Origin of the sequence: Streptococcus sp. HMSC072G04 (assembly GCF_001813295.1) — a bacterium.
Lineage (GTDB): Bacteria > Bacillota > Bacilli > Lactobacillales > Streptococcaceae > Streptococcus.
Genome location: NZ_KV812034.1, coordinates 1 through 57,671 on the forward strand (window position 1 = coordinate 1; position 57,671 = coordinate 57,671).

General features: G+C 40.4%; 57 protein-coding genes, 1 pseudogene and 1 riboswitch (1 of these 59 running past the window's edge). Of the genes and pseudogenes, 9 read left to right on the forward strand and 49 right to left on the reverse strand.

All coding sequences use genetic code 11. From position 1 onward, the window contains the following. Nucleotides 1–116 precede the first annotated feature (116 nt). Nucleotides 117–752: pseudogene (locus tag HMPREF2904_RS06760) on the forward strand (IS982 family transposase); the annotation flags it as partial. Between the two features lie 355 nt (nucleotides 753–1,107). On the opposite strand, the gene HMPREF2904_RS06765 reads toward HMPREF2904_RS06760, so the two are convergent. The 10 genes from HMPREF2904_RS06765 to HMPREF2904_RS06810 form a co-directional block, all read right to left on the reverse strand. Next, the gene (locus HMPREF2904_RS06765; RefSeq protein WP_070661245.1) at nucleotides 1,108–2,091 is read right to left on the reverse strand and encodes an acetylxylan esterase; all 984 of its coding nucleotides are present in this window, start codon (nucleotides 2,089–2,091) and stop codon (nucleotides 1,108–1,110) included. A gap of 105 nt (nucleotides 2,092–2,196) precedes the next feature. Next, nucleotides 2,197–2,964, reverse strand: coding sequence for an alpha/beta hydrolase (locus tag HMPREF2904_RS06770; protein WP_070661248.1), 768 nt, complete (start codon nucleotides 2,962–2,964; stop codon nucleotides 2,197–2,199). 65 nt (nucleotides 2,965–3,029) lie between these two features. Next, nucleotides 3,030–4,601, reverse strand: coding sequence for a signal recognition particle protein (ffh, locus tag HMPREF2904_RS06775; RefSeq protein ID WP_070661251.1), 1,572 nt, complete (start codon nucleotides 4,599–4,601; stop codon nucleotides 3,030–3,032). Between the two features lie 31 nt (nucleotides 4,602–4,632). Next, nucleotides 4,633–4,965 carry a putative DNA-binding protein gene (locus HMPREF2904_RS06780; protein ID WP_003016592.1) on the reverse strand — a complete coding sequence of 111 codons (333 nt, stop codon included), beginning with the start codon at nucleotides 4,963–4,965 and terminating at the stop codon, nucleotides 4,633–4,635. Nucleotides 4,966–5,045: 80 nt separating this feature from the next. After that, nucleotides 5,046–5,990 carry a 3-oxoacyl-[acyl-carrier-protein] synthase III C-terminal domain-containing protein gene (locus HMPREF2904_RS06785; protein WP_070661253.1) on the reverse strand — a complete coding sequence of 315 codons (945 nt, stop codon included), beginning with the start codon at nucleotides 5,988–5,990 and terminating at the stop codon, nucleotides 5,046–5,048. Nucleotides 5,991–6,002: 12 nt separating this feature from the next. Further along, nucleotides 6,003–7,268, reverse strand: a complete 1,266-nt coding sequence (locus HMPREF2904_RS06790) for a F390 synthetase-related protein (protein WP_070661256.1) — start codon at nucleotides 7,266–7,268, stop codon at nucleotides 6,003–6,005. Next, entirely contained in the window at nucleotides 7,234–8,061 is an 828-nt protein-coding gene (locus tag HMPREF2904_RS06795) for an MBL fold metallo-hydrolase (RefSeq protein ID WP_070661258.1), read from the reverse strand. The genes HMPREF2904_RS06790 and HMPREF2904_RS06795 overlap by 35 nt, the downstream gene beginning before the upstream one ends. Continuing rightward, nucleotides 8,036–9,013: an NAD-dependent epimerase/dehydratase family protein gene (locus HMPREF2904_RS06800; protein WP_070661261.1), complete on the reverse strand. Its 978-nt coding sequence runs from the start codon at nucleotides 9,011–9,013 to the stop codon at nucleotides 8,036–8,038. Before HMPREF2904_RS06800 ends, HMPREF2904_RS06795 begins: the two co-directional genes overlap by 26 nt. Further along, the gene (locus HMPREF2904_RS06805; protein WP_070661264.1) at nucleotides 9,010–10,287 is read right to left on the reverse strand and encodes a glycosyltransferase; all 1,278 of its coding nucleotides are present in this window, start codon (nucleotides 10,285–10,287) and stop codon (nucleotides 9,010–9,012) included. Before HMPREF2904_RS06805 ends, HMPREF2904_RS06800 begins: the two co-directional genes overlap by 4 nt. A 241-nt stretch (nucleotides 10,288–10,528) precedes the next feature. Further along, nucleotides 10,529–11,227, reverse strand: a complete 699-nt coding sequence (locus HMPREF2904_RS06810) for a GntR family transcriptional regulator (protein ID WP_003016564.1) — start codon at nucleotides 11,225–11,227, stop codon at nucleotides 10,529–10,531. A gap of 128 nt (nucleotides 11,228–11,355) precedes the next feature. Between HMPREF2904_RS06810 and guaA the strand changes: the two genes are divergently transcribed. Then, nucleotides 11,356–12,921, forward strand: a complete 1,566-nt coding sequence (gene guaA / locus HMPREF2904_RS06815) for a glutamine-hydrolyzing GMP synthase (protein WP_003012033.1) — start codon at nucleotides 11,356–11,358, stop codon at nucleotides 12,919–12,921. A gap of 332 nt (nucleotides 12,922–13,253) precedes the next feature. On the opposite strand, the gene HMPREF2904_RS06820 is transcribed toward guaA, so the two are convergent. From HMPREF2904_RS06820 to ptcA, 4 genes are all read right to left on the reverse strand, one after another. Further along, nucleotides 13,254–14,054: a glycoside hydrolase family 2 protein gene (locus HMPREF2904_RS06820; protein WP_070661267.1), complete on the reverse strand. Its 801-nt coding sequence runs from the start codon at nucleotides 14,052–14,054 to the stop codon at nucleotides 13,254–13,256. A gap of 102 nt (nucleotides 14,055–14,156) precedes the next feature. Continuing rightward, nucleotides 14,157–15,269 carry an agmatine deiminase gene (gene aguA / locus HMPREF2904_RS06825; RefSeq protein WP_070661270.1) on the reverse strand — a complete coding sequence of 371 codons (1,113 nt, stop codon included), beginning with the start codon at nucleotides 15,267–15,269 and terminating at the stop codon, nucleotides 14,157–14,159. A 39-nt stretch (nucleotides 15,270–15,308) separates the two neighbouring features. Next, a complete protein-coding gene (locus tag HMPREF2904_RS06830; RefSeq protein ID WP_070661275.1) occupies nucleotides 15,309–16,667 on the reverse strand; it encodes an APC family permease in 1,359 nt (452 codons plus the stop codon). A gap of 63 nt (nucleotides 16,668–16,730) precedes the next feature. Continuing rightward, complete coding sequence (gene ptcA, locus HMPREF2904_RS06835; protein ID WP_070661278.1) at nucleotides 16,731–17,744, reverse strand: putrescine carbamoyltransferase; 1,014 nt, start codon at nucleotides 17,742–17,744, stop codon at nucleotides 16,731–16,733. Nucleotides 17,745–17,967: 223 nt separating this feature from the next. Between ptcA and HMPREF2904_RS06840 the strand changes: the two genes are divergently transcribed. Further along, complete coding sequence (locus tag HMPREF2904_RS06840; RefSeq protein ID WP_070661281.1) at nucleotides 17,968–18,939, forward strand: LuxR C-terminal-related transcriptional regulator; 972 nt, start codon at nucleotides 17,968–17,970, stop codon at nucleotides 18,937–18,939. Between the two features lie 93 nt (nucleotides 18,940–19,032). Here HMPREF2904_RS06840 and HMPREF2904_RS06845 read toward each other — a convergent pair whose 3' ends face one another. The 9 genes from HMPREF2904_RS06845 to HMPREF2904_RS06885 form a co-directional block, all read right to left on the reverse strand. After that, nucleotides 19,033–20,043: a DUF1002 domain-containing protein gene (locus HMPREF2904_RS06845; RefSeq protein WP_070661284.1), complete on the reverse strand. Its 1,011-nt coding sequence runs from the start codon at nucleotides 20,041–20,043 to the stop codon at nucleotides 19,033–19,035. 238 nt (nucleotides 20,044–20,281) lie between these two features. Then, nucleotides 20,282–20,884, reverse strand: a complete 603-nt coding sequence (locus HMPREF2904_RS06850; RefSeq protein WP_003007284.1) for a lysozyme family protein — start codon at nucleotides 20,882–20,884, stop codon at nucleotides 20,282–20,284. Continuing rightward, nucleotides 20,884–21,858 (reverse strand): nucleoid-associated protein, encoded by a 975-nt coding sequence (locus HMPREF2904_RS06855; protein WP_013903561.1) that lies wholly within the window; start codon nucleotides 21,856–21,858, stop codon nucleotides 20,884–20,886. Before HMPREF2904_RS06855 ends, HMPREF2904_RS06850 begins: the two co-directional genes overlap by 1 nt. Before the next feature lie 8 nt (nucleotides 21,859–21,866). Further along, nucleotides 21,867–23,123 carry a serine hydroxymethyltransferase gene (glyA, locus tag HMPREF2904_RS06860; RefSeq protein ID WP_070661287.1) on the reverse strand — a complete coding sequence of 419 codons (1,257 nt, stop codon included), beginning with the start codon at nucleotides 23,121–23,123 and terminating at the stop codon, nucleotides 21,867–21,869. Between the two features lie 38 nt (nucleotides 23,124–23,161). Continuing rightward, entirely contained in the window at nucleotides 23,162–23,773 is a 612-nt protein-coding gene (locus tag HMPREF2904_RS06865; RefSeq protein WP_070661290.1) for an L-threonylcarbamoyladenylate synthase, read from the reverse strand. After that, on the reverse strand, nucleotides 23,760–24,596 hold the full coding sequence (gene prmC / locus HMPREF2904_RS06870) for a peptide chain release factor N(5)-glutamine methyltransferase (protein WP_070661293.1): 837 nt from the start codon (nucleotides 24,594–24,596) through the stop codon (nucleotides 23,760–23,762). Before prmC ends, HMPREF2904_RS06865 begins: the two co-directional genes overlap by 14 nt. Further along, entirely contained in the window at nucleotides 24,596–25,675 is a 1,080-nt protein-coding gene (gene prfA, locus HMPREF2904_RS06875) for a peptide chain release factor 1 (RefSeq protein ID WP_003007273.1), read from the reverse strand. Before prfA ends, prmC begins: the two co-directional genes overlap by 1 nt. 9 nt (nucleotides 25,676–25,684) lie before the next feature. Beyond that, nucleotides 25,685–26,137, reverse strand: a complete 453-nt coding sequence (locus HMPREF2904_RS06880) for a GNAT family N-acetyltransferase (RefSeq protein ID WP_070661296.1) — start codon at nucleotides 26,135–26,137, stop codon at nucleotides 25,685–25,687. 49 nt (nucleotides 26,138–26,186) lie between these two features. Further along, nucleotides 26,187–26,771: a thymidine kinase gene (locus HMPREF2904_RS06885; protein ID WP_070661299.1), complete on the reverse strand. Its 585-nt coding sequence runs from the start codon at nucleotides 26,769–26,771 to the stop codon at nucleotides 26,187–26,189. A 114-nt stretch (nucleotides 26,772–26,885) separates the two neighbouring features. Here HMPREF2904_RS06885 and HMPREF2904_RS06890 point away from each other — a divergent pair, with 114 nt between their 5' ends. Further along, entirely contained in the window at nucleotides 26,886–27,068 is a 183-nt protein-coding gene (locus HMPREF2904_RS06890) for a 4-oxalocrotonate tautomerase (RefSeq protein ID WP_001117401.1), read from the forward strand. A 59-nt stretch (nucleotides 27,069–27,127) separates the two neighbouring features. Here the strand turns inward: HMPREF2904_RS06890 and ilvD are convergent, their stop codons facing one another. From ilvD to nox, 22 genes are all read right to left on the reverse strand, one after another. Next, on the reverse strand, nucleotides 27,128–28,846 hold the full coding sequence (gene ilvD, locus HMPREF2904_RS06895) for a dihydroxy-acid dehydratase (RefSeq protein ID WP_070661302.1): 1,719 nt from the start codon (nucleotides 28,844–28,846) through the stop codon (nucleotides 27,128–27,130). Between the two features lie 126 nt (nucleotides 28,847–28,972). Continuing rightward, nucleotides 28,973–30,316: an MATE family efflux transporter gene (locus tag HMPREF2904_RS06900; RefSeq protein ID WP_070661306.1), complete on the reverse strand. Its 1,344-nt coding sequence runs from the start codon at nucleotides 30,314–30,316 to the stop codon at nucleotides 28,973–28,975. A 109-nt stretch (nucleotides 30,317–30,425) separates the two neighbouring features. Continuing rightward, nucleotides 30,426–31,688: a nucleobase:cation symporter-2 family protein gene (locus tag HMPREF2904_RS06905; RefSeq protein ID WP_070661309.1), complete on the reverse strand. Its 1,263-nt coding sequence runs from the start codon at nucleotides 31,686–31,688 to the stop codon at nucleotides 30,426–30,428. Further along, a complete protein-coding gene (locus tag HMPREF2904_RS06910; protein ID WP_003001484.1) occupies nucleotides 31,688–32,269 on the reverse strand; it encodes a xanthine phosphoribosyltransferase in 582 nt (193 codons plus the stop codon). Before HMPREF2904_RS06910 ends, HMPREF2904_RS06905 begins: the two co-directional genes overlap by 1 nt. A gap of 91 nt (nucleotides 32,270–32,360) precedes the next feature. Continuing rightward, a riboswitch (purine riboswitch) is annotated at nucleotides 32,361–32,456 on the reverse strand. Then, nucleotides 32,446–33,429, reverse strand: a complete 984-nt coding sequence (gene guaC / locus HMPREF2904_RS06915) for a GMP reductase (RefSeq protein ID WP_049490864.1) — start codon at nucleotides 33,427–33,429, stop codon at nucleotides 32,446–32,448. Its footprint overlaps the riboswitch before it by 11 nt. 182 nt (nucleotides 33,430–33,611) lie before the next feature. Continuing rightward, entirely contained in the window at nucleotides 33,612–34,337 is a 726-nt protein-coding gene (locus HMPREF2904_RS06920; RefSeq protein WP_070661312.1) for an alpha/beta fold hydrolase, read from the reverse strand. Between the two features lie 36 nt (nucleotides 34,338–34,373). After that, nucleotides 34,374–34,946 (reverse strand): hypothetical protein, encoded by a 573-nt coding sequence (locus HMPREF2904_RS06925; protein ID WP_176744615.1) that lies wholly within the window; start codon nucleotides 34,944–34,946, stop codon nucleotides 34,374–34,376. 53 nt (nucleotides 34,947–34,999) lie between these two features. Further along, a complete protein-coding gene (locus tag HMPREF2904_RS06930) occupies nucleotides 35,000–35,593 on the reverse strand; it encodes a hypothetical protein (protein ID WP_070661318.1) in 594 nt (197 codons plus the stop codon). A 181-nt stretch (nucleotides 35,594–35,774) separates the two neighbouring features. After that, entirely contained in the window at nucleotides 35,775–36,296 is a 522-nt protein-coding gene (locus tag HMPREF2904_RS06935) for a hypothetical protein (protein WP_141751205.1), read from the reverse strand. Between the two features lie 110 nt (nucleotides 36,297–36,406). Then, complete coding sequence (locus HMPREF2904_RS06940) at nucleotides 36,407–36,799, reverse strand: hypothetical protein (protein WP_256263255.1); 393 nt, start codon at nucleotides 36,797–36,799, stop codon at nucleotides 36,407–36,409. A 49-nt stretch (nucleotides 36,800–36,848) separates the two neighbouring features. Beyond that, nucleotides 36,849–37,583 carry a PoNe immunity protein domain-containing protein gene (locus HMPREF2904_RS06945; RefSeq protein ID WP_070661324.1) on the reverse strand — a complete coding sequence of 245 codons (735 nt, stop codon included), beginning with the start codon at nucleotides 37,581–37,583 and terminating at the stop codon, nucleotides 36,849–36,851. 102 nt (nucleotides 37,584–37,685) lie between these two features. After that, nucleotides 37,686–38,153, reverse strand: coding sequence for a hypothetical protein (locus tag HMPREF2904_RS06950; RefSeq protein WP_070661327.1), 468 nt, complete (start codon nucleotides 38,151–38,153; stop codon nucleotides 37,686–37,688). Between the two features lie 41 nt (nucleotides 38,154–38,194). Then, nucleotides 38,195–38,416 (reverse strand): hypothetical protein, encoded by a 222-nt coding sequence (locus tag HMPREF2904_RS06955; RefSeq protein ID WP_070661330.1) that lies wholly within the window; start codon nucleotides 38,414–38,416, stop codon nucleotides 38,195–38,197. Continuing rightward, nucleotides 38,416–38,922, reverse strand: coding sequence for a hypothetical protein (locus HMPREF2904_RS06960; protein WP_070661336.1), 507 nt, complete (start codon nucleotides 38,920–38,922; stop codon nucleotides 38,416–38,418). Before HMPREF2904_RS06960 ends, HMPREF2904_RS06955 begins: the two co-directional genes overlap by 1 nt. A gap of 944 nt (nucleotides 38,923–39,866) precedes the next feature. Further along, the gene (locus tag HMPREF2904_RS11945) at nucleotides 39,867–40,148 is read right to left on the reverse strand and encodes a hypothetical protein (protein ID WP_256263256.1); all 282 of its coding nucleotides are present in this window, start codon (nucleotides 40,146–40,148) and stop codon (nucleotides 39,867–39,869) included. Between the two features lie 415 nt (nucleotides 40,149–40,563). After that, nucleotides 40,564–40,761, reverse strand: coding sequence for a twin-arginine translocase TatA/TatE family subunit (locus tag HMPREF2904_RS06975; protein ID WP_070661342.1), 198 nt, complete (start codon nucleotides 40,759–40,761; stop codon nucleotides 40,564–40,566). Beyond that, nucleotides 40,761–41,480 (reverse strand): twin-arginine translocase subunit TatC, encoded by a 720-nt coding sequence (tatC, locus tag HMPREF2904_RS06980; protein ID WP_070661345.1) that lies wholly within the window; start codon nucleotides 41,478–41,480, stop codon nucleotides 40,761–40,763. Before tatC ends, HMPREF2904_RS06975 begins: the two co-directional genes overlap by 1 nt. Continuing rightward, nucleotides 41,467–43,152, reverse strand: coding sequence for an FTR1 family iron permease (locus HMPREF2904_RS06985; RefSeq protein WP_070661348.1), 1,686 nt, complete (start codon nucleotides 43,150–43,152; stop codon nucleotides 41,467–41,469). The genes tatC and HMPREF2904_RS06985 overlap by 14 nt, the downstream gene beginning before the upstream one ends. Then, nucleotides 43,130–44,335 (reverse strand): iron uptake transporter deferrochelatase/peroxidase subunit, encoded by a 1,206-nt coding sequence (gene efeB, locus HMPREF2904_RS06990; protein ID WP_070661351.1) that lies wholly within the window; start codon nucleotides 44,333–44,335, stop codon nucleotides 43,130–43,132. Before efeB ends, HMPREF2904_RS06985 begins: the two co-directional genes overlap by 23 nt. A 5-nt stretch (nucleotides 44,336–44,340) precedes the next feature. After that, a complete protein-coding gene (efeO, locus tag HMPREF2904_RS06995; RefSeq protein WP_070661354.1) occupies nucleotides 44,341–45,213 on the reverse strand; it encodes an iron uptake system protein EfeO in 873 nt (290 codons plus the stop codon). 110 nt (nucleotides 45,214–45,323) lie between these two features. Further along, entirely contained in the window at nucleotides 45,324–46,868 is a 1,545-nt protein-coding gene (locus tag HMPREF2904_RS07000) for a ClC family H(+)/Cl(-) exchange transporter (protein WP_070661358.1), read from the reverse strand. A 361-nt stretch (nucleotides 46,869–47,229) separates the two neighbouring features. Further along, entirely contained in the window at nucleotides 47,230–48,606 is a 1,377-nt protein-coding gene (nox, locus tag HMPREF2904_RS07005) for a H2O-forming NADH oxidase (RefSeq protein ID WP_003001563.1), read from the reverse strand. A gap of 224 nt (nucleotides 48,607–48,830) precedes the next feature. Between nox and HMPREF2904_RS07010 the strand changes: the two genes are divergently transcribed. From HMPREF2904_RS07010 to HMPREF2904_RS07020, 3 genes are read left to right on the forward strand one after another with little or no spacing between them, the layout of a single operon-like run. Beyond that, nucleotides 48,831–49,754, forward strand: a complete 924-nt coding sequence (locus HMPREF2904_RS07010; protein WP_305366825.1) for an FAD:protein FMN transferase — start codon at nucleotides 48,831–48,833, stop codon at nucleotides 49,752–49,754. Between the two features lie 25 nt (nucleotides 49,755–49,779). Next, nucleotides 49,780–50,385: an NADPH-dependent FMN reductase gene (locus HMPREF2904_RS07015; protein WP_070661360.1), complete on the forward strand. Its 606-nt coding sequence runs from the start codon at nucleotides 49,780–49,782 to the stop codon at nucleotides 50,383–50,385. An 18-nt stretch (nucleotides 50,386–50,403) separates the two neighbouring features. After that, complete coding sequence (locus HMPREF2904_RS07020) at nucleotides 50,404–51,648, forward strand: NAD(P)H-dependent oxidoreductase (RefSeq protein ID WP_070661363.1); 1,245 nt, start codon at nucleotides 50,404–50,406, stop codon at nucleotides 51,646–51,648. Between the two features lie 37 nt (nucleotides 51,649–51,685). On the opposite strand, the gene HMPREF2904_RS07025 is transcribed toward HMPREF2904_RS07020, so the two are convergent. From HMPREF2904_RS07025 to brnQ, 3 genes are all read right to left on the reverse strand, one after another. Then, entirely contained in the window at nucleotides 51,686–52,249 is a 564-nt protein-coding gene (locus HMPREF2904_RS07025; RefSeq protein ID WP_141751206.1) for a TlpA family protein disulfide reductase, read from the reverse strand. Between the two features lie 20 nt (nucleotides 52,250–52,269). After that, the gene (gene ccdA2, locus HMPREF2904_RS07030) at nucleotides 52,270–52,977 is read right to left on the reverse strand and encodes a thiol-disulfide oxidoreductase-associated membrane protein CcdA2 (RefSeq protein ID WP_070661366.1); all 708 of its coding nucleotides are present in this window, start codon (nucleotides 52,975–52,977) and stop codon (nucleotides 52,270–52,272) included. Nucleotides 52,978–53,130: 153 nt separating this feature from the next. Further along, a complete protein-coding gene (gene brnQ / locus HMPREF2904_RS07035; RefSeq protein ID WP_070661368.1) occupies nucleotides 53,131–54,447 on the reverse strand; it encodes a branched-chain amino acid transport system II carrier protein in 1,317 nt (438 codons plus the stop codon). Nucleotides 54,448–54,582: 135 nt separating this feature from the next. On the opposite strand from brnQ, the gene HMPREF2904_RS07040 reads away from it, so the two are divergent. Beyond that, the gene (locus HMPREF2904_RS07040) at nucleotides 54,583–55,611 is read left to right on the forward strand and encodes a YdcF family protein (protein ID WP_070661371.1); all 1,029 of its coding nucleotides are present in this window, start codon (nucleotides 54,583–54,585) and stop codon (nucleotides 55,609–55,611) included. A 184-nt stretch (nucleotides 55,612–55,795) separates the two neighbouring features. On the opposite strand, the gene HMPREF2904_RS07045 is transcribed toward HMPREF2904_RS07040, so the two are convergent. After that, nucleotides 55,796–56,350: a GNAT family N-acetyltransferase gene (locus tag HMPREF2904_RS07045; RefSeq protein WP_003011957.1), complete on the reverse strand. Its 555-nt coding sequence runs from the start codon at nucleotides 56,348–56,350 to the stop codon at nucleotides 55,796–55,798. A gap of 96 nt (nucleotides 56,351–56,446) precedes the next feature. Between HMPREF2904_RS07045 and HMPREF2904_RS07050 the strand changes: the two genes are divergently transcribed. Continuing rightward, nucleotides 56,447–57,671, forward strand: partial view of an MATE family efflux transporter gene (locus HMPREF2904_RS07050; protein WP_070661374.1) — the 5' portion only. 119 nt of this gene lie beyond the right edge of the window; 1,225 of the gene's 1,344 nt are visible here — the first part of the coding sequence; its start codon is at nucleotides 56,447–56,449; its stop codon lies off the right edge, out of view.

The window sequence follows — 57,671 nt, forward strand, 5'->3', positions numbered from 1 at the left end:
ACAAACCACCCGTTTGACGGGTGGTCATGATTGCTTCAAGTAGCTAGTCATATTCTTCAAATGCTGGAACCTCTGGGTGATCCTTCTTGATTGATTCGGTGCTTCTAAACAAGAATCCTTGTGGGTGTCTCCTTGAAAGAAGTCGGTTTAATCGACTGTCAAGGCAGTTGATTTAGTTGGTCCAAATTATTCGGCAAGCCATAAATACTCAAATTTCTCCCAATAACATTGTCATCATAGATAGTTTCCTCTTATCACTTTGTCAACCAGTCCGTAACCATAGAGCACATGTTTTTAATGAACTAGCCGACATTGGTTACAATCCGTCTAAGCACCTTTGGTTCTTTAGATTCAAAGTACATATGCTGGTCGTCACCCTATCAGGCTATATTCTGAATTATGTTGTAACGCCTGCCTCAGTACATGATATTAGGGCAGTTGATGACTTACTAGAAAATTGTTGTCAACCCTATGTTTTAGCTGATTTAGCTTATCTTAGCTATGAACTCAGAGAACAGTTGAAACAGAAAGGTTACCATCTTTGGACGCCTTTACGTCAAAATATGGTAAGAGCTAAACAACATAATCATTGGAAACTAATGGCTATGAGACGGACTATTGAAACTCGATTTTCAGAACTTTGTGCTTTTTTTGATGTCGAACAAATACTAGCTAGAGGCTTAACAGGATTGCAGTTGAGAATGAAGCAAATTGTACTGACTTATAATCTGAGATACTTTGAGATTAACTAGCACCACGAGTAAAAATCTATATCTTTCTACCAATAAGACCTTAAATGAGTAGCAAAAAATGTACAATTGAACCACTACTTCTTCTGCACCTATTAGAGTAAAAATGTACAAATCAATTCCTTAAATCAGATGATGTTATGAACTAGAAAATATACGAAATAACACTTCAAAATAATGTACAAAATAAAAATAAAGTACACTTTTTAAAGAATGTACTTTATGCTTCTAATTCAGTTGTATCAAAGATTTAGCTCTAGTTTAGTCAATTGTACATAAACTTTTAGTTTTTAGATCCCTTTTAACCACAATAAAATCAGCAAACCTCATGGATCTACTGATTATTTTCTTCTCTAACTTATTTTTCTACATATCGAAATGGAATCTTGCTACCACAGAGCCAATTATAGACTCGATCATTGACTTGAACATTCATAGCTTCATGGGCATATTCTGGCATGATTAAATGCTCTTTTGGACATTCTAATCGATTATAAATGGCAAACTGTGTCACAGGATAACAGACATCATCATCTAACCCGGTAATCATGTGAACCTGTCCTTTGATGCGATGGGCAAAATTTTTCACATCTATATAGGATAAAGTCCGCATCAAACGATCTTCTGTTTCATGAAATGGATCATGGAACTTGAAATAACGGAAAAGCTCGTCATAGGCCTCGCTGGTGTTCCCAATCTCTAATACACGTCTGAAATCCGATAAGAATGGATAAATGGCTACCGTTCGTTGGATTCGGGGATTCAATCCAGCAGCAACTAAAGCCAAGGCACCACCTTGTGAGGCTCCATAGCTGGCAAGTTTGCTGTCGTCAACTTGAGGAAGGCTGGCTACAATTTCAATTAACTGGTAAAGATCTAAGTAGACATCCTTATAAAAGAGCTGATCCGGACCTTCCACGGCTCCGCGTATAATCTGTCCTTTTACCGTATTTCCAAGTGGTGAACGATCTCCGTCTGTTGAATAGCCTGACTGCCCTCTTACGTCCATAGACACAACACCATAGCCAGCTACTGTATAAGCCAGCATGTCGGACCAATCCCAACAACGGCCCATATAGCCATGAAAATGGAAAATAACGGGAACTTTTTGATCCGTTTTTGGAAGGATCATTCTTGAATAAACAAGCCCATCTCGTGTTCCTTTAAAGGTTAATTCATAACAAGCAACATTTGGAATGCTGAAATCTCGTTCTTCAAGCTTGTATTCAGGCAGTTCAGTCATCTTTGCTAGGGCTTGATCCCAAAAAGCATCAAAATCTGCTGGAACCTCATCTCGTCCCTTATAAACTTTCATTGTCTCTAGTAATTTAGGATCTTTCATAAAATCCTCCTTAGGTATGTGTAATCGCTACCAAAAATGTACCATATTTACTTAAGGATTGCAAGAGACAAACAAAAATTACATAACCGAAATTATGTAATTTCACTATAGATTCAAAAATAGACTTAATTGTTTCACTAGATCTGGATTAGTGGGTAAAGTTGAATGATGAGCCTTGCTACCGTTTAAATTCACTTCTGTATAGGTTTGATTGTCAAAAATAGATTGTGCTGCTTGGGCACTAGAGAGGGGGACGATGCCATCTGATTTCCCAGCAAAGCTACCGACAAAGTTAAGTACCTCTACTTCTTTTCCCAGGCGATGCTTCCATTTTTGAAAATCATCATACATCTCTTGGTTGAATTGGTAAGGACTACCAATAATAGCGAGCTTCCTTACGGTCAGTTTTTTCTTTTCTAAAAAGCCACTTTCCAGTAAACCAGTCAAAACCAGTCCACCATTAGAATGCCCGACTGCCTTGAACTCTGTAAAATGATAGTGATCAAGAAGGTAGGTTAGAGCTATCTTAAGGGATTCGATTTGCTGCTTGATATTGCTGTAGCCGTCTCGATTGTTCTCGAAGCCAATCACAATTATTGGATTCGGCTCTTTCGTATTCAGTCTTCCCTCCATCTCTATAGAATCATCTTTGTTGACTTTTATTTTTAAGAGACTCTGTTTTTTTCTAGAAAAGCGATGGAGCATGCGGATGGTTCCGTTGAATCGCTGTATACTGGCTGAACTCCCAGGGACAAAGATGATTGGTCTGATCGGAGGTTTCTTCGACCCTTTTGGAAATTCAAAGGGCTTTCTGTGGGAAGAAAACAATCTTGTAAAGAAACGAATGACTTGTTGAAATAGTTTTTTTAACATCTTTCCTCTAGTAGTAGTTTCTAAAAGAACCCAGAACAGTGTGTTCCAGGCCCTCTTAGAAACGATTATTTCCGTTTTTTCTTATTTTTGCGCATTTGTTTGGCCATTTTGTTCATCGCCCGTTTCATCATAAATTCACCGGCTTTTCCTTTGAGACCGCCACCAAACATTTGGCTCATATCAGGCATTCCAGCGCCTCCGCCAAGAGCTGACAAGTCAGGCATGCCACCTTGTCCCATCATGCCTTCGAGGGCAGACATATCAGGCATTCCACCAGGCATATTCTTCGGCATGTTGTTTGGATTGAGCCCCATTTGTTTCATCATCTTGTTCATATCGCCAGAGAGGACGCCTTGCATCATCTGCTTGGCTTGGTTAAAGTCCTTGATGAATTTATTGACTTCGACAAAGCTATTTCCTGATCCAGCAGCAATCCGACGACGACGGCTTGGATTCAATAGATCTGGATTTTCCCGTTCAGCTGGTGTCATGGATGATACGATCGCACGTTTGCGAGCAATTTCTCGTTCATCGACCTTGAGGTTCTTCATGGCAGGGTTATTGGCCATCCCTGGAAGCATCTTGAGCAAATCTTCCATTGGTCCCATGTTTTGAACTTGGTCTAACTGATCAATGAAATCGTTGAAGTCGAAGGTATTTTCCCGCATCTTCTCAGCGAGTTCAAGGGAACGTTTCTCATCGTATTCTTGAGAAGCCTTTTCGATCAGTGTCAGCATATCCCCCATACCGAGGATTCGACCAGACATACGGTCTGGGTGGAAGGTTTCGATATCGGTGATTTTTTCACCAGTACCAGTGAACTTGATTGGTTTTCCAGTAATCTGACGGACAGAAAGGGCTGCACCACCACGGGTATCCCCATCGATCTTGGTCAAGATGACCCCAGTTACTTCGAGCTGTTCATTGAACTCACGCGCCACATTGGCTGCTTCTTGACCAATCATGGCATCGACAACCAAGAGGATTTCGTTTGGCTCGGCAAGGGCTTTGACGTCGCGCAACTCGCCCATGAGTTTTTCGTCGATTTGCAGACGACCAGCCGTATCGATCAAGACATAGTCATTGTGATTGGCTCTTGCCTGCTCCAAACCTTGGCGAACGATCTCTACTGCAGAGACTTCTGTACCAAGTGAGAAGACAGGGACATTGATCTGTTGACCAAGGGTCTTCAACTGGTCAATGGCTGCTGGACGATAGATATCGGCCGCAATCATCAAAGGACGCGCTTTTTCTTCCTTGACTAATTTGTTAGCTAATTTCCCAGCAAAAGTTGTTTTACCAGCCCCTTGAAGACCGACCATCATGATAATGGTTGGAATCTTTGGAGATTTGATAATTTCTGCTGTTTCTGAACCCAAAATCGCTGTCAATTCTTCATCGACAATCTTCACGATTTGTTGGGCAGGGTTCAAGGTTTCGATGACTTCATGACCTACAGCTCGCTCGCGGACCCGTTTGATGAAGTCTTTTACAACAGGAAGGGCAACGTCGGCCTCTAAGAGGGCTAGACGAATCTCTTTGGTCGCTTCTTGGACATCTGCTTCAGAGATTTTCCCTTTCTTACGAAGATTTTTAAAGACGTTTTGTAAACGTTCGGTTAAACTTTCAAATGCCATACTCTTTCTCCTAGTTAAGTCTTATATTTATTTAGTCTCGATTATCGATACTGGAAAGCACAGAAATTTGTTCCTGTAAAAAAGGATCTTCAGGGTATTTTTCAGAAATCTGATCCAAAATTTGACTACGAACAATGTAATCGGAATACATATGGAGTTTCATTTCGTAGTCTTCCAAAATCTTTTCTGTACGTTTAATATTGTCATAGACCGCCTGACGGCTCACTCCAAACTCTTCCGCGATCTCAGCCAAGCTGTAGTCATCTGCGTAATAGAGCTCGATGTAGTTCATCTGCTTGTCCGTCAAGAGCGCTGCATAAAACTCAAAGAGCGCATTCATTCGGTTGGTTTTCTCAATTTCCATACCTTTCATTATATCAAAAAAGCCCGCTAAAGACTAGCGGGACTTGATGCTTTTTGAGCTTGAAATAAGAGGATCTATCATTAGAGTTTCAGTGCCAACATATTAACCGTCATCCCTGCTGCAGTTCCCATCAAAAAGATGGTATCTCCTTCCTTCACATAGCCATGATCCAATGCATAGGCTAGGCCGAAAGGCACGGCTACCGAAACCATATTCCCATAATCACTGACAATATTAAGGTACTTGTCTTTTCCAACTCCTAATTTGTCCATGACGAGTGGCAAGGCACGGCTTGCTTGGTGAGGAATAATATAGTCTACAACATCTTTAGAAATGCCTGATTTCTCTTGGAATTCTTGGAACATTTCTGGAATAACACGGGCAGAAAGCAAAAGGATTTTCTTCCCTTTCATATCAAACATGAAATCCGTCTTGGTTGCTTCAGAGTACAATTTCGGATGATAAGCTGTCAAACCACCACGAATTTCGGTATCGTGGGCTCTCTCAGACCAGGTACGTTGCATACTGGCAATGATTCCTTTATCTTCCTTTGTTGCTTCAAAAATAAAGGCTGTAGCTCCATCACTAAACAATTCAAAGCTTTCTTTTTGTTTGGGATTAAGCCCTAGGCTTCCTACTTCACTGGATACAATCAGAACCCGTTGGTATTCACCACCTTCAATCAGATAAGAAACGGTGCTTAAAGCTGATATAAAACTGGTACAAGTGGTATTGATATCCATAGCAGGAATCGTCAGTCCCTTGGCCACGCGCTCATGGATAAGAGCAGCTGTACAAGGAATGGGCTGAACACCAACCGCACTAGCCGAAATCAGGCAGTCGATGTCTGCCATTTCAAGCCCTGCATGGTTTAAAGCCGCTTCAATCGCACGCGTTGCAAGATCAATCTGTGTTTCTTCTCCTTCTTTCACGCGATAGCGAGTCTGGTCTTTGAAAGTAACTGTATGAGCTGGAAGCGCAGTTCCATAGCCTTTAATTTGCAAATGTCTTTTTACAGTAGTCATAGGATTCTCCTTTTATTGAAGTCGTTGAACACGTTTTAATTTACGTGTTGGGTCCCATTGGTAATCAATAAATTGAATACTTGGGAGAATGAATTGTTTTTGCTGAGCTAAGAGTTCAAATTGAGCAAAGATCGCTTGCTCCATAGACTCTGTCCGGTGACTCAAGGCAATGGTAATGGATCCATCTGCCAACTGAGTTACTTGATAGTCCTGAATATTTTCGACAAAGAGAATGCACCGCCGAATAAAATCCGGATAGATCATCTGGCTACTACCATCTTCTTTTTTGAAATAGAAGATATCATCTGATCGTCCTTCGATCTTTGCGATTCGAGTAAAGACGGAAGCACAAGGGCAAGGAGACTTTTCTTCCACCAAAATATCATTGAGTCGGTAGCGATAGATGGGTTGACTGGTCCGTTTGAAATCCGTAATAATCGGATAAAAGCGGCTATCATCAAGATACTCTTTTTCGACATACAAAATATCTTCGTTAAGATGTAGATTGCCTTCTGAACAGGTACAAGCTAAAAATCCCTCTGTCGCTTGGTAGATCTGATCAACCTTGTCTAGTTGAAAGGCTTTGGCGATGGTCTGAGCATCTCGATCTTCTAGAATCTCTGCGACAGAAACAACCTTGACAGGTTGGATCGCAAGTTGCTGATTGCTGACATAGTTGGCTAACTCAATCAAGGTAGAAGCAGGTGCGACCACAATGGTTGGTTGATAGTCTATGAGACGCTCTAAATGCTCCTTGCTTTCCTTGAAAATATCAAAATATTCCAAGCGAATAAGGCCTGAATTAATGGTTTGATAGAGTTCATTATCTGCTCGTAAGAAAAAGGCAATACGATGACCAACCAGGTTTCCTTTTGGCAACATCTTGGCTAAGATTGCTGCAGCCCACATACTTCTTTCTTTTTCTGTGGTGACAAAAACTCCTCGGTGGCCGGAAGTCCCAGAAGACAAGCCTACTGCTACTTCTCCATTCATCTCGGTAAAATCTCGCGTTTGTTCTCCACGAATCGCCATCTCTAAAGCCTGATCTCGATCCACTCCCAGAGTATTGAGTTCATTGAAATGCGTCATCATGAAATGCTTATCCATGGTCCCAAAGGATTCAGGAGAATGAGTCTGGAAATAGGGAGACTGAGAAGTGACAAAAGTATGGTAGCGTGCCAATTGCTTATCTTGGTATCGGTTCAAGGCCTCTTTTGAACGGAATCGATGGCACCATCTGGTTTCAATAAAGGTTTTCAGAAAGACTGTTTTTTTCATTTAAAATCCTTTCAATCCGATCTTGCAGGTCGTGGCTGACCACAACTTGAATGCCATCTTGCAAGAGTGTTTCCAGCAAATCAGCTCCTTTTAAATAAGCCTTCTTATCATCCTGAACCAAGGAAGGAATGAGACGCATTTGCCGTGTGAAAGGCAAGAGGTCTACTCCCCAAGAAAGATCTGCTCCAATAAAGAGCTTGAGCTCATCCAGATAAAGACAGCCTTGCCCTCTAGCATGGCCATCGATAGACGATACGAGAATGCTCCCATCACCAAAAAGATCCGCAGTCGGGCGATAGGGGAAAGCAGGATGCCTTTGATCTGCTTTGAGACAAGTCACCCGATCTTTGAAATCAGCTGGAAGAAACTCTTTAAAAATCAGATCTTTAAATTTCGGTTTTTGGTACACCTCATAGACTTCCTGGGTAACAAAGAAATGTGCATTTGGAAAAAGTGCTGCTCCGCCAAGATGATCCGGGTGCAGATGCGAAAGAATCACATAAGTAATTTTTTCCGGATCAATTCCCCTCTCTTGCAATAAATAATTGATCTGGTCTTCTTTTTTCATCTGCATTGGGGTGGCTAGACGGTACCAGAAATACCGAGCTTTTTTCTTAATCTCGTAGTGATAGCCGGTATCGTACAAAATATAGCCTTTTTCACGATGGTGAATCAAAAAGACACCTGCTGGAAATTGCATTTTTTCATTCGGAATCCCTTTAAATAAGAGACCAGAATGACTGCTGCAATAGCCTGCTGGAAAATAATCAATGTGCTTGATCATGTTGGACATAGTTGTCAATCCCTTCTTCAATGGTCATTTTTGGATAGTAGCCAAGTTCGGTTTGAGCCTTTTGAATATCGAGGGTTTGGCTATATCGAAGGAGATAATAGGTATAGCGAGTCAATGGGGGTTCGGCTTTCAGATGAAAGAATCGATACACCCCTTCAAGGCTATAAGCCACACCTGCTACTAGACCTGCTGGAAGTTTCCGATAGCGAATCGGCTCTCCCAATCCCTTTAGTGTGGTTTCGATCAAATACTTAAAGGTCTTTGGTTCCCCATTTGTAATATTATAAACTTGTCCGTGAGCTTCTTTTGCTTCCAGAGCCAAGCGAATGGCTAGGGCGACATTTTCCACACAGGTCATATCCATGAGCTGCTCTCCTCCTCGAATCAAAGGAATTCCAATTTTTCGACTGAGGCGTAAGACACGAGGCAAAATACTGGTATCCCCCACACCAAATAATCCTCTAGGACGCAAGATGATACTTGGCACATCCGGATAGTCAGAAAAAAGTTTTTCAGACGCCAATTTACTTCGGATGTAATTGTTGAGGTGATTTTCTTTTGGAGCATCACTTTCCTTGATGTTTAATTGGTCTTTTCCAGCTGCGTAAATACTAGGAGAAGAAACGTAAACTAAGCGTTTTACCGCATATTCATGGCACAATTCAAGGACATTTTGAGTGCCAACTACATTAGCCTGATAGAAGGCCTTCCAAGGTCCCCAGGCAGTGGATAAAGCTCCAGCGTGAACCACAGCATCAACAGACTGAAAGGCTTGTCTTACTTCCTCTATAGAGCTCAAATCCCCTTTGATAAATTGGACGCGCTCACCTTCCAGAGCCTTCCCAATTTTTTCGTTTCGGCCAAAGGCTACAATGGAATAATCGTGAGCCAACAACTCATCGATCACATATTTTCCAAGGAAGCCAGTCGCACCTGTTACAAGAATTTTCATAGTTTCCCATCCGTTCCACGTCTTAATAATCGTTGAATCTCAAACTCCAAGGTATCCAACGGCTTGTAGGTTTTTGAAAGTTTGTTTAGTCTTTCTAACTTTTCCCAAGATTCTTTTTCTAATAGGGCCTTAAAACCTGCTTGAATCTCTTCGGTGCGATTGCGATGTGCTTGAAAAGCAATTCCTGCTTCTACTCCTCGAATCGCATAGTCAAATTGGTCATAATCATGTGGCAAGATCAAGGCTGGTTTTTTAAATTCGATACACTGATAAAAGATTCCAGCTCCTCCATGGTGAATGACATAGTCCATCTGCGGAATATATTCTTTGTAGGGTAGATATGAGACAACCGTCACATTTGGCGCTACTTCTTCTTCAGAGAATTCCTTTGCCCCATCTCCAAGAGTGACAAAAAAGTGACATTCTGGATGCTCTTTGGCCAACTGCTTGGTTTGCTCTAGCAAGTTCTCCTTCGCCCAAGGCAACTGGGTTCCACATGTCACGAGTACCTTCGTCTTGTCCTCGTAAGGACTGAGATCTAAAGGATAATCTTCAGCTTTTTCAAGAGAAGTTCCCAAAGGGCCAAGCCACGCATATTGATGAGGGAAGTGTGTTTTCAACTCTAGCTCCATCATCCCAATTCCAAAGATGGCATAAGGAGAGTAGATGGTCTCCACTCCATTTTGATTGTACAACTTGAAATTGTAACGTTTTAAGCGTTTGCGTAAGAGGAAAGCGCCACAGTATTTTCCAATGCGCGTGAGTTTACGGCATAGTGCTTGGATCTTCTCTTCCTTCTTCGTGCGCGCGACTCCCATCCCTCCGAAGAAGCAAGGAGGACCATAAGGAGTTTCGATCGCAAATTGTGTCGCTATGGTGGTAATCCAAGGAATTTCTAACTGTTCAGCCACAAAACCAGCTGATAGAGTGATAAAGTCAGCAATCACAATATCTGGACGATTGACGCGCCACTCCTCTAACAATTGATCCGATACATGATTAATCAAATCCAGACTCTTGGATAATTGCCGATAAGCAGAAAAAAGATTGAGTTTCTTATCGTTATTCGCCGCGCGTTCAAATTCTTCTACTTTGTCCTCTAGAATTGGAACTACAGTGAAGCCAAGACTTTCTGCAACGGCCTTTTTCTGAGGTCCTGTGAAAACCCGGATCTCCATCGAAGGATCATCTAACAAGGGTTTAACGAGATTTAAAGTTGGGTACAGATGCCCGCTCAAGGGAACAGCTACCACATCTATTTTAATTTTTTTCATTTTTTCCTGCCTTATATCTCTTATTAAGCTTTAAAACCTGCTTCTATCTATTAATTCGTAAAAAAAATCAAAAATTGAAGAAAAAATAAAAATTTTTTTAAATTTTTTTAAAATATTTCCAATTTGCCTTTACTATCACTATTTAGAAAGAATGTCTTCAACCTAAAAAAGCTCCCAAATGCCAAAGAGAGAAAGTCTCCCAAACATTTGAAGAGTTTTTTTATTACTGTGAATTGCGAGCTTAGTTATTTTCCAAATAAAATTCGAACCGCTCACCGACATACTGACTTTTTACATACTCAAAAGCCGTCCCATCTTCAAAATAGGAGACCTGTGTCAGACCTAAAATAGCTTGTCCTTTTGAAATCTGTAAATAGTCCGCAATCTTATCCTTGGCCAATCGCGCATAGATGGTCTGGTGCGACTTTCCAATCTTATAGCCATGACGCTCCAAGGTTTGGAAGAAATGGCTGGTAACCTCTTCTCGATTGAAATTCTTAATAAATTTCTCTGGAATAGAGGCCACTTCATAAACAACAGGGATCCCATCAGCATACCGGACCCGTTCCATCCGAATGATGGTCTCTGTCTTATCAATGCCCAATTTGTCCACTTCTTGGAGGCTAGGAATGGTTTTCCTGTAAGAAATCACTTGGCTAGAAGGTTCCTTGCCTTGCGATTTCATAATTTCTGTAAAACTGGTTGTGCCCCGCATTTTTTCTTGAACGCGCGTGCTGGTGATAAAGGTGCCACTTCCTACCCGTCTTTCAAGCACTCCTTCTTCAACCAGAAGGGTAATAGCCTGCCTAAGCGTCATCCGACTCACCTGAAATTTCTCAGCCAGATCGCGTTCGCTGGGAAGACGCTCCCCGATTTTCCATATTTTTTGATCAATCTCAGACTTAATTTGATCATGAATTTGAATGTAAGCTGGAATCATAATCTTGCTCTTTCTCTGTGTTATCTCTATTGTAGCGTAAAATTCCTAATTCTTCAATCAGAGATTGGTAAAGACAAGGCTTTTGTGTTAGAATAGAGAAAAGTAAATTTCTTTAAGAAGGGGATAAGATGACAAACCTATCAACTGATTTGCATGATGTTGAAAAAATCATCGTGCTTGACTACGGTAGCCAATACAATCAGCTTATTTCACGTCGGATTCGTGAAATTGGAGTCTTCTCAGAGTTGAAGAGCCACAAGATTTCTGCTGATGAAGTTCGTGCAATCAATCCAGTTGGGATCGTTCTCTCAGGCGGACCGAACTCTGTATACGAGGAAGGTTCTTTTGATATCGATCCTGAAATTTTTGAACTCGGTATTCCAATCCTTGGAATCTGTTACGGAATGCAATTGTTGACCCATAAATTGGGCGGGAAGGTCGTTCCTGCAGGTGATGCTGGTAACCGCGAATATGGTCAATCTGAACTGACTTTGACAGAATCTTCTGCTCTTTTTGCCGGCACACCAGACAAACAATTGGTCTTGATGAGCCATGGAGATGCTGTTACAGAAATTCCGGCTGACTTTATCCGCACTGGTACTTCTGCTGACTGTCCATTTGCATCCATTGAAAATCCAGATAAGAAAATCTACGGTATCCAATTCCACCCTGAGGTTCGTCACTCTGTTCACGGTTATGACATCTTGCGTAACTTTGCCTTGAACATCTGTGGGGCTAAAGGTGACTGGACCATGGACAACTTCATTGACATGCAGATCAAAAAAATCCGTGAAACCGTCGGAGACAAACGTGTCCTTCTTGGTCTTTCAGGTGGTGTTGACTCTTCTGTTGTTGGGGTTCTCCTTCAAAAAGCCATCGGCGATCAATTGATCTGTATCTTTGTAGACCACGGTCTTCTTCGTAAAGGTGAAGCTGACCAAGTGATGGATATGCTTGGTGGCAAGTTTGGTTTGAACATTGTCAAAGCAGATGCTGCAAAACGTTTCCTTGATAAGTTAGCTGGAGTATCTGATCCTGAGAAAAAACGGAAGATCATTGGTAACGAGTTTGTTTATGTCTTTGATGACGAAGCAAGTAAACTCAAAGATGTAAAATTCTTGGCACAAGGAACACTCTACACTGACGTGATCGAGTCTGGTACGGATACTGCTCAAACCATCAAGTCTCACCACAATGTGGGTGGACTTCCAGAAGATATGCAGTTTGAACTGATCGAACCACTCAACACTCTTTATAAGGATGAGGTTCGTGCTCTTGGTACAGAGCTTGGTATGCCAGACCACATCGTATGGCGCCAACCATTCCCAGGCCCAGGACTTGCCATCCGTGTTATGGGAGAAATCACTGAAGAAAAACTTGAAACCGTTCGTGAATCAGATGCTATTCTTCGTGAAGAAATCGCCAAAGCTGGTCTTGACCGTGATATCTGGCAATACTTCACTGTCAACACAGGCGTTCGTTCAGTAGGTGTTATGGGTGACGGCCGTACCTACGACTACACTATCGCTATCCGCGCTATCACTTCTATCGATGGAATGACAGCAGACTTTGCGAAGATTCCATGGGAAGTCCTCCAAAAAATCTCAGTCCGTATCGTAAACGAAGTTGACCACGTCAACCGCATCGTCTACGATATCACAAGCAAACCACCTGCAACTGTAGAGTGGGAATGATTTATAAACATGATTTGAAGTGAAATGGTTGTTTTAACAGCACTTTCGTTTATTATAAAAGGTTAAAAATCAATCCCAAAATTGATTGGTTCCCCACCAAAAGCCCCACCAGAAAAATTCTGGTGGGGCGCTTTTGTTTTAAGGATGTAAGAGCGCAGATTATAGTTTCTTCTCCATAAGAAGAATTAAAAAATTCATCGTATCTCGTTTTGAGACTGGTAAATTAAACAATAATCTAGTAAATTGTGTCATAGAAATAAATCCCTTATAGAGTAATGTTTCGCAATTCTACTATAAGGGATTTATTTCTTTTTATGTTTACACAACTTCTCCTATACTATCTTAACTTTTGTTATAGCTGTTTCTACTATTGTTCCATCATCAATTATTAACAATTCTACAAAAGAAATCGCTAAATAATTGATATCTAAATCATATCTTTTTTCAATTTTATTAGTATAATCTATATTCTCTTTAAAAATAATATTTTTTTCTTTATCGTATATATAAACACTAATTATAGCGCTATTAGAATATCCATTTAATAAGCAATCAATGGTTAATGTCGATTTATTAGAATTTTGACTATTTCCTAATTCAGCATTAAAATCATATACATGTAGTTTAGGAGTACTATAAATAATGCTCTCCGAAATTTTGTCTAAGATTGAATCTAGCATCACATTATTGTTTTGTTTTTCTTCTTCAATAGAGCATACCTTAATTATAAGTTCATTTTCCTCCAAACGTAGTAAATTTGTAATTTCAAACTCTATAGTCTGTTCAAGTCCCTTTGAAAATCCAACAAAGCACCCATTCATCCAAATATACACGGGCAGATTTAAGCTTTGCATTTTCAAGATAATATTTTTAGTAATTAATTTATCTTCACCTTTAAAATGATTAAACAAAGTTACCAATGTAGATTCGTCATCACCATTTTTTTCATTGAAATCTGATTTCATGTAAGTCCAATTATTGTTTAAGTGCATCTTATCTATTTGAAAATAGTCTAGTTGATTTATACCTACATATTTATCAAAATAATAATGCTCAGAATGTTCAGGTAATTGATTGACTCCTGTTATATCAGAATTTTTCAACCAGCTATATTCCACTTTAATATTTTTCATCTCTAATACCTCTTTGTAAAGCAATTTATCTTCATATTCCTCCGTCTACTTAATGCGATATATTAGAAAAAACAGAGCCTGCTTTACCAGACTCTGCATATGTTATTTCGTTGCTGGTTGCTGCTGCGTAATACAGTGAATATTACCACCACCATATGCAATCTCTGTAGTTTCAACTCCAACAACTTTACGATCAGGGAACATTGCTTGCACTTGTTCAACCGCTAATGCATCGTTCTCATCACCATATTGAGGGAGAATAATTCCTCCATTCACTATTAAGAAATTCAAATATGATGCGATTGCAACTTCTCCTTCCTCTCTTGGGATAGCCCCTTCTGAAAAATCAATCGTATCTGCATCTTTAAGATAGCATGGCTTCTTAGTAACGCACATTTTATGTACTTTTAATTTTCTGCCTTTTGCATCTGTTTGTTCACTTAGGAATTCAAACGCAGCTTTTGCTTCCTTATAGAAAGGATGGTTTTCATCTTCAGTGTAAATACATGCAACTTCTCCAGGTTTTACAAAACATGCTACATCATCAATATGACCATTCGTTTCATAAGGGTCAATACCATCTTTCACCCAAATTACTTTTTCACAATTCAAATAATCCTTTAATTTTTGTTCAATTTCTTCTTTTGACAAATGTGGATTTCGACTTGGATGAAGAAGACACATTTCAGTAACCATCACTGTACCTTCACCATCAACGTGAATTGATCCACCTTCTAAAACAAAATCATCTGTTTTATAAGAATCAGTATTTGTTAACTCACAAACTTTTCTTGCAACAAGCGCATCTTGATCCCAAGGGAAATAGAGTCCATCTACTAACCCCCCCCATGCATTGAATTCCCAATCTACTGCACGACGTTCACCTTTATCATTTATAAGAAATGTAGGACCACAGTCGCGAATCCACGAATCATCATTTGTCATCTCGATTACTCTTATATTTTCACAATTAAGAGCAGATACACGAGCTATAGCATTTTCAAATTGAAGAGGTGGTACACAAAGTGAAACTGGCTCAAATTCACTAATAGCTTTAGCAACATCTAAAAATGCTTTTTGAGCAGGTTTAGCTCCTAAACGCCAATTATCATTTCGCCATGGCCATAACATCCAAATTTGTTCTTGTTCTTCGAATTCTCCTGGCATTCGAAATCCATCTACTTTAGGGGTTGTCCCCACAATACGCTTAGACATCTCAAGTCCTCCTTTTATTGTATTGGTATTTAGTTACTATCATTTTTTGATTTTTTTCACATGAATAATAACTTCACCTAAGATAAGACAAATTAATGAACCGATAGTTACAGGTAATTTATCAGCTAATGTTACTTCATCAAAAGATAATGGGAATGCTGTAAATAAAAGCGAGATCAAAATCATAATAATTGGAATCACAACCATAATTTTTAAAATAAGATCACTTCCTCCTACTTTAAAAGGTCGAGGGGTTTCTGGATCAATTTTTCTTAACTTATAAAATGCTGGAAAAACTGGTATATAAGAAAGTAAGAACATAACAAGGTTCAATGAGAAGAACGCCCAAAACAGATCCTGATTTGGCAATATTGGTGCAATGACTACTACAAATGTTGCAACAAAACCATTTGCTAAAGCCGATCCAATTGGCATGTTATTCTTTTTACTACGTTTTGCAAAAAACTTTGGCATATCTCCATTTTCAGCAGCATAACATGCCGTGTTATTTACTCCTAATGACCATGAAATCATATTTCCAAAAAGAGTTAGTAAGAATAGAAATGCCATTAAAATTATAAACCATCCATTTTCTGATCCGGTCAAAAGTTTAAAGCTATCCATCATACCACTACTAGTAGAAATTTTATCAACAGGAATCGCTACACCAATACCAAATGCAGAAAATATATAAATAGCAGCTATAACTAAACCTGCAACAATTATAGATTGTGGTATTTGTTTTTTGGGATTCTCCATATCATCCGCACACGTACAAATAACCTCAAAGCCAAGTAGATTAAAAATAATAACAGAAATAAATGATAGACTGTTTAAATCAAATGATGGTAAAAGTGAATCCAACGTAATTTTATTAGCCATTCCTTTTGTAAAGGCAATATATAATCCCAAGACTCCTACTAATAGAGCTAATATCATTTTTATAATTGCCGCACCATTGAGAATCCATACGCTATCACTTGCAGGATAAAAGCTTATCCATATAATTAACCAAATAAATACAAGTTCAATTAATAATGTCCAGAACGTCGAAAACTCAACTCCTGTAATCGTTGTCAACAAGCCAGGAGTCATAACAGCTAGTGATGCTAACCACAATGGAAAATTAATCCAATAATACCAGGAGGTCCTTGAGCCCCATCGGTGTCCAAACGCCTTCGTCACCCAATCATAGATTCCACCATCACCTATATAAGTAGTACCTAATTCAGCTGAAATCAATCCGTATGGTAACAAAAAGGCAATTAATAAAAATAACCACCAAAAGAATTGAGAATTCCCAATCGCTGCAACTGGAGCTGCAGCTTCTGCAACAAATACTACACATATTACAGTTAATACTGTAGTAAACAAACTAAATTTTTTCTTTTCTTCCATTTTTTTCTCCTTCCTTTAAGAGGAGAGTTATAACATCGTCAATTTAAAGCAAATTTAACCTTTTTATTTTAAAAATGATTCCAGTTCTGCTTTAGCTATAGATTGTTTTTCAAGGTCATATGGATGTCGTTTTTCAAAATCACGAAGTAGATAAACTAAGATACCTCGCATTGAAGTTAAACGATTTTCCGCCTCATCAAAACAAACTGAATTTGGGCCATCCATCACTTCATCAGACACTTCTTCGCCACGTGTAGCAGGTAAACAGTGCATGAATTTACAATTTTCTCCTGCCTTTGCCATCATCTCTGAATCAACATGATACTTAGGATAGAAAACCTTCATACGTTCTTCTTCTGATAATTCCGCTTCATATAGGCCATACCATACATCAGTGTATAAGAAATCTGCACCAATAATTGAATCTATATCATCAGTTACCAAATATTTACCACCTGATAGCTTACAAATTTCATCATATTTTGACTTATGCATATCATTTAATTGGAATCCCTTCGGACCGAAGTGAACAAATTCCATACCCATTTTCAATGTAATTAATCCTAAAGAGAAGCATACTTGAGTTGCATCTCCTACAAATACTACCTTACAATCTTCTAATTTTTTTCCTTTCGGTAAATTTTCAACAATCGTAATCAGATCTCCTAATTCTTGTGTAGGATGATTATAATCACTCATACCATTAATTACTGGTACTTGAGAAAATTTTGCTAAATCAACTACACTCTTATGACGCTCAACACGTGCCATTATAATATCTGTTAAGCGAGAAACCACGGTTGCTGTATCTTCTAGTGTTTCGTGTCCTCCTAGTTGAATTTGACCGGGTGCCAGATATTGTGCGTGCCCTCCAAGTTGAGTCATAGCGGTTTCAAAAGAGATCCGTGTTCTTGTAGATGATTGTTGAAAAATCATACCTAGAGTTTTATTTTTCAACAAAGGTGGGTAATACCCATTTTTAATACAAGCTTTAATCTTAAGAGATAGCTCAGCCATTTCTAAAAGTTGCTCTTTAGAGAACTCTTCTGTTGTAATATAATCAATTTTATTGCTCATAATTGAGACCTCCTGTGTTGTTATGCTTTAATGATATTGCAAAATTTTATAGTTTGCGATAAACTTAAAGGTGTAAACCCTCTTTTTTAAAAGTTTAACTACTAAACCCAGTATTTATGCTTTTAAAAATGTCATGCTATTTTAAATATAAACTCCCTATTTTATTGCTTTTCAATAAAGTTTAGAGTTTTAATTAGTTTCACAGAATTAATGGAGGCTAAATATGATTGAAATAGTTTATATATACAATGTATTTTTAATTATATTATATACTTTGACCCTTGGTATTGTATTGACCTATTCTTTAAACTCAGAAAAGGATAAAAAATACTTATTTTTTGTAGTCGGTTTATATCTTGTTTTTTTTATTTTTGATAATCTGATCCTTTCAATGACAGAAATAATTAAAGATTTCGGAAACACATATAACCAACACTTTCTGGGAGTTCCTTTTGTGAAAACTGTCATATATCTTGTTAATAATATTTGTCAGTTTTGGATAGTTGCTAGACTGAGGAAAGAAACACCTTTATTAACCCACTATTGCTTTATTTCAATTACTTTCATATGGATGGCTTTCCCAATTCTAAACAATTCTCCATTAAGAGTTTTTATGTACTATTTACCCAATCAGCTTCTTTTGATTTATACTGGTATATATGCGAGACGAAATCTAACATCTTTAAATATTAGTAGTCGAAATAAAAATTACTTAAAAACTATTTCAAATATCGGAGTGCTATTTGGTATTCTAATTATCTTAGAAGATTTATTTGTTATTTTTAATATAGATTCGTATGATTTGTTGAATCTACGAATTCAAAATAGAAATATGTGTGAAGACATGTTTACTATTGCTGTTTGTTATTTAATAATCAAATATATTCTTTCTGATTGGAAAGCTATTTCGAATGTAGAAGAACAATTAAGTTCATTTGATAAATCCCCAAAAATTGACAATCCTAGTACACTAGATCTATTCTCTGAAAAACTTCATTTAACTGAACGTGAAAAAGAAATTCTTCCTCTACTTCTTGAACACAAAAACAATCAGGAAATTGCGGATCAATTGTTTCTTTCAGTTGGAACTGTGAAGACACATGTACACAATATTTTTATAAAACTTGAGATCACTAAACGAAATCAACTTTTCGAAGTATATAATTCCTTTGAAAACGAACATCCGGATCAATAATTGTGTCATAGCCCCTACTTACAAAGACAGAATAAAAAAGTGGAAAAGGATAAGTATAAAAACTATTCCTTTTCCACTTTTTTCGTGCTATTTTTAGCCAACTAAACCACTAAAGAATTTGACAATGGCATTCCAGATGGCTCCGAAGAAGCCAGCAATGGCATTCCATGCATTTGTGAAGAAGTTGCCACTATCTTTTAAAATGGCATTTGTATCAAAATTGAGATTGATATTGTTAAAGGTATCGCCTGCCTTGTCTACGATACTATCTTTCAGGTCTGTCAAGGTCTTGGTAAAGCTTTTGCTGCTGATGACGCTACTCTTTGAGAGGTTGACTGCGAAATTCACGATCAAATTAATCTGATCACCTGTTACAGTTGTATCCAGCTTATAATTTTTCAGGGTTTCTTCGACAATCTTTCGAATATCATCCTTGCTTAAATCCTGATTGTTCTGTTTGGCATTGGCTACTGCTGTTTTAATGTCGGTCAATGCTACGTTTAACTTATCAGCATCGAAGTTTTTCTTACCAGCGTTTTCTTCATTGATCCCGGATAGAGTCTTTAACTCTTCTTGGGCCAGATCTTTGCTTTCTTGAGAAACTTTGGCACCATTTTTCTCAAGCGAGTAATAGATCCCAGCCAAGGCACTTTCACCAGTCACCTGTATAGGAGAAGCTACTGTAATTTGAGCATGCTCCAATCCAAGTGTAACGGCTGCATTACGATACATATCTGCAGTGACCTTGGTGATGTTTTGAGGCGTCACGATATTGACTTCTAGTGGCTTATTTTTGCCTAATTTTTGAATTTTAACAGAGGAATACAGTTCCAAACTATCATCGTTAGCAACGTTCATAATCGAAGAATAAACCTCCGGTGTCATGCTCTTCCACTCTTCTTTATCTTTCGAACTATCGTAGTTCAAGAGACTCAAAGTTTGTTCGATTTGACTTTGGTCTAGTGAATAGCCCAAAACATAGTCTGGTTTGACATAGGTTTCGTCGATGACTTTCTGCACATTACTATCTGCAGAAACCCGAGGGACAGCGGTAAACAAGGCTAAAGTCGTCGTTACAAACAATGCAATCTTCTTTAATTTCATCTTTTTCTTCTTTCTAACTCAAATCAACTCTGGGCATCTCTTATAACCTTTCTCACCTCACTAGAGATGAAAAAAGAAGTAAATAAAGAGTTTACCCACTTCGATTTTCATTATACAGTTGATTTCTTAAAACTAGCTTACAGTTTTTTTAAGAATGCATGACATTTTTATTATTCCTCAAAATCGGAGGCAGAACTGATCAGCTAAAAAAAGAGCCAATCGGCTCTCTGGAAAATGATTAAAACCATGAAAATAACTTCATAATCGTCATATTGGTTTCTACTAAACGGGAATAATAAATATTGCCCCCATTAATGTAGAGTTCCATCCCGTTTAAAAGAGAGATAGGGTGGAGGTAAAGATAAGTTTCACCAGTTACATTGCCAAGACTTGGCGCTACCACATCCCGCGAATAAGCGCGGGCCAACTCTAAGGAATTTGTCCCACCGTGTTTTGCGACGTAATCGATGTAGTCTTTCCCGAAATTATAGGCTTGAACCGCAGTCCAGCTATCAACGCCTTTTTTCTTGGCTTCTTTTAACTCATCTGAAAGAGTTTGAATTCCTTGGCGAATACTGGCCTTATTATCACTAATAGTATTGGTCTCACCACTTGCACTCTCACTCGCCTGCATGACATCGTCTTCTCTGCCTTTGGTCTCTGTATAGATCATAGCAAGAATGAGGTTTTCATTGGCCGTGGTGTCCTCCTCAGCAAGGACTTCTCTAACCAGGGAGCGGTACTGCATGACTTGTTTGACGTCATGATGGATCTGAATTCCCTTGTAGATTCCAAATATTAGTAAGATGAATAAGAAGATCTTCACTATACGTTTAATCATTATTTACTCTGTATATCCTCAATATTTTTGATCAAAATAGAATAGGTCCCGTTATCGTTTAGAATAAATTCAACAGATTCTGCATCTTCATAGACATTATTCGGAACGATCAGTTCAATTCCATTTGACAATGACAATTTCTGATTTTCGAACTTCTTCAACTGGCGACTTGCATCAATCTCTTCAAAGGTGACAGGCTCTGGTACAGCTTCTTTAACTTGGTCAATAAAACTAAGGCGAGCTGTCAGATTGTCGTCGAAGAGATCATCCGCTAATTTCTCAGGAGAGAGTTTATTTTCTTCCTCAATATGGTTAAAAATAGCTGATTTAACCTTTGATTGAAATTGAAAATCATCTGTGTTAAAGCTTTCCGCAATCTTCTGGGCTGTTTTTTCTAGTGCCTTGATCGATTTTTTAGGAGAGATCTTGGGTTGCGCCTGCAACAGATTCTCAGAAAAATAATTCAAGAATGTCCCATTGTACTTGATCCGTTTTTCAATCAAGTGGTATTTGCGACTTTGAAGATTGATGACCAAGGCCTCATCAGCACCAGTGCCAAAACCAGGTAGATTATTTTGCGTCAACTTAATCGGATTGTCCACTTCACCGCCAAGATGGGTCAGGGTTTCCCGTAAGGCGATCCGAAGAAAGGCAAAGTGGTCCACTCCTTCTTTTGAAAACTCAACAAAAACCAAATCGTTCGTCTTTTGATTCTCAGAGACGACAAATTCTTCCTTCCAACGATTCGCTACTGCGACTGAAGTTTCTAATAGGTCATCTGAAATCATCTCAAGAAAAGGATTGTCCTCTTCGAAAATACCGGTCTTGGCTTCATCCGAGTAGACCCGTTCAATCTTCTTACGCAAGTATTCCTCGATTTTAGGTGTGATATTGAGAAATTTATCTGCCAGATAGAGATCGGTATCGTCTGGGCTAAATTGATGAATAATGGCTTTTTTTACGTAAATATCCATAGGATGGTTTAGTCCTCATAAAGTGGAAAGGCGTCTGTCAAGGCTTTGACTTGGCTACGCACTTCGTCTAATATTTCTTGCTTATCTGCATTCTTCAGCGCTTTGATCATGAGTTCAGCAACGGTGCGACTTTCTTTTTCACCAAAACCACGAGCGGTGATGGCTGCTGCACCAATCCGAATCCCACTGGTCTTAAATGGAGACAAGGTTTCATAAGGAATAGAGTTCTTGTTGAGGGTGATATTGACTTCATCCAACAAGTTTTGCGCCACTTTTCCGTTTTCAACGACTTTAGTGACGTCGACAAGGAAAAGGTGGTTCTCTGTTCCGCCTGAAATAACGCGGAAATCAGGATCTTGCAAGAAGACATCAGCCATGGCCTGACTGTTCTTAATCACGTTAACTGCATACTCTTTAAAGGCAGGATCCAGCGCTTCTTTGAAAGCGACAGCTTTGGCTGCAATGACATGCTCCAACGGTCCTCCTTGAATACCAGGGAAAATAGCAGAGTTTATTTTCTTAGCTAATTCCTCATCATTGGTCAAGATCAGACCTCCACGAGGTCCACGAAGGGTCTTGTGAGTGGTCGTTGTCGTGATATGGGCATAAGGAACCGGACTTGGATGAAGACCTGCTGCCACGAGACCAGCAATATGGGCCATATCGACCATGAGCTTGGCTCCTACTGCATCTGCAATCTCACGGAATTTTGAGAAATCAATGACATGAGAGTAGGCTGAGGCACCAGCAACGATGAGTTTTGGCTTCACTTCTTGGGCTTGTTTTAGGATGGCATCAAAATCCAAGAGCTCTGTTTCAGGATCTACACTATAGGACACAAAGTTATAGGTTTGACCAGAGAAGCTCACAGAAGCTCCGTGCGTCAAATGCCCACCGGCAGCTAGATCCATCCCCATGACGGTATCACCAGGCTCAATCAAGGCCATATAGGCAGCACAGTTTGCCTGACTTCCAGAATGCGGTTGGACATTAGTGTACTTAGCTCCAAAGATTTCTTTGGCTCGTTCAATCGCGAGACTTTCGACCACATCGACCACATCTGTCCCGCCATAGTAACGACGACCAGGGTAGCCTTCGGCATATTTATTGGTCAGAATAGACCCTTGAGCAGCCATCACTGCCTTAGAGACGACATTTTCAGAAGCAATCAACTCAATATTATTTTGTTGACGCTCTTCTTCTTTAGCGATCGCATTCCATAGGTCTGCATCATAGGCTTTGTAATCTTCTTTATCAAAAATCATCGGTCTACTCCTTTATAAAAAATTATTTATGTACATTATCACTGAGGAAGTTCATCATCCTCAAAGGAAAGCTCGGGCACATGTGCAAGCAAATCAGCTTGTGTAATCGAACCTTGCCTCAAAATCCTGGCTTTAGAACCAGAGATATCCAAAATAGTTGAATCTTGGCCAGTCAAGAAGTCATCATCCTCTATACCAGGAACCACTTGATCAAACTCGCTTACAATAGCCTTATACTTTGTTCCACTTGCATGACCTGAAAGATTAGCCGAAGGACCAACTAAAGGACCGTATTTACGAATTAATTCCAACGTTTTTGGGTGAGCTGGAATACGGAAACCAACTGTATCCAAGCCCGAATGAATCCAGTCTGGCACCTTCTTATTCGCCTGAAGAATAATAGTCAGAGGCCCTGGTAAAAAAGAATCAACCAGTTTTGTTAAATAGCCAGGTTGATTTTTCGAATAAAGTCGAATATCTTCTTCGCCGGCTACATTTAAATTCAGAGCCTTGTCTCTCGGTCTATGTTTTAATTCGTATATATAATCAACTGCCTCTTGGTCCAAAGCTTTAGCGAAAATACCATAGACTGTTTCAGTTGGCAGAATAACCGCACGGCCAGCTTCTAATTCTTTCTCAATGTGATCCATTGTCTACTACTACCATTCTATCTTGTCCAAATTGGTCTTTCAGAACGCGAATGCGTTTGTCGGGAAATGCCTCTTGAAAAAGCTCTTTTACCTTGCTTCCTTGCTTATAGCCAATTTCTAGGTAAATCTTTCCATCTGGTGTTAAAACACTTGGTGCTTGCTGGGCAATCTTTTCGTAGATGGCATATCCATCACGATCCGCAAAAAGAGCTAAGTGGGGTTCAGAGGCTAAAACATTTGCTCCAACCTCTTCTACATCATCCCGAGAGATATAGGGAGGGTTGGATACAATTAGGTCATAAGGACCTTCTAGTTCGTCCAGTACATCTGACGACTTGAAGGCAAGGACTGCTTCTAGCTGCTTGGCATTTTTTTGAGCCAGGGCTAAAGCCTCTTCTGATACATCGCTAGCTTGAACCCGCCAGGCAGGTCTAGCAAGGGCTAAGCTAATAGCGATAGCACCACTTCCTGTACCAATATCCAGAACTCGTAAGGCTTTCTCATCGTTTTCTTCGAGAATTAGAGCCACCAACTCCTCTGTTTCTGGGCGTGGAATCAGCACGCGCTCTTCCACTGTAAAAACATGGCCACAGAATTCTGCACTACCAATAATATACTGGGCAGGAACGTGATGTTTCAGCTGCTCAAAGATGGATAGAAGCAAAGCCTGATCCTCTACTTCCACTTCTTTTTGCAAAGCAAGGACAAAGTCTGTAAAGGTCCAGTTTTTTAAAGCACGATACGCGAAGGAGAGGCTTTCTGGTTCCTCTCCAACGGCTATTAATTCTTCTTCATACTGGGCCAATAATGATCCCAACAACATTATTTGTTCAACTCTTCTAGTTTTTGTGTTTGATCATACAAGACCAAAGCATCGACCACTTCGTCCAGTTTACCAGATAAGATAGTATCCAGTTTTTGAAGGGTCAAGCCAATCCGGTGATCGGTCACACGGTTTTGAGGGAAGTTATAAGTCCGGATCCGCTCTGAACGGTCACCAGTACCGATGGTTGACTTCCGCTCAGCGTCTTGCTCGTCTTGGGCAATCTGAGCAAAGTGGTCAGCCACACGCGCACGGATGATCTTCATGGCTTTTTCGCGGTTCTTTTGTTGCGTCCGTTCTTCCTGCATCTCTACCTTGATATTGGTTGGCAAGTGGACGATACGAACGGCTGTTGCGACCTTATTGACGTTCTGTCCACCCGCACCAGATGCGTGGTAGATATCAATCCGAAGGTCTTTTGGATCAATGTCATACTCGACTTCTTCGATTTCTGGCATGACCAGAACTGTGGCAGTCGAGGTATGGACACGACCTTGGCTTTCTGTCACAGGAACCCGTTGCACCCGGTGGGCACCAGATTCATACTTGAGTTTTGAATAAACCGATTGACCAGAAACCATGGCTACGACTTCTTTGATCCCACCAACGCCATTGTAGGAAGCTTCCATAACTTCAAAGCGCCAACCTTGGCTTTCCGCGTATTTTTGGTACATCTGCAAGAGGTCACCAGCAAACAATTGGGCTTCGTCTCCTCCAGCTGCTCCACGGATTTCCAAGATAATGTTCTTGTCATCGTTTGGATCTTTTGGAAGAAGTAAGATCTTCAGTTTTTCTTCGTACTCTTCTTTTTCAGCCTTAGCATCTTTTAGCTCTTGCTTGGCCATTTCTTCCAAGTCCGCATCGCCGCCGGCTTCCTTAATCATTTCCTCAGCATCGACAATGTTTTGAAGGACTTGTTTGTACTCTCGGTATGCTGTCACCGTATCACGAGTGGAAGCCTCTTCTTTTGAAAGCTCCATAAAGCGTTTGGTATCAGAGACCACATCTGGGTCACTCAATAACTCTCCTAACTCTTCGTATCGGTCTTCTACAGCTTGTAGTTGATCATAGATATTCATTTTCGCTCCTTAATTCTTGGTTGTTAGATCATAGATTGCTACAATTTCGTCTTCTATGACTTCGCCAGTTTCTTTAAATCCATAATGGAGATAGCAAGATCTCGCTTGATTATTTTCCGGTTCATAAGATAACCAAAGACTTGTTGCCTTTCCAGCTGGCTCTGTTCGAACAAAGTCAATGACTGCATCCATAGTCGGTTTAAAATAGCCTAAACCTTGAAATCGTTTATCGATCATAAAACGAAATAACAAGTAGTTCCCCTTGCTGATCCCAATTTTCTGGTCATAGGCAATCATAACAAAACCAACTAATACTTCCTTATCATAAACTGCTAAGGGAGCTATAAAATCACCATTTTTATCATATACATAGGCTTCAGCTAAACTAATGGAATTGGATGCAATAAAATTCCTTTGGTTTGGATGAACTTCTAGATTTAAAACGTCAAAATAATTCTCTATTGTAATATCTTTTTAAACAAATAGACATTATTATCCTCTCTAAAACGTTCTAGACGCTTTCAGTTGGGATGTCTGGATTAAAATAATGTTTGCGGCAAACGGAGATATAGGTCTCGTGTCCACCGATCTGGATCTGCTCTCCATCATAGACAGGTTTACCCGCTTGGGTACGCAAGACCATGGTCGCCTTGCGGGAACAGTATTGGCAGATGGTTTTGATCTCCTCGATCTTGTCGGCTAACAAGAGGAGGTGTTTGGAACCTTCAAAGAGTTCATTTCGGAAATCATTTTTGAGGCCAAAAGCCATGACCGGCACATCCAATTCATCCACGACTCTTGCCAAGTCATAGACATGGTGGCGTTTCAAAAATTGAGCTTCATCGATTAAGACACAGTAAGGTTTGATTGCTTGGTTTTTAATATAGCCAAAGATATCGGTATCCTCTTCAATTGCAACGGCTTCTCGTTTCATACCAATCCGGCTAGAAACTACTCCAACTCCATCTCGTGTATCGATTGCTGAGGTCATGATGACCACGCTCTTGCCTTGCTCTTCATAATTATGGGCTACCTTCAAAATCTCAATGGTTTTCCCCGAGTTCATGGTCCCATATTTATAATATAATTGTGCCATTTTCCTTCAGTTCTCTCTAAAATGTGTTTCATTATCATTTTACCATAATTTTGCTAAGCTTTGTATCCCAAAATGTGATAAAATAGTCCTATAAAAAATTTAGGAGGTGGCCATATGCCATTTGTACGAATTGACCTATTTGAAGGACGCACCCTGGAACAAAAGAAAGCCTTGGCCAAGGAAGTAACCGAAGCTGTTGTCCGCAATACAGGCGCTCCTCAGTCAGCTGTTCACGTCATCATTAACGATATGCCTGAAGGAACCTACTTCCCTCAAGGTGAAATGCGCACCAAATAATGGTTCCACTAAAAAAGCCTTTCTTGCTTGTGATATCACATAGCAGGAAAGGTTTTTTCTTATTTTTCTTGGGCTTGACGTTCTGCTTTCCGTTCTTCGAATTCTTCGTCACTCATCAAGGTTCCACCGACGTTGGCTGATTTGGCAAAGGCTGTATAGCGACGCAACCAACCACTGGAGATTTTTGATTTGAAAGGTTTCAAATGTTTGCGACGTTCTGCAAGAGTTGCATCATCGACAAGTAGATCAAGGGTACGATTTGGTAAGTCAATCACGATTTCATCCCCATCTTTGATTAGGGCGATATTACCACCTTCTGCCGCTTCTGGAGAAACATGACCAATAGCAATCCCACGAGTCGCTCCTGAGAAACGACCATCTGTAATCAGAGCCACATCCTTACCAAGACCGCGTCCGACAATCTTAGAAGTTGGTGCCAACATCTCTGGCATACCAGGTCCACCCTGAGGACCTTCATAACGAATGACAACGACATGCCCCTTCTTAACTGTTCCATTGTCAATTAACTCAAGGGCTTGATCTTGTGAATCACAGCAGATGGCCTTTCCACGGAAAGTGGTCACAGATGGATCGACCCCACCGACCTTGATAACCGCCCCATCTTGAGCGATATTTCCGTAAAGGATCGACAAACCACCTACAGGTGAAATAGGATGCTCGATTGGATGGATAATTTCTTCATTTTTGATTTCAGCACCAGCTACGTTTTCTTTCAAGGTTTTACCAGTGACTGTGATACGATCACCCTTAATGGCACCTTTTTTGATCAACTGATTGATAATGGCTGGAACACCACCAGCTTCATGTACATCATGCATAGTGTAGACACTTGAAGGGGCAATTTTAGAGAGATAAGGTGTCTTCTTGGCAATCTCGTTGATATCTTTGAGATCATAGTCAATCCCTGCTTCACGCGCAATAGCGAGCGTATGAAGCACAGTATTGGTAGAACCACCCATGGCCATATCAAGCGCAAAAGCATCGTCGATGGCTTCTTTGGTCACAATATCCCGTGGACGGATATCTTTTTTAATATTCTCTACCAATTGTTTGGCTGCTTGACGGACCAATTCCCGACGTTCATCTGAAACAGCTAGGATGGTACCATTTCCAGGAAGAGCAAGACCTAATACCTCCATCAAACAGTTCATGGAATTGGCAGTAAACATACCAGAGCAAGAGCCACAAGTTGGGCAGGCATTTTTTTCCAAGAAATCCAGCTCATCCATGCCCATATCACCAGCTTGATAAGTACCTACAGCTTCAAACAAACTTGAGAGCGTCGCTTGATGCCCTGTCATGTCAACGCCGCCCTTCATAGGTCCACCAGAACAAAATACGGCAGGCACATTGGTCCGCATGGCAGCTAAAATCATTCCTGGTGTAATCTTATCACAGTTGGGAATATAGAAAACACCATCAAACCAGTGGGCATTGATGACTGTTTCAGCAGCATCTGCGATCAACTCACGAGATGGCAAACTATATCGCATCCCGATATGGCCCATCGCAATCCCGTCATCGACACCGATGGTATTAAATTCAAAAGGAATCCCACCAGCCTCGCGAATAGCTTCCTTGGCAACATCTGCTAATTCACGCAGATGAACATGTCCTGGAACGATATCAATATAGGAGTTACAAATGGCAATAAAGGGCTTTTGCATATCCTTTGCTGATTTTACTTGCCCTGTTGCATAGAGGAGACCACGCGCTGGTGCTCGGTCGATCCCCATTTTGATCATATCACTTCTCATCTTGTTCTCCTTCTAGTTCTTCATTTCTACCTCCTAATCTTACCACTTTGACATCAATTGTCAAGAACTTTCAGAAAATTTATAATATTTACGGTACACAAAAAGTCTGGTTTCCCAGACTTCATTTTAGTTTGTTTGCTTTTTTTCGATCTGCCAGAGCCGAAGTTGGTAACAAATTCCACTTACGACAAGGCTAGAAATAAGGCCGATCCAATAAGCATAGGGACCAAGGTTGGTCACATGATCAAGGAAAATCCCTAGTGGGATAGAGATACACCAATAACTAAAAACGCCTAATAAGAATGGAACGGTTGTATCCTTATAGCCCCGCAAAATCCCTTGTAGAGGTGCTGCAAAAGTATCAGCCACTTGGAAAAAGAGACTATAGGTCATGAAAATCGCTGTTTGCTGCACAAAGACTGGATCCTTGCCATATAGCCCTGCTAGTTGGAAGCGGAATGTATAGAGGAAGACGAGAGTGACAATGGCAAACCCAAAGGCTGTCAGTCGTCCCAAACGGCAATATTGTTTGACCACTTCTGGTCTTCCTGCTCCCAGTTCGTAAGATACGATAATCGCCATGGTACTGGAGATACTAACTGGGAAAGCATACATCAGGGTAGAAAAATTCATGGCCGATTGGTGACTAGCAATGGTGAGGGATGGGAATTTTGCCATTAACAAACCAACCAGCGAGAAGATGATGACTTCTGCAAAAACAATTCCACCGATTGGAAGCCCAAGGCGCAATACTTCTTTCATCCCTTTAAAATCATAAGGCTGCGGCTTCCACAATTGGAAAGGTGCTACCTTGGGATGTTTGCACAAGATCAAAACCGCAATGGCCAACAAGACCCAGTAGGCCAGAGAGGTTCCAAGACCTGCTCCTGCTCCCCCCATCTCAGGAAAACCAAAAGCTCCATAGATCAGGATATAGTTAAAACAAGCATTGAGAGGCAAAAGCAAGAGCATCAAGTACATGGATAGACGCGTCATTCCCAAGGTATCTAGGAAGGTCCGCACGATACTAAAGAGCAACAAGGGTAAAATTCCCAAAGAAAGGAAATATAAATAGCGAATGGCTATTTGGGCAACAACATTTTCTAAGCCGATCTGCTTGAGAATCATGGGCGCAATCCCCCAAACAAAGCCTATTAAGAGAATGGCCATACCAAATGACATATAGAGGAATTGGTAAAAATCACCAGCAATCCGTTCTTTATTTCCCTTGCCTAAATGATGCCCAACAATCGGCGTCAGTGCGGAGACAATACCTGTCAGGAAAGTAAAAAATGGATTCCACAGACTGGTAGCTGTAGAAACACCGGCCAAATCAAGGGTCCGGTACTGACCAGTCATGGCTGTATCGACAAAGCTGGCTGAATAATTGGCCAATTGGTAGATTAAAATCGGCAAAAATAGACTCAAAAACAAGCGCAAGCGCTCTTTAAAGTGATAGGTTACATACATGATTCTAACTCTCTTCTCATCAAATAAGATTTTCTCCTCTTCCACTCTACTATATGTTTCCTTAAAAGTCAAAAAACCGAAGATCCAAGGACCTCCGGTTCATCTGTAATTAGTGTTTATTGCGGTTTAAAACAGCATTGAGAACGATCGCCAAGACACTGGCAACGACAATTCCGTTCGCAAAGAACATTTGGAATCCTGTTGGAAGGCCATTGAAGAGGGTGCTGTTGTTCAAACCAACCCCTGCAGCAATCGATACAGCTGCGATCAAGAAATTGTGCTCATTGTGTTCAAAATCAACACGCGCAAGAATCTGCATCCCTTGAATCGATACAAAACCAAACATGACCAGCATAGCGCCACCAAGGACTGGGCTTGGGATGATTTGTGCCAAAGCTCCAAACTTAGGAAGGAGACCAAGAAGAACAAGGAAACCAGCGGCATAGTAGATTGGCAAGCGAGTCTTGATACCAGACAATTTCACCAAGCCAACGTTTTGTGAGAATCCAGTGTAAGGGAAGGTGTTGAAGATACCACCGAGGAGAACGGCCAACCCTTCAGCGCGGTACCCATTGCGAAGGCGCGTACTATTAATTGGATCTTTGGTAATATCAGAAAGAGCGAGATAGACACCTGTTGATTCCACCATAGAAACTGTTGCGATGATACACATCATTAAGATGGAGGTGATTTCAAACTTAGGAGCTCCAAAGAAGAAAGGCGTTGGAACGTGAACGACTGGTGCTTGAGCCACAGGTGTGAAGTCTACCAAGCCCATAGAAGCCGCAATGGCAGTCCCTGCGATCAAACCAATCAAAATTGAAATGGATTTAATAAAACCAGTCGTATAGATATTAACAACTAAAATGATGAGAATGGTCACCACAGCCAAAATCAAGCTTTGAACGGTTGGTTTTGGCGCATTATTTCCCATATTTCCAATCGCTACTGGAATCAAAGTCAAACCAATGGTTGTAATAACGGATCCCGTTACAATTGATGGGAAGAGATTGGCAATCTTAGAGAAGAAACCAGAGACAAGGATGACATAAATCCCTGAGACAATCAAGGCACCAAACATGGCACCACTACCATGGCTAGCCCCGATCATGCTGAGAGGAGCCACAGACTGGAAGGCAACCCCAAGGACCACCGGAAGGCCAATCCCGAAGTATTTATTGAGCTGCACTTGAAGGAAAGTTGCGACCCCACACATGAAGATATCTGTAGATATGAGGTAGGTTAGTTGATGAGCGTTATAGCCCAAAGCTCCCGCGATCATGATCGGCACCAAAATAGATCCCGAATACATGGCCAAAAGGTGTTGCAAGCCTAAAATGGCTGCCTGTGAATGGCTTTCTTGTTTTTGCATTAGATGTCTGCCTCCTTAAATACAACCTGACCATTTTCAAAACGGTCCAAACGTGCGAGGGATACAACTGGATATCCCAACTCTTCTAACAATCCCCGTCCATCTTGGAAGGATTTTTCAATCACAATCCCAATCGCTTCTACTTGAGCCCCGGCTTGCTCGATGATTTGAATCAAGCCTTTGGCTGCTTGGCCATTTGCGAGGAAATCGTCAATGATCAAAACCTTATCTGATGGATCCAAGAATTTACCCGCAATTGAAACGGTGCTGGTGACTTGCTTGGTAAAGGAATAAACCTCAGCCGTCAAGATGCCCTCATTCATCGTGATGTTTTTCGCCTTCTTAGCAAAGATCATGGGAACATCCAAGGCTTCAGCTACATAAAGGGCAGGTGCAATCCCAGATGCTTCAATGGTCACGACTTTCGTCACGCCAGCATCTTTGAACCGGTCCGCAAAAGTCTGACCAATTTCTTTCATCAATTTGAAATCCACTTGGTGGGTCAAAAAGGAGTCCACCTTGAGGATATTCTCACCTAAAACATTGCCATCTTTTAAGATGCGCTCTTCAAGTAATTTCATACTTCCTCCTACTTTTTTAAAAAAACCTCTACTTCATTCACAAAACACAAAAAGGCCTGCTAAGCAAGCCTTGAAATCTCTCTAGAAAGAGAAATAATCCCGACTTACTTATTGTTAGGTGTTCCGGCACCTTGTAGAAACATCACGCCCATTCGTGAAATAAATAAGTAATTCAATTAGTGTGCATCGCCATTCCAGATAGAATTCTTAACGATCACATAGTCAACGTGTTTCAAATCTGCTAATTTTCGGCCTCCTGCATACGAGATCGAACTTTGCAAATCTTGTTCCATTTCTGTCAAGGTATCTTGCAAATGACCCTTGGCAGGCAATAAAATCTTCTTCCCTTCGACGTTCTTATAAGCGCCTTTTTGGTACTCGGAAGCAGATCCATAGTACTCTTTGAAAGACTCTCCATCAATCTCTACTGTTTTACCAGGACTTTCGATATGTCCTGCAAAAAGCGAACCGATCATGACCATAGACGCCCCGAAACGAATCGATTTGGCAATATCACCATGAGTCCGAATACCACCGTCCGCAATGATTGGCTTACGAGCTGCTTTTGAGCACCAGCGAAGAGCAGCCAATTGCCAACCACCTGTACCAAATCCAGTCTTCACTTTAGTGATACAAACCTTACCAGGGCCGATTCCGACCTTAGTCGCATCAGCTCCCGCATTTTCCAATTCACGAACAGCTTCAGGAGTTCCAACATTTCCAGCAATGACAAAGGTATCTGGCAATTCTTTCTTGATGTGTTGAATCATCCGAATGACACTATCCGCATGACCGTGTGCGATATCAATAGTGATATACTCAGGAGCATCTGCCTTTAATTGACTTACAAAGTCGTATTCGTATTCCTTAACACCGACTGAAATGGAAGCGATCAAACCTTGCTCATGCATGCGTTTGACAAAAGGAATCCGTCCCGCTTCATCAAAACGGTGCATGATGTAGAAGTAACCACCACGCGCCAACTGCTCTGCTACATTCTCATCCAAGATTGTCTGCATATTGGCAGGAACGACTGGAAGCTTGAAGGTATGCTTTCCAAATTGGACGGTTGTATCTGCTTCTGACCGGCTATTTATGATACATTTGTTGGGAATCAACTGAATATCTTCATAGTCGAAAATAGGAAATTCATTTAACATAGATTGAAAAATCTCTTTTCTAAAAACTGACCTACCTATGCGCAAGCGCATCGCTACGTCTCTTGACGTTTCCTTGATAGATTATACCAAAGATACGGACCTAATGCAATGGGAATGATTTTATAGGAAATAACGTTCGGAAATTACAAGACAAAAACCCGCTTCAAAAAGAGAAACAGGTTTTATTTATGAACATTTTGGAGCCAATTGTTCACTTCTCTAGCTACAATTTCAGGCGCCTCTGTATACAGTTCGTGCCCCAAACCTTCTAGCAAAACTTGCTTGATCAGGGGATCTAGTTGCTTCAGAGCTTCTTTTCTCCATTCAGGCGCTTCTTGGTACCGAGGTCCAATAAAAAGGACAGACAGGTCTGCCAGTGGAATCTGGTAAGTCTTGATCTGACGCCGTAGACGCAATAAGGCCAAGACCTTTTCTAGATCCAGATTTAATTCATATTGTTCACTCACTGGATTCCAGCGATAGCTAGCCTCTACTGCTTTTCGCGCTATAGGCGTAGGATCTGCTTCATCACTCAGTTCTGATAACACGGCTTCTTCTAAAGTTGCAAAGACTTGCTGCTTCATGAAGGACAAGGTGCCGTCTAGCTCTTCCTCAAGAGGCAGGATCTTTTCCATATCCAGATAGCCACCATCCAAGAGAATCAGAGCATGGATCTGAGGGAACTGAGCAGCCAGATAACGAGCCAAATCTCCACCCAATGAATGCCCTAATAAACAGATCTCTTCCGCCTGGCTAATCTGATCTTGAAACCAAACACGAAGATCGTTTTCTGTCTGAATCATTTCCCTATAGGGATCTAGAAAGGTCACAGGAAAGCCTAGCTCATCAATAAGTGGAGCCAGATGATAGCTATTGCTCCCTAGGCCACCGATAAAATAATACTGCATGTGTTTTGTCCTTTCTTTTTCATTCTATTTCATTGGCTAGCGCCATTCCCACTCATTACCTTTCCTAATTTCTGTATTATAGGCAACTTCTGCTTTTAGACTGCCTTTTTCACTTTTAACCACACCTTTTAGGTGACCATCATTGACAAGCGCTACAATATTTTCATCCATTGAGGGGTTGATTGTTAATTTAGCTTTTGGAGGTAAGCTTTTGTAATTCGTTATGTCAAGAAATTTACCATCTACATCAATTTCAATCACTTCCTCATCAAAACCATTAAAATCTAACCGTAGATCTCCTAAAAGACCGTAGCTTGCATACCCATGCTTACCAACCTTCCGCCCTAAATAAGCCTTATTCCCATGATTGTCATAAATTACGGGAACGATATTAGCATCGAACATAGTCTGCCCATCCCCACCTTGCACAAAAATTGGCGAAAACTCAATTTTACTAACACCAGAGTAATGCTCTTTAATGTAAGTTGCCAGTTGTTCTTCCAACAAACGAAATCCTCGTTTGTATAGTTTCACTCCTTTGTCGTCTAACACAGTACTCACGTTGTATGGATCTTTCTGCTCTTGCATCTTTTTGTTAAGATACAACATACTTGCAGCAAACAAAATAGCAAGAACTAAGGCAAGCCTAAAGAACTTCTTCTTCATTCTGCTCCTCCTTTTTGAAGTTCTGTATTATAAACAATTTCAGCATTTGGACTTCCTTTTTTATCCTTCACGACTCCTCTCAAATGACCATTGTCAACCAACAAGGAGATGTTTTCATCTGTACTTCTTGCCTCTGTGAGTATAGCTTTCTTAGGTAAATGCTCCTCATTTGAAACGTCTACAGATTTGTCATTTGAGTCCAGTAACTCAATGACTTCATTGCCACCTCCATCAAAATCAAGAACAATGTCTGAAATCAATCCATAACTTAATGGAATAAATTTCTTTATTTTATCTCCCAGAGTAGCTTTATTTCCATACTTGTCATAGATCGTCGGACGCACATAGGCATTTGAGAATGTTGACCCTTCTTCGGTAACGTAGATTGGGGAGAACTCAATCTTTTCGATCCCAGTATAGTGGTCTTTGATATAGGTTCCAATTTGCTCTTCAAGAAGTCGAAAGCCTCGCTTGTATAATCTAGTTGTTTTAGGTCCAAGATTCGGCTTAGTAATCTTATTATGGAAAAAGTAACTACCGGACAGGATTAAAAGGAAAATAGAAATGATCTTTACCCATTTTCTTCTCATCAGTCGCTCCTCCTTCTATCTACTACTATAGTATAGCATATTTGGTTAACTTTCCATCACTATTCCTAACGATAGCGAGTATATAGATTTGAAAGGTGATAAAATGTAAATAATAAAAAAGCATTTCAGATAGGTTCCACGAAATGCTTTTAAACTTGAATGTTTGAATATACTTAGAAGACTAGTTCTCTTCATTTTTCTCAGTCTTTTCAATCCAATATTGGTCCACTTTGGGGATCAAATGATCAAAACGTCCTGAAAAAACCTTCCATCCGTTTGGCACATATCTTTCGTATTTTTTCATCCCCAAATGGTTTGAATAAAATTCTTCTTTATCAAAATCGATGAAAAGATCCGGAAGCAAGGCTTTTCCTTCCAGAATAATCTCTGAATTCAAGTCCTCCCCTTCCATTGAGCGTTTGATCATTGCGATCAATTCTTCATCAGTCACCTTCAGCCAGTCATCTTTATACATTTCTAAATAAGTCTCAAGATTACTTTTTGTAACCACATGAAGATTCTGTTGAATCTCAGGTAAATAGGAAAAATCAAGATCCCAACCCGCTTCCTTGTAGGATTGAATGTATTTATCGATATCCATTGTCCACATATCATTGGAACAAACGTACCAGTTAAAGCGATGGTTCGCAATAACTCCAACAATATTTATTTCTGGATTGTTTATTAATTGATCTTTATCCACTAGTACTTATCCTATATCTATTCTTCAACTGTAATTAATCTTCACCGTATACATCGGTGCCGCAAGCTAACCAAAATTTTTCTTTTTCTGGAATCTTATCCCAAAATGATTTATATTGGGCCTTTCCATGGTTCTGAAACATATTCTTCAAATGATATGTATTCTGCGTACTTCGAGTACAGTTCCATCTCATCCATATCAATAAATAGGGAAGGTTTAAAATCATAAACCGCGTTCAATCTATCTTCCTGATACGATTTAGCAAATTCTTCTCCTAGCTCATTTCGATCACATTTGTATGCGTCCATATCTTCTATGAAATATGTCAATGTTTCATGGGTCAGTTTCGAAGAACGTTTTCTCTCATCATACAGAGTATCAAGCGAATAGCGTGCCACCTCATAATCAATATACCAGAATTCTAAATCCGAAACATACCAAGTATATTTATTTTCATGTTTAAAAAGAACAACAATATTTTCACCGTACTTAGGTTCGATCATAATTTATTTTCTCTCTTTTTTAAATTTAATGACTCATGCATCACGAGACTTATTTTATTGTTCCACCTTCCGCAACCAAGTCATATGGGAAATATGAAAGTCCTTTTAATTCCTTGTAGTCCAATCCCTTAAGCTTGCAGAGAGCCCCCGACTCAAAGGACCAGTAGCCATAATAATTATCAATGTTGCGCTTATGCAAATCATACCAGCCTTCATCTCTACATCCCTGATACCATTTTTTAGTCAAGTATTCTTTCAAGAGAGATACGGCCTTTTCAGAATTTTCTTCCTCTATAATCTTTCGGGTAAAGCAATAAGGTCTTGGGAAATTATAGTTTATCTGAATTGTCCACTCTGGAAGACGAGACTGAATGAGGTAATCGATCAAATAATCCTCCGGATCATCCTTTTTGACTAAGTCTACTAACTTTTCAAAAGTCGTCTCATCAATCTCTAACAAAATACCAATGGAAAGGGCCCATAGCATTTCATCATATCCTGAATTACTATGCCAAACAGGGACAAGGTTATCAACAAATGTAAGGTACTCTTCTTTGAATTTTTCAATAGGATAACCTGCAGTGTAGGTGGCTATCATATTTTTTTCCTGATAATAAGAGATATCACTTTGAGTTAGTCTAATAACTTCCTCAATTGGACGTTTATAAGGATTAATTCCTTGCTTTAGTTGGTCTAACTCTTGTAACCATTCCTTAATCATCATTTCATTAAATTTAATGAGTTCATTAATTTTTTCTTCAATAGAAATTGTATCTCTTTTCATCGTACACCCTTTACCTTATACTACAAGAATCATAAATATTGTAGGCCTATTCTATACCGGTAATTCTATCTTCAAACTCACATACGTATTCTGCATCTGATTTCATTTTTTCTTCCTTCTGTCTACTGGCAAATCCTTTCTGCGACGTAGAATGGTTACTTCGCTAATAGGGATTTTTCCTGATGCATACGTGATAAGACCGTACTTATCATCCATCAATTCCGCACCATCAGCTATATTGTTTTCATTTAAAAATTCTTTATCAGAAACCAATATTCGCACATAAGAATCGGGTGCTGTAAAATCATCATCTCCACGCTTGTGACCAGCCATTGCAAATTCCTGACCTTTATATAGGACACGATCATAAACCGAATACCTCTGACTAACCTCACTATAAGGCACAAGCTTCCCGTATACGCCTTCTCCGGCATCATCTACATAGGAACTATAGGGAACGTAGCCTTCTTTCAACATTGCCGGATCTTTTGAAAGAAGAATATAATCATTTATATAATTCACAAAATTAGAGTATACTTTGTTTTGGTAAACTAGAAATTCTTTACGCATACTAACCCTCCATAAACTGGCATATTAACTACCTTTATCTTCTATTCATCTTGTTTTCTTATTTCGCTTGAAATTTCAAATTCGATCATCCGATCATGATCACTCACGATAACACCGTTGAAAAATAGAACCAGATAAAGCACAATCGGTACAATTAAGAATAGCCTCAATTGGACAAAATAAGCAAATAAAAACATTGGAAGAATGAAAACAAGAAATAACATTCCATAACCCAAGCCTTTTCGAAAAATTCGTTTCTTCATTACCAAAAATCCACTCCTTCTTTCGTTAGATTTAATGGATTCAGTGTTTTAACTCTGCCAATATACTTTAAATCCGCCTTTTTTCCTTTAAGAAAGGCTTTTAATTTCATTTTCCTAAGCACAGCAACAAACATAAATGAGAAGGGCACCGCAAGAGCCAAAGATAGTAAATGTACCGTGCCTTGAAAATAGTTTGTCGCTTTAATGGTAGGGCCTAGCCAGAATTGATAAGGAGTAAGTAAACGAATGAGTGCAGCTATCACAATAGTTGCTCCAAGGTATGATAGACCCATCCTACTTCTCACGTCTTGGCTATGTGTATGTTTACTAAATAAATAGTTTGTTTGATAAATGGCAAAGGATCTCTTAGTAGACAGACTCCAGTTTCTTTGCACTAAGTACTCTTGATGTTGGTCTGTCACAATCAAATACCATCCTTTTTGAAGCGTCTGCTCATTTAAGGAGATATTGTAGACACGACCTTTAATTTTTTTTTTACGAACCATGAAAACAACCTTTCGATGCTATGAACTTAGATCTAATATTTTTAATATCCATTAATACTTATGTACAATCATTGAATAGCCTATAACAAGGCCCGGTCGATCTGTCATAAACTTTTCACAATTCTTTTGCGCTTATGCACCTTATTTTCCAAACAAATAAAAAGAACAAATAGGAAAATAGAATAGATCAGCAATCCTAAGAATGCTGAGTAGAAAAGGTAAACCACTAAGGATACTACTATCGTAAGGCATGTGAAATAGATAAACAAGGAAGCCAATGTTGCATTTTTCTTGGCTGCTTGCGAGAATTCTAAGTACTCACTATCCGTAAATAAGGCAGGAAAAACGTCTAAGTCTTTGCTATAATAGTCAACTACTAATTTCCCTACGAATAAGGAAATACAGGAGCATAGAATTAAGCAAGAGTATTTGATAGTAGGTATACTAAAAATAGTTAAATCATTCAGCAATCTAACCAAAGGGAGAGATAGTAATGTCAGGCCCACTGTATAGAGTTGATGATTTTTGGAAGGCTTTTTTGAAAAGGAGAAATAAAGTTTTTTATCCTCTAAGTCATAATAAACCCATTTGTTTTTATATAATACTAAACTAACTAGATGTCTATTTTGCTTACTTCTTTTGCTCATATTCTTTGTCATTTGATTGATAAAAGATCCTTACTACTTCATGTGATCCGTATTGATATATTTTTCAAAACGAAACCTTTTTGTAAAAAATCCATTCGTATAAAGTAGATAAAAAGAAAAAATCACATAGTCCATCACTAGTAACAAGAAGATACTAGGAGTTGAAAGATATAAATGCATTGAAATGAAAAACATACCAATAAATAAGATGATAAGTAAAACGATGGTTTTGTTATATTTTTTTACTTGCTTTCGAAATTCCTCATACTCATCTTTTGTCAATTCAACCTTTTCAAACTATATCTTTTTATACAGCCTGTTATTAAAAACAATCGCAGCAATGATTGAAAGAACAAAGGAAACAAGCAAGAGAACAATACTTAGGACCACGTTAGATTCAACACTTTTAAATAGACCCAATCCTAGAACATGGTAACCAATGATAGATGACAAAAATATTTTGGATGTAGATGCCTTATGAGCAACTGACTTTTTCAAGTCGCCAGTAGATAAATCGATATAAAAGGTATCTTCTTTATAATCTCCCAAACTAAGCAGAGATTTATAGGTATACTTCATTCCTTCTCCTTGTTATTTACAGTCCCTTGTATATTACTCAGTCAGGTCCTCACAAATGAACTGTCATTCTATTACCTACTATCATACCGAAATACAGTTTGAAGTTCAAGTTAGTCACTAGCTAGGGAAATTAGATAAGTAAAAAGAGACCACAGGGTCTCTATCTGAATGAATAAGAAAAAATCCACTCACTCGAGGTGAAATGGATTGTTTCTTTATTAACGGTTCAACAAGAAATTGAACAATTTTTCGACAATTTTTACGACCAACCAGCATAAGAATCCGATATAGCTGAAATAGAAAATGAGTGACAAAATCGTAATAATCATGGTTTCCTCCTTCGTCGATTGCAAGTACTTGTCTTATTATACCTTTTTATGCAATCGAACTCAATAGAATTTTGAAAATTGTCTGATTATTCTTTTTCTTCTTTAGCTTTTTTGGCGTCTTGATCGGCTTCTTCACTGCCTTTATTGACAGCTGTCTTAAATTCAGCAAACATTTTGCCGATGGACTGGCCCAACTCTGGTAGGCGTTTTGGTCCAAAAATCAAGAGGGCACCCAGGATGATGATGATCAAACCTGGTGCTCCAATATCACGTAAAATTCCCATTAGTTTCTCCTTTTTCTTGAATAGATGACTTTACTGATGGCGACACTCACTTCAAATAAGAGGATCAAAGGGAGTGTCATGGCCAAGTCACTGATAAAGTCTGCAGGGGTTAGCACGACGGCTAAGACCAGCAGAACAAAGTAAGCGTAACGTCGGTAGGTGATTAAAAACTGTGGTGTCAAGAGCCCAATCGAGGTCAGAAAAGCGACCAAAACTGGTAACTCGAACAAGACCCCTAAAGGCAAGGTGGTGTGCCATAAGAAGGTTAGATAATTTTGTGCCGTCAATTGGGTATCAAACAGCCCTTCTCCTAAGCGCATCAAGACATCTAAAATAGCTGGACTGACAAAGAAATAACCAAATGCAAGCCCCAGTACAAAGCAAATAAAGCTAGCTGGGATGTAGGCAAAGACTGCACGCGCCTCTTTCTCCTTTAATGCCGGCCTTACAAATTGCCAAATCTGGTAGACAATAAAGGGCAAGGTCAGGCTAAAGGCTGTAAGATTGGCCAGCGATACATAGATCCAGAGGATATCATTCGGTCCCAGTACCAGTAGCTTTTGATGCAAGCTAGCTGTCAAGGCTTGGTAGAGCTCTCCTCCAAATACAAAGGCTACGATGAAGACGATAATATAACACAAGACCACTGCGATCAATCGTTTTCGAAATTCGACCAAGTGCTCAACAATGGTCATTTCATCTGCTCTACTCTTTGCCATGCTGTCTCACCGTGATAAGGGCGATCAAGGCCACAAACATTAACTGAGGAAGAAGAACTTCCCAGCTTGGATAGATCCCCGCCCAATCGATGGTTGGAAGTCCATTGACCAAATGGCTAGGTAGGATATTGGTCAACTGAAGGGCGTGGATGCTGACACCGAGCATCTTGAAGGCCAAAGCGTAAATCAACCACGTCAGAATGAAAAAGATTCGATGAGGTTGGATAGCTTGACTAGCCTTGGTCATGGCCACTGCAATGATGATGAGAACAGCTATAGCAAGCCCGATTCCCAGTAAGAAATTCGCAGTTGTAATCCGCGGAATGATCCCGACATAGAAGAGAATAGTCTCAGCCCCTTCACGAAAGACTGCTAAGAAACTGAGGGCAAACATCGAGACAAAGCTTCCTGTAGCCGTCACTGTCTTCATTTGACGGTCCATAAAGGCATTCCACTGTTTGACAGAGGACTTGCTGTGGAGCCAAATTCCGATAAGGATCATCATGACCACAGCGAAAATCCCAACGCCACCTTCTATGATTTCCCGGTTAGACCCCGAAGTAACGGCTGGAAATGCTACTTGCAAAACAAGAGCAATCGCTGCACTGGCAAGAACACCAGCAATAGCTCCACCGTAGACCCATTTGAGGCCTTTCCTCATCTTAGCAGCCTTAAGGGTCGTCACAAGCGCCATGACGATCAGAAGGGCTTCCACTCCTTCACGCAGAAGAATCAACATGGCATCAAAAGCGTTGTAAGAAGCTGTCGTATCGATCGCAGACAGGTCCCTGATCAAGGCTTGTAATTTCTCTTGATAGGCCTTTTCTTTCCCCTTGACCATAATAACCGGAGATTCGCTCTCTACGCGCGTGTAGAGACTGGGATTGGTCGTGCTGACATCTCCCTCGATGGTTGGCCAGATCGTGATGAACTGCTTCATAGTCGCTGTAGCAGACTTATCGTCGCCGGATTGAAATTGGCTTTGCGCCTTCTCCAAAAGCTTGATTCCATCGTTCAACGTCAAATCTGTACTGGCACTGCTAATGGCTTCTCCTTTTACAAAGGCATCAATCCCATTTTTGAGGTCATCATAAGAGGACTGGATGTTGGTGAAATCGGTAGGCTCTGTTTCAATGCTACTGCGTAAGAGTGAAATGGCCGTCTCGATTTTGCCATAGTAGGCTGTGCTATGATCTCTTACCACTGCTTCGTTTCGCGTCCAGGTATTATTGAGATCGGCATAGGTTTGACGAGTTTTATCCAGATCCTTAGCTGTAATGGCCTCTTGTAGATTCTTAAAGTAAGGTGCGAGGCGACTCACGAGTTTGTCTTTTTCCGCCTCTAAATCGACCGGATTTTGCTCTTTTTCAAAAGCTATCAAGGCTGATGAGATCTTGGTAAGATCGTCTTTGGTTACCTCCCCATTTATAGCCAGGGATTGGCTAACTTTTTTCCCTGCCTTGGAATCATGGTGATCTTTGGATTCAAAATCAGCCTGAATCTCAGCGATTAATTCCTTGGCCTTATCCTGATTCTTATTTTCTACAGCGGTTGTTGCATCTGTGATCTTGATAAAGAGATCGCTATAAGACTCCGCAGCCACTGGATAAGTCCAGAACAAGGCAAAAAGGCCGAACAAGATCAAGAGTTTATTCAAAGAGTGCTTGACCAAGATACCCTCCTTTCTCAACGCCTGCAAAGCAAGCAAAGAGTCCACTTCCGATATGGGTGATGTACTCGTTCATTTTATCCACCGCACCCAAGTTGGTTTGGATTTTGACAAAGCTGTTCGGATCCTTTTGAAAGGCGATAAAGATCAAGCCAGCATCAAATTGCCCGGTTTGTTCATTGATGCCATCCGAATAGGAATAAGACCGCCGTAAAATCGGTCGATCCACTTCTTTGGCCAAACGAACATGTGAATCTACAGGTAGTTTAGATAAATCTACCTCATCAAATTCGTTGGTTTTACCAAAGGGAGCACCGGACTCCTTGTAGCGACCAAAAGTGTTTTCCTGCTCCTGCAAATTGGTTCGGTCCCAAGTTTCCAAGTGCATTTGCACTAGCCGAAGAGCCATATAGGAACCACCCTTCATCCAATCCTTGCTGTCAGTCCAGACGACCTTATCAAAGTCCTTCTCCGTCGTGACATTTGCTGTTCCATCCTTGAAGCCAAAGAGGTTGCGGGGCGTTTCTTTTCGGTCACCAATAGCTGCAAATCCTGATTTGCTCCACTTCATGGTAATGGTATTGCGACCCTTACGAATCAGATTTCGCACCGCATGAAAGGCTACTTGCTCATCATCTGCACAGGCCTGAATGACGATATCACCACCAGTGTATTTGTCCTGCAACTGCTCCTTTGGAAATGGGGGCAAATCACGAAAGAGCTTGGGACGTTTGGACTCCAAGCCCAGCTTCTTTAGAAAGGAAGCAGAAACCCCAAAAGTCAGGCTCAAGCGATAGGGGTTAAGTCCTACTGTTTCACCAGTATCCGTTGGTGGCAAGAGGGCATTGGAACCATCTATTTTGACCAACTCTCCTTCGACTAATTTACTACTATAATCAGTCCAGTCTTTAAAGAGCTGGATGACTTCTTTTTTGTCCGTCGTGTGAAGATCTAACACCACCAAGTAACAAGCCTTCTGCATGGGCGTCGTAATCCCTGCTTGATGCTTACCATAAAAGGAGATATCTTCATCCCCATCATAAGCTTTCTTGCTGGAACTGTCTTGATTAGCGAAAAAAGCAGATGCACCAGAGAGACCCAGCGCTAGACCAGCCCCTCCAATACCTGCTTTTTTAAGAAATTCACGACGGTCCATTTTTTTATCTAAAAATTTTTCGTCAGCCATTTTTCTTATTTCCCATCTAAAATCACACCCATTTGAGATAATGGTTCACCAAGTTTGGTCACAGCTTCTGCCAATTCCTTGGTATCTTCCTTGGATAAATCTGTGTAAGACTTATAGTTTGAATCATCTGTCATGTGTTTGTCCAATAAAGCATTGACATTTTTGAATTCTGCTTCCAAGGTTTTAACCAATTTAGCATCTTTTTTCTCAATCAAGGGTTTAAAGAGAGAGAAGATCTTCTCAGCCCCTTCAATATTGGCACGGAAGTCGTAAAGATCTGTATGAGAGAAGACTTCTTCTTCACCCGTAATCTTTTGCGTTGCCACTTCATTGAGCAAATCGACAGCTCCGGTCAACATGATATCCGGTGTTACTTCTACTGTAGCAATTTTAGCTTTCAACTCCTTGATATCGTTCACCAGTTGGTCAGCGTATTTGTCTGTTCCATCTGTAGTATTGTTTTCCCAAAGGATACGCTCAATCCGGTGGAAACCTGACCAGCCATCTTCTGATTTATTTTCATCCACATAATCCACCAAGCGGTAATCGATTTTGACATCCGATTCTCCAAAGGTTTCAGCAATCGGTTCGGAACGTTCATAGGCCATACGGATCAAGGGGTATTGCTTTTTAGCTTCTTCCAAATTCCCGTCTTTTAGGGTAGCTCGGAATCCTTCTGTATCCTTGAGCAATTGGTCAATTTGCATTTCAACAAAGTCTTTGTATTCAGCTGTCGCATTGTCCAAGGTCTTCTGGTCAGCCTTTGACAACTGCACCGTTGAGCTGGTTTGCGTCTTTTGACTCGACTGTTTACTAGTAGAATTTGCACACCCTGCTAAAAGAGCAACACTCAATAAGAGTAGACTATATTTTTTCATGAAAGACTTCTCCTCATTTGTTCTTGCCCTTATTTTACCAGATATTTTCTCATTTTTCAATAATTGTCTGAAATTTTAATAATAGAAAAACTTTTCTGAGAATCTGTCTTTTACAAAAGAATATCTTTGACCCGTCCGATTTCGGATTCTTTAACCACCACAAAGATGCTATCACCTAGATACAAGCGGGTCGCACCATTGACCGTATAGCTCTTACCGCTTCGCATTTGCGTGGTAATTAAGATATCTTGAGGGAGGTGCAGTTCATGGACTTGCTTACCTGCTATCTTTTCGGATACAGGGATCTCGATCAGGGTCAACTCTCCTTCTTCTTGCGCCTTATCCGGTAACAATTGCTCCAGCATGGCTTCATAGACTGGCGCTCCATGGAAGAGATCCATGATCATATAAGCTAGCAAGGTCACCATGCCTAGGGGCATTAAACTACGAATATCCCCGACCATCTCTGTCACCAAGATCATCGCTGTTAAAGGCGCTTTTGAAATAGCCCCAAAATAGCCACTCATACCTAAAATGATGAAAAGAGGCAGCTGGTTTTGAGAGATAAAGCCAATGTTTTGGAGAAAGGTTCCAACAAAGGCCCCTAAGAGAGATCCTAATGCTAGTATAGGAAGGAAGATGCCACCTGGTAAGCCACTACCATAGCTCAACATACTCCAGATGAAACGGATCACAAAATAGAGAAGTATGGTCAGCACTGGATACGGTACTCGAGCTAAATCCAAGACCAATTGATTCCCACCACCAAGAATTTGGGGAAGAAAATAGCCGATTGGAAGAATCAAGACAAAGGCAAATAAAGAAGAATAATGAGAAGGAACATGGAAAATCTTCTCTAGCAAACGATACAGTCGACCGATATTGAGGACCACTATTTCATAGACATACCCTGCTGCCCCTAAAAAGACTCCAAGAAAAAGATAAATCCAGTACTGAGACAGATGGAGCGGTGGAATATTTTGTGGCATATGAAGCACTGGTGTTTGACCAAAGACATTGAGTGAAATAAAATTAGCAGTCAAACTAGCAGCCAAGGTCGAAATCCAAAAGAAACGTGAAAAATGATGGTAGACCTCTTCAACCACAAATAAGAGCCCCGCTATAGGTGCATTAAAGGCAGCCGCAAGACCAGCAGCAGCCCCACTTGCAATCAAAGACCGCTCCTCAACCGGACTGACCTTCAAATGATGGGCCACTCCTTTTCCACCCATTGCACCTAATTGAATACTAGGACCTTCACGACCAAGCATCAAGCCACTTCCGATGGCCAAGACACCTAGAATATACTTCTTCCACAGGGTATCCCACCATCTCACCGCCAAGAGGCCCTTAAGCTCCGCTTCGACTTGCGGAATTCCTGATCCCTTGATATCCCGATTTGTGCGAATGAGGCGACCAGCAATCAGTACGATCCCCCCGTAACCCAATAGCATCGCCAGCAAATAAAGTGGTTGACCAGACATCTCCTTGTAAAAGCCTTGAACAAAATGAAAAATATGTTCGATCAAAAAACGAAAACTCGAGACGATGCAGCCCACAACGATCCCAACCAGAACACCTCTGACAATATGGGCCACAATTGAACTAGAGGCAAATTGAAATTCATTTTTAAAGGCTTCTTCTTTAGCAGACATTCCCTAACTCCTTCAAACTCTTATCCTATTCATTATACCTTATTTCACTGCCTCTGAATACATGGAAAGACAGAAAAAAACAAAACTACCCTTGTTAGTTTTGTTTAGAATGTAGACAAACCATTTTATCAAGTAAAATAAGTTAAGAAATTCTACAAAGAAATATAAATATGTTCTATTTATTATGGAACGAATAAAGAAAAGTCAAAACTTTCCGCTGTGAGAAAAGTGCCTGAAACAATAGAGTTTCAGGCACTCGGAATTATTGAGACCTTAGGCTCAATAATTAGTCATGGAACTTCTACGAAGGTCGCTGACGTCCGTACTCACCTAAGGAAAGTTTTTAATAGAACTTTAGCTATTATTCAGCAGTTAAAGCTGCCATTGTGATGTAGTTGTATGGTTTGTTGAAGTGTGGCAAGAAGAACAAGTCTGTCAAGGCCAATTTATCAATCGTCACGTGTTCTTGAATCGCAAGTGAGAACATGTGGATAGCCATTGAGATGGCGCTATCACGTGATACCATTTGAGCTCCAAGGATTTGACGAGTATCTTTATCATAGACGATCTTGATACCAACTTCATAGTTATCGTGTTTGATAAATTCAGGTTTTTGAAGGTCGTTAAAGCCAGTTTCAGTGGCATTGAAGCCTGCAGCTTTCGCTTTTTCAAGCGTCAAACCAGTTGAAACCATGTGAAGGCCGTAGATAGAGATACCGTTAGAACCTTGAACACCGATTCCTTCTAATTCATGACCAGTCGCATTGTAGGCACCGACAATACCTGAACGAACCGCATTAGACGCAAGAGCGATGTAGCTCATTTCGTTACGAGCGTTATCGAAGATAGTCGCACAGTCACCAACTGCGTAGACACCTGGAAGTGACGTTTCTTGTTTCTTATCAACAAGGAAAGCACCATTGCGGAAGAGTTCGATCTTACCATCAGCAAGAGCTGTATTAGGACGGAAACCAACAGCTAAGATAACCATATCTACATCGAAGGTTTCTTTATCGGTTACAAGGCGTTCCACCTTACCATCTCCTTCAACCGCTTGAACTGTTTGTCCAAGTGCCAAACGGATGTTGTGGTCTTCCAAGTTTTTCGCCATGATGTCAGTGAAGTCTTTGTCGTAGTAGCCATTCAAGACAGTGTCCACGATATCAACCAAGACAACATCTTTACCAAGACGTTCGAAAGCTTCAGCAAGTTCAACACCAATGTAACCACCACCAACTACGGCGATACGATTCAAGTGTTTGCTGTTGTCCTTCAATTTTTCGATCACTTCTTCAGCGTTTTGGTACAATTTAACAAATTGAAGATTTTCAAGAGTTGCTTTGAATTCGCGGTTACCAGGTACGATTTCAACACCTTTAATTGGAGGAATGATTGGTGTTGATCCAGTCGCAAAGATCAATTTTTCGTAAGATTCTTTGTGTTCTTTTCCATCAACTTCTGCAGTCACCACTTTGTTGTCATAGTCAATTGAAAGAACAGGAGAGTTCATGTAGACTTTTGCACCTTTTGCTTCCAATTTTTCTTTGTCAGAGTAGAAAAGACCTTCAGGACCATCGATTTGCTCACCGATCCAAAGCGCCATCCCACATCCAAGGAATGAAATGTTTGAGTTTTGGTCAAAAACCACAATTTCATTTTCATTTCCGAAATTATCTAACATAGTGTTGATACAAGCTGTTCCGGCATGGTTAGCCCCTACAACAACGATTTTACTCATAGAATAAATCCTACCTTTAATTTAATTTACTTCTTGAGTATATCATAAAAATGATATCGGTTACAATTATTTTGCTCAGAATTTGTGATCTTTTTTTCAATTTTCCAGAAAATCACACTTCACATGTTTCAAAAAATGTCAAACAATATGCTCGAAAGGATTGTGAAAACGATATCTTTTTGATATACTGTAAGTGAGTGAAAATAGGAAAGGATAGATTTTTAGTGGACCTAAGTAGTCGATCCGAACGTTTGATGGGTACGACCATCACTGTTTCGATCTGTCACCCACAAGCGAATGAACTCTTAGCCCGCTGCTTTGAACTTCTTCGCTCCTACGAACATCGCTTCAGTGCTAATGATGCAAGTTCTGAACTCATGGAGGTCAATCACCAAGCTGGTATTGCTCCTGTCCAAGTTCATCCAGATCTTTTTGAACTGATTGCATTAGGTACCTTGCATAGTCAAGCTCAAGACAGCCATTTAAACATCGCCATTGGTCCTCTTGTACAAACCTGGCGAATTGGATTTTCAGATGCTAGACGTCCCCAGCAAGGGGAAATTGATCAAGCTCTGGCCAAGATCGATCCTCACCAAATCCAGCTCGACCCAGAAAACCATACGGTCTTTCTGACACGTCCTGGAATGAAGATTGATTTGGGAGCCTTGGCTAAGGGCTATAGTGCGGACTGTATTGCAACCTTTTTAAAGAGTCAGGGAGTAACAGATGCCTTGATCGATCTTGGAGGAAATATCCTCACTGTCGGTCAACACCCTATCAAACAACAGCCTTGGCGGATTGGCATTCAAAATCCAGTCGAAAAAAGGGGGCAGCACCTACTGGTCCTCTCTGTCAAGGATAAATCTATTGTCACCTCTGGCATCTACGAGCGTCATTTAGAAGTTGACGGCCAGTCGTTTCACCACATTTTTGATAGCGCGACGGGCTATCCGGTCGAGACAGACTTAGCCAGTATCACCATCATATCTGATCGATCCGTAGACGGGGAGATATGGACTACCCGCTTGTTCGGGGAATCTCCTGCTTCTATCCTCAACACTGTTGAATCACTTCCTGGTATAGATACCTTATTGGTTTCTCAATCAGGCAAGATCGCCTATACAAGTGGGCTTCAATCTTATTTATAATTCTCCTATAAGAAAGGAATTTTCCATGATAAAACTTATTGCGATTGTGGGGACTAACTCCAAACGTTCTACAAACCGTCAACTGCTTCAATACATGCAAAAACATTTTGCTGATAAGGCTGAGATCGAATTGGTCGAAATTAAAGATATCCCTGTCTTTAACAAACCAGCCGACAAACAAGTGCCTGAAGCTGTCTTGGATATTGTTGCAAAAATTGAGGATGCTGATGGAGTCATTATTGGGACTCCAGAATACGACCACTCTATTCCAGCGGTCTTGATGAGTGCACTCGCTTGGCTCTCATACGGAGTCTTCCCATTGTTGAACAAACCGGTCATGATTACTGGGGCATCATACGGTACGTTGGGATCTTCACGCGCCCAACTCCAACTTCGCCAAATCTTAAATGCTCCTGAAATTAAAGCGAATGTCTTGCCAGATGAATTCTTGCTCTCCCATTCATTGCAAGCCTTTGATCAAAATGGAGACTTGGTGGATTTAGATGTCATTCAAAAATTAGATGCCGTCTTCAATGATTTCCGTGTGTTTGTAAAAATCACAGACAAATTGCGCAACGCCCAAGAATTACTTCGCAAAGATGCTGAAGAATTTGACTGGGAAAACTTGTAAGATAGGAGACATACTAGCATGAAATTTGTTGGACTTGTAGGATCGAACTACGATCAATCATATAACCGTAAACTTTTGGAATTCATTCGCCGCCAATTTAAGATCAAATTTGAATTGGAAGTTCTTGAAATCGACGAAGTTCCAATGTTTAATCAAGATGAAAAATGGGACGAAAGTTTCCAATTACGTCTTTTATATAACAAAATCACTCGTGCAGATGGTGTCATCATTGCCACTCCAGAGCACAACCATACGATCTCTGCTGCTCTCAAGTCTGTTCTTGAATGGCTATCTTTCGAGGTGCATCCATTTGAAAACAAACCGGTTATGATCGTCGGTGCTTCTTACTATGATCAAGGGACTTCACGCGCACAGGTTCACCTCCGTAAGATCCTTGATGCTCCAGGTGTCAATGCTTACACTCTTCCAGGGAATGAATTCCTTCTAGGAAAAGCGAAAGAAGCTTTTGACGAAAACGGCAATATCATCAACGAGGGAACCGTCAAATTCCTTGAAACCTGCTTGGATAATTTTATGAAATACGTTGAGGTTGTATCGAAATTGAAAAAACCAAAACCAATTGAACCAGAAGACTTGGATTGTAATCATCCAATCGCTACAACTGTTACTGAAGTCGATCCTGACGATCCAGACTGGGTAGAAAAAGTAGCTGAAATCACCGGTGCCGTTTCTGGCGATACCTATGTCAAACTCGACCACGGTATCCTAACCGTTAACCAAATTGATATGTTCTTGAAGGCTATGCCATTTGAATTGACTTATGCCGATGATAACAACCAATTCCTCTACTACAACAATGCCCATCAAGATCCAGATACCATGTTTGCTAAACGCGTGCCACCTCAATCAGGAAGCCGGATGTCAACCGTTCACGGCTCCCTACCACCAGCACGTATGAAAAACGTGGAATGGGTGATTGGTACCCTTCGTAACGGTAACCAAGACTATGTTCGGACCATTGTTCCAGGATCTCCTGAAGGCGTGATCAACACTCACAACTACCAAGCTATGTACTATGAAGATGGTTCTTACGCTGGTATCAATGAGATTGTCTTCAACTTCAAACCATGGTTGGACTGGTACCTGCAAACAACAGGTCAACGTCTAGTTGGCGGAAGCGGTCCATTTGCTCCTGCTAGTGGACACGGTAGTGCAGATGCAACTTCTGGTGCTTCTGATGCTGGAGGACATGGTGACGGAGGGCACGGAGATGCCGATGCCACTTCTGGCGCAAGCAACTAAGAAACTAGAAAAAAATGAAGCTTCGTGCTTCATTTTTTTATTGTAACTCTTTGATAATCTTCTTAGCATCTTCGTTTGAAATAGCCCCTAATTGGACATGTCCAATTTTCCCATGACTGTCTATAAAGACTTCTGTAGGAATAGAGCGAACCTGATAATCTGCAAATGCAGAACCGTCTGGATTGTACAAGACCGGTACTGACTTGTAATCTTGTTGATCAAACCATTTGACGAATTCTTCTTCTGTTTTTTCACCTTGCATCCCTGGTGCCATAACAGTGAGAATCTCAAAGTCCCGGTCCTTTTCTTCGACCAGTTTATTCAGTTCAGGCATACTTTGCCGGCAAGGGCCACACCAGGTTGCCCAAAATTTCAAATAAACCTTCTTCCCTTTGTAGTCTGAAAGTTTGACCGTATTCCCCTTCATATCCTTTAGTTCAAAGTCACTGGCGTCTTTTCCCACCAAAGGATTCTTATTCGTTGTTGTATTCATTGTTGGCTGATTGTCCATACCACTCTCACTGGATTGATTCATGGAACAAGCTGACAGCAAAGCCAGAGAAAGTACTGAGAAACAAGCGTATTTAATACCTTTCATCATGCGTTAAACCTCCGATATTTTTATGAAAAGATAGATGACAAACTGTTCAATTGTCCCAAGAGTAAGAGAATCCCCATCAGAATAATGATGGCTCCGCCAATTTTCTTCAGCAACAACAAATGGGGTTTGAGACGATTAAAGTAAGGTAGGACCAGACTAGATGCTAAGGCCAACAGTAAAAACGGAAGGGCCATTCCCAAGGTGTAAACTAGGAGATAAACAGCTCCCATAAGAGCATCCTGCCCATCTGATGCTGCTAAAGCAAGAACTGATCCCAATACCGGACCAATACAAGGCGTCCAACCAAAACTAAAGCCAAGACCAAGGAGAAAAGCTGAGAACAATTCATTCTTCTGTTTGTTGGCTCCAAAATCCATTGTTTTTTGCTTCTCAAGGAAATGAAATTTAAAAACTTCCATCTGATGAAGACCAAGGATAATGATCAGGACTCCCATCAGATAACGGAACCAATTGGTGTACATGATCTTTCCAAGCAAGCCCGCTCCAAAACCAATGAGGAGGAAAATAACAGAAATACCAGCAATAAAACAAATGGTTTTTAACAAGCCATGCCAGCGAATTTTTTTCCCGAACAATTGGATAGCCTTTTCCTGATCACTTCCTAGCAAGATTCCAATATAAACCGGCAGCAAAGGAAAGACACAGGGAGAAAAGAAAGACAGAATACCCGCAAGAAAAACTGTCAATGAAAAAATGATTGGATTCATAGTTCACTCCGTATATTGATATGCTACATTCAGTATAGCATTGACTGACAAAAAATAAAAATTTCTGCTACGTTTTTTACTAAAGTTTGGATTTAAATGCTAGTTTCAAAAGAAAAACCCTAAAGCATAAACCTTTAGAGTTTCTAATATAACTTATTCTTCTGCCGTTTGTTTATTTGGTAATACGAGCGATAAAAGAATCCCGATGACTACTGGAACCAACCATGGAAGAGATTGAGCCGCAAATGGAAGCAAAGCAACCCCCTTTTCTACTAGTGAAATTTTAAAGGTACTTGCCAGAACACTTGCAAGAGAGACCAAGCTGGCCAAGAAAATAGTCAGTTGCATTCCTGGTTTTGAAAGAGCCACAAATTTATTCACTATCACAATCAATACAATGGTAATGGTGATTGGGTAAAGAATCATCAAGACTGGCAATGAGAAAGCAATAATGGTATTCAAGCCAAGGTTGGCAATCGCAAAACCAATCATAGTGAAGACACTTGCATAGACCTTGTAAGAAACCTTAGGGAAGGTGCTATGGAAGAATTCACTGGTAGAGACGATTAAACCAGCAGTTGTGGTAAAGCAAGTTACCGTCACCATTCCTGCTAGGAAAATCTGAGCAGTCGGACCAAAGATCGCTTTGGTCGCTTCTGATAATACATACACCCCTTTATTGGTATCAGATGCCATAACAGAAGCCGGAATTGGAAAATGATTCCCCAGATATCCTAAACCGATATACAGCACACTAAAACCAAGCGCTACGACAATCCCAACCAACCAAATGGTCTTGATGTATTCTTTCTTACTTGAAAATCCAAGTTGATTCAGGGTAGTCACTGCGATCACACTAAAGGCAACAGAAGCCAAGGCATCCAAGGTATTGTAGCCCTCTAAAAATCCTTGCCCAAAGGCAGAAGCCTGATAGGCTTTGGTGGCCACCATTGGAGCATGTCCACTGTATTTTAAAGCTCCAAGAACGACCAAAATCAAAATGAGAATCGCAAAGATCGGGGTCAATATACGACCGATCCGATCTAGAATCTTAGATGGATTCAAAGCAATCAGAAAGGCTAACAAAAAGTAGACCAGGGTAAAAATGAAAAGTGCTAAACTGGCATTCATTCCACCTAATAAGGGGGCTATCCCCACTTCGAAAGATACCGTCGCCGTTCTTGGAATGGCAAAGAAAGGACCAATCGAAAGATAAAGAGCAACTAAGTATACAATCACGAAAACAGGTGAAATCTTACGAGAAATCTCATGAATATAGCCTTTGGGATTGAGTGTCCCTATAATCAAGGTCACAATGGCAATTCCCACTCCTGAAAGGACAAACCCAGCAATAGCTGGCCAAAATTGATTACCCGATAAAGCACCAAGAGCCGGTGGGAAAATCAGGTTTCCAGCACCAAAAAAAATACCAAACAGTAATAAACCTGTCAGGGAACCTTTTCGTAACATACGATCTCCTTAAAAAAACGATAATCTTAACTTTATCAAATTCATTTGAAGAATGCAACTTATTTACATGAACAATCCGCTATTTCTATCAGTCATTATGATACAATGGATGTAAGATTTTACGAGGGGCAAAACATGTATCTATATCTATTCTGGTTATTTCTAGCTCTTATTTTTTTATTGTTCTTTATGAGTGATCGCAGAAGACTTTTCAATGCTTATCTCTTTTCGATAAACCTAGGACTTCTTCTACTGATTTCTGCATTTTTACTAGTCGTTCGAACTGAGTTATGGTTCAATCAACAAATTGCAATGATTGTCTTTGTAGTGATTTCCATCCTCGTTTTTCTCAGCATTATTTTCTCATCTATCTTTCTTCTTTTTAACGGCCGTCAAATGATGCTTTTTGAAGGAAAAAGACTGGCCAACCTCCTCTCTCTGCTTTATGGACTGTTTATTATCGGAGCTTTGGCACTACATTTTCTACCCTATTTCCCAGGGAATGACATCCTCATTTATCTGACTGACTTCGCCCTGTTTTACATGACCTTTCTCTACCTCTCTTATGTATCCTATGGGACTTTTTGCAATCTCTTTCCAGTTCGCAAAGAGCCAGACGCCATCATCATCCTTGGCTCAGGTTTGATCGGAGACAAGGTTCCCCCACTCTTGGCCCAGCGTCTTGAAAAGGGAAAGGCCATCTATGAGAAGTTCGAGGGACGACCAAAGCTGATTGTTTCTGGTGGTCAAGGGTCAGATGAGCTGATCGCTGAGGCGGAAGCTATGGCCAGATACTTGATGGAACATGGGGTGCCAGAAGACGCCATTCTCATCGAGAATCGCTCTCGTACTACTTTTGAAAACCTGACCTTTAGCAAGCGTATCCTTGAAGAAGAGGGGCTTGGCAAGAGAGTCCTTGTGGTGACTAATTCTTTTCACGCGCTCCGTGCAGGTGTCTTTATGAGACGATTGAAAATACCTGGTCGAAGTATCGGTTCAAGAACAGCTTTTTACTATCTCCCATCCGCTTGGATTCGAGAAACCGTCGGCTTGGTTTCACTCTATTGGAAATGGCATGTTGCCTTCCTAGCTCTTCTGTTTCTACCTTGGTTCTTTACACAAATCATGAAACTGATTGAGTTCTTCATTCAACATCTAAACTAAAGAGAGTGGGACAGAAATCGGTAATTCGTTAGAATTCGATTTCGTCGTCCCACCTCCGCACAGTTGAGTAGGGCTGTAAAAGCTGATGAAATCAGCGTAGTAGAGCCCACTCAACCACTGCGTCTTGCTCGACAATCCAAAAATAATTGAGAGGCTAGGACTTTTGTCCCAGCCTCCTTCTTGTCTAGTGATCACTAAAGCGTCTATATTTAATGCGGAAATCGAAATAATTTTCTTCCTGCAGTTTACGGAAAATATCGCGATAAGCCTCTTCGTCAAAGTGATCACCCCGATAGAGAATTTCAAAGCTCAGTCCTTCGTATTCTAAAAAGGCATTGGCAGTTTTAAATCCATTTCGCTTATAGAAATCCATCCGAGACTGACGTTGCTCTAGATTGTCACATTCTTCATCTAAACGTTCCACTTCAAGAATCATGGTTCTTTGGTAAAATTCTACCAATTTTTCAATAATTTCTTGACCATAACCGTGGCTACGTAGGTGGGGCATAATGGCAAAGAAGCTAACATAAAAAACTTTCTGATTATAGATAGAAAAAGCAAATCCTACAAATTCTTCTTCGTTATAAAAAGCAAAAAAATTAGCATCGTCATTGTCCGTATAACGCAGGTATTCCGACAAAGGAACTCGCTCTTCTTCTGGAAATGCCTCGATATTCAGCCTCTCGACCTTGTCCAGATCTGGGAACGTTTCCGTGATTAATTGACTGGTTAAGCTCATAAAAGCCTCCTTTTCTGCCCTGATTATACCAAAAAATGTAAGGGCCTTCAACTATCGACGCTTGTCGCTGGTTCCTGAAGTTGGTATAATGGCACTATGAAAAGAATTCAACGTGTGGACCTCATAGATGGTCCTATTTTACCTGCTCTTTTGAGTTTCGCCTTTCCTATTCTTTTGTCCAATATCTTTCAACAACTCTACAATACCTCGGATGTTATGATTGTTGGGCGTTTTTTAGGTCAAAAATCATTGGCTGCCGTTGGAGCAACCTCTGCTATATTTGATTTGATCGTTGGATTTGCTGTCGGTGTTGGCAATGGGATGGGGATTATTATCGCGAGAAATTATGGAGCCAAAAACGAAGATCAATTACGAAAATCAGTTGCCGCAACTGTTATTATTGGTGGCATCCTCAGTCTCTTCATGATCTTCATTGGCGCTGTCGGACTTTATCCCCTGCTCCAGTTTTTAGGGACCCCATCAGCAATTGTGTCTCAGTCTTATCTCTATATCTCCACTATTGTCAATGGTGTGGCTGTGACCTTTGCCTATAATCTTTGCGCTGGACTTCTTAGAGCGGTTGGCGATAGCTTAGCGGCACTCTACTTCCTGATTATTGCTGCCATTCTCAATATTCTTCTCGATCTATATTTTATTACCCAACTCCATCTCGGAGTCCAATCCGCTGGAATTGCGACCATTATTGCCCAGGGTATTTCGGCCCTTCTTTGTCTTCTCTATATTCGTAAGAAGGTCCCTTTTCTGCTCCCGCATCGCAAGGATTTTGTTTGGGAAAAGGAGCTTTATCAGGATCTGCTAAGTCAGGGCCTTGCCATGGGCCTCATGACTTCCATCGTTTCGATTGGAACGGTTATCCTCCAATCCGCTATTAATCAGCTTGGAACAACCATTATCAGTGCACAGGTCGCAGCCCGTCGTATCATGTCCTTTGCCGTTTTACCGATTACAGCTATCGCCTCAAGTATCACAACCTTTATCTCGCAGAATTTTGGCGCAGAGCAATTCCAGCGGATCAAAAAAGGCGTTACCATTGCCAACCTTCTTTCTTGGGTTTGGTCTGTCTTGGTTGCTGCTCTTCTATTCTTCACAAGTCCGTCTTTAACCAGCTTTATTTCCGGCTCGACAAATCCTGATCTCATTGCAAATGCCAGTCTTTATCTCCAGATCAGCTCTTGCTTTTATCCTATTTTGGCGAGTCTCATCATCCTGAGAAATGCCCTACAGGGAATGGGTAAAAAATTAACCCCACTCACATCCAGTTTTATTGAATTGTTTGGAAAAATTTTCTTCGTTCTGTGGA

Coding starts and splice junctions, on each gene's coding strand:
- HMPREF2904_RS06850 (WP_003007284.1), bottom strand. CDS start 20,884: ATGATTAAACGTATAGTGAAGATCTTCTTATTCATCTTACTAATATTT.
- HMPREF2904_RS11945 (WP_256263256.1), bottom strand. CDS start 40,148: ATGAAGTATACCTATAAATCTCTGCTTAGTTTGGGAGATTATAAAGAA.
- HMPREF2904_RS07015 (WP_070661360.1), top strand. CDS start 49,780: ATGATAAAACTTATTGCGATTGTGGGGACTAACTCCAAACGTTCTACA.
- HMPREF2904_RS06820 (WP_070661267.1), bottom strand. CDS start 14,054: ATGAAAAATATTAAAGTGGAATATAGCTGGTTGAAAAATTCTGATATA.
- guaC (WP_049490864.1), bottom strand. CDS start 33,429: ATGTTAAATGAATTTCCTATTTTCGACTATGAAGATATTCAGTTGATT.
- ccdA2 (WP_070661366.1), bottom strand. CDS start 52,977: ATGAATCCAATCATTTTTTCATTGACAGTTTTTCTTGCGGGTATTCTG.
- HMPREF2904_RS06920 (WP_070661312.1), bottom strand. CDS start 34,337: ATGCAGTATTATTTTATCGGTGGCCTAGGGAGCAATAGCTATCATCTG.
- HMPREF2904_RS06955 (WP_070661330.1), bottom strand. CDS start 38,416: ATGAAGAAACGAATTTTTCGAAAAGGCTTGGGTTATGGAATGTTATTT.
- tatC (WP_070661345.1), bottom strand. CDS start 41,480: ATGGCAAAGAGTAGAGCAGATGAAATGACCATTGTTGAGCACTTGGTC.
- HMPREF2904_RS06865 (WP_070661290.1), bottom strand. CDS start 23,773: ATGGATCACATTGAGAAAGAATTAGAAGCTGGCCGTGCGGTTATTCTG.
- HMPREF2904_RS06765 (WP_070661245.1), bottom strand. CDS start 2,091: ATGAAAGATCCTAAATTACTAGAGACAATGAAAGTTTATAAGGGACGA.
- HMPREF2904_RS06855 (WP_013903561.1), bottom strand. CDS start 21,858: ATGGATATTTACGTAAAAAAAGCCATTATTCATCAATTTAGCCCAGAC.
- efeB (WP_070661351.1), bottom strand. CDS start 44,335: ATGGCTGACGAAAAATTTTTAGATAAAAAAATGGACCGTCGTGAATTT.
- HMPREF2904_RS06805 (WP_070661264.1), bottom strand. CDS start 10,287: ATGAAAAAAATTAAAATAGATGTGGTAGCTGTTCCCTTGAGCGGGCAT.
- HMPREF2904_RS06975 (WP_070661342.1), bottom strand. CDS start 40,761: ATGGGAATTTTACGTGATATTGGAGCACCAGGTTTGATCATCATCATC.
- HMPREF2904_RS07000 (WP_070661358.1), bottom strand. CDS start 46,868: ATGTCTGCTAAAGAAGAAGCCTTTAAAAATGAATTTCAATTTGCCTCT.
- efeO (WP_070661354.1), bottom strand. CDS start 45,213: ATGAAAAAATATAGTCTACTCTTATTGAGTGTTGCTCTTTTAGCAGGG.
- HMPREF2904_RS06790 (WP_070661256.1), bottom strand. CDS start 7,268: ATGAAAAAAACAGTCTTTCTGAAAACCTTTATTGAAACCAGATGGTGC.
- HMPREF2904_RS06810 (WP_003016564.1), bottom strand. CDS start 11,227: ATGATTCCAGCTTACATTCAAATTCATGATCAAATTAAGTCTGAGATT.
- HMPREF2904_RS06830 (WP_070661275.1), bottom strand. CDS start 16,667: ATGGAAGAAAAGAAAAAATTTAGTTTGTTTACTACAGTATTAACTGTA.
- nox (WP_003001563.1), bottom strand. CDS start 48,606: ATGAGTAAAATCGTTGTTGTAGGGGCTAACCATGCCGGAACAGCTTGT.
- HMPREF2904_RS06840 (WP_070661281.1), top strand. CDS start 17,968: ATGATTGAAATAGTTTATATATACAATGTATTTTTAATTATATTATAT.
- HMPREF2904_RS06960 (WP_070661336.1), bottom strand. CDS start 38,922: ATGGTTCGTAAAAAAAAAATTAAAGGTCGTGTCTACAATATCTCCTTA.
- ffh (WP_070661251.1), bottom strand. CDS start 4,601: ATGGCATTTGAAAGTTTAACCGAACGTTTACAAAACGTCTTTAAAAAT.
- HMPREF2904_RS06890 (WP_001117401.1), top strand. CDS start 26,886: ATGCCATTTGTACGAATTGACCTATTTGAAGGACGCACCCTGGAACAA.
- HMPREF2904_RS07040 (WP_070661371.1), top strand. CDS start 54,583: ATGTATCTATATCTATTCTGGTTATTTCTAGCTCTTATTTTTTTATTG.
- brnQ (WP_070661368.1), bottom strand. CDS start 54,447: ATGTTACGAAAAGGTTCCCTGACAGGTTTATTACTGTTTGGTATTTTT.
- HMPREF2904_RS07045 (WP_003011957.1), bottom strand. CDS start 56,350: ATGAGCTTAACCAGTCAATTAATCACGGAAACGTTCCCAGATCTGGAC.
- HMPREF2904_RS06945 (WP_070661324.1), bottom strand. CDS start 37,583: ATGAAAAGAGATACAATTTCTATTGAAGAAAAAATTAATGAACTCATT.
- HMPREF2904_RS06770 (WP_070661248.1), bottom strand. CDS start 2,964: ATGTTAAAAAAACTATTTCAACAAGTCATTCGTTTCTTTACAAGATTG.
- HMPREF2904_RS06905 (WP_070661309.1), bottom strand. CDS start 31,688: ATGCAAAAACAAGAAAGCCATTCACAGGCAGCCATTTTAGGCTTGCAA.
- prfA (WP_003007273.1), bottom strand. CDS start 25,675: ATGAATATCTATGATCAACTACAAGCTGTAGAAGACCGATACGAAGAG.
- ptcA (WP_070661278.1), bottom strand. CDS start 17,744: ATGAGCAATAAAATTGATTATATTACAACAGAAGAGTTCTCTAAAGAG.
- aguA (WP_070661270.1), bottom strand. CDS start 15,269: ATGTCTAAGCGTATTGTGGGGACAACCCCTAAAGTAGATGGATTTCGA.
- HMPREF2904_RS06930 (WP_070661318.1), bottom strand. CDS start 35,593: ATGAGAAGAAAATGGGTAAAGATCATTTCTATTTTCCTTTTAATCCTG.
- HMPREF2904_RS06885 (WP_070661299.1), bottom strand. CDS start 26,771: ATGGCACAATTATATTATAAATATGGGACCATGAACTCGGGGAAAACC.
- ilvD (WP_070661302.1), bottom strand. CDS start 28,846: ATGAGAAGTGATATGATCAAAATGGGGATCGACCGAGCACCAGCGCGT.
- HMPREF2904_RS07020 (WP_070661363.1), top strand. CDS start 50,404: ATGAAATTTGTTGGACTTGTAGGATCGAACTACGATCAATCATATAAC.
- HMPREF2904_RS06780 (WP_003016592.1), bottom strand. CDS start 4,965: ATGGAAATTGAGAAAACCAACCGAATGAATGCGCTCTTTGAGTTTTAT.
- HMPREF2904_RS06925 (WP_176744615.1), bottom strand. CDS start 34,946: ATGTTGTATCTTAACAAAAAGATGCAAGAGCAGAAAGATCCATACAAC.
- HMPREF2904_RS06785 (WP_070661253.1), bottom strand. CDS start 5,990: ATGACTACTGTAAAAAGACATTTGCAAATTAAAGGCTATGGAACTGCG.
- HMPREF2904_RS06910 (WP_003001484.1), bottom strand. CDS start 32,269: ATGAAATTACTTGAAGAGCGCATCTTAAAAGATGGCAATGTTTTAGGT.
- HMPREF2904_RS06800 (WP_070661261.1), bottom strand. CDS start 9,013: ATGAAAATTCTTGTAACAGGTGCGACTGGCTTCCTTGGAAAATATGTG.
- guaA (WP_003012033.1), top strand. CDS start 11,356: ATGACAAACCTATCAACTGATTTGCATGATGTTGAAAAAATCATCGTG.
- prmC (WP_070661293.1), bottom strand. CDS start 24,596: ATGTTGTTGGGATCATTATTGGCCCAGTATGAAGAAGAATTAATAGCC.
- HMPREF2904_RS06940 (WP_256263255.1), bottom strand. CDS start 36,799: ATGATCGAACCTAAGTACGGTGAAAATATTGTTGTTCTTTTTAAACAT.
- HMPREF2904_RS06795 (WP_070661258.1), bottom strand. CDS start 8,061: ATGTCCAACATGATCAAGCACATTGATTATTTTCCAGCAGGCTATTGC.
- HMPREF2904_RS07025 (WP_141751206.1), bottom strand. CDS start 52,249: ATGATGAAAGGTATTAAATACGCTTGTTTCTCAGTACTTTCTCTGGCT.
- glyA (WP_070661287.1), bottom strand. CDS start 23,123: ATGATTTTTGATAAAGAAGATTACAAAGCCTATGATGCAGACCTATGG.
- HMPREF2904_RS06950 (WP_070661327.1), bottom strand. CDS start 38,153: ATGCGTAAAGAATTTCTAGTTTACCAAAACAAAGTATACTCTAATTTT.
- HMPREF2904_RS06900 (WP_070661306.1), bottom strand. CDS start 30,316: ATGTATGTAACCTATCACTTTAAAGAGCGCTTGCGCTTGTTTTTGAGT.
- HMPREF2904_RS06845 (WP_070661284.1), bottom strand. CDS start 20,043: ATGAAATTAAAGAAGATTGCATTGTTTGTAACGACGACTTTAGCCTTG.